Annotated in this window: 35 protein-coding genes; 19 read left to right on the forward strand and 16 right to left on the reverse strand. The window is 57.7% G+C overall.

Going from position 1 to position 44958, the window contains the following annotated elements; translation table 11 throughout:
• The 7 genes from AD928_RS14960 to AD928_RS06270 form a co-directional block, all read left to right on the forward strand.
• Positions 1-305 (forward strand): anti-sigma factor family protein (locus AD928_RS14960; RefSeq protein WP_407639264.1); only part of this gene is annotated, 305 nt, incomplete at its 5' end.
• 136 nt (positions 306-441) lie between these two features.
• Entirely contained in the window at positions 442-2442 is a 2001-nt protein-coding gene (locus tag AD928_RS06250) for an OPT family oligopeptide transporter (protein WP_062249140.1), read from the forward strand.
• 82 nt (positions 2443-2524) lie between these two features.
• The gene (locus AD928_RS14750) at positions 2525-3724 is read left to right on the forward strand and encodes a hypothetical protein (protein ID WP_156470123.1); all 1200 of its coding nucleotides are present in this window, start codon (positions 2525-2527) and stop codon (positions 3722-3724) included.
• Positions 3711-4262, forward strand: a complete 552-nt coding sequence (locus AD928_RS14755) for a hypothetical protein (protein WP_156470124.1) — start codon at positions 3711-3713, stop codon at positions 4260-4262. The genes AD928_RS14750 and AD928_RS14755 overlap by 14 nt, the downstream gene beginning before the upstream one ends.
• 72 nt (positions 4263-4334) lie before the next feature.
• Positions 4335-5315: a glycosyltransferase family 2 protein gene (locus AD928_RS06260; protein ID WP_062249144.1), complete on the forward strand. Its 981-nt coding sequence runs from the start codon at positions 4335-4337 to the stop codon at positions 5313-5315.
• A gap of 101 nt (positions 5316-5416) precedes the next feature.
• The gene (locus AD928_RS06265; protein WP_062249146.1) at positions 5417-7147 is read left to right on the forward strand and encodes a hypothetical protein; all 1731 of its coding nucleotides are present in this window, start codon (positions 5417-5419) and stop codon (positions 7145-7147) included.
• A gap of 217 nt (positions 7148-7364) precedes the next feature.
• Complete coding sequence (locus tag AD928_RS06270) at positions 7365-8426, forward strand: acyltransferase family protein (RefSeq protein WP_062249148.1); 1062 nt, start codon at positions 7365-7367, stop codon at positions 8424-8426.
• Between the two features lie 92 nt (positions 8427-8518).
• On the opposite strand, the gene AD928_RS06275 is transcribed toward AD928_RS06270, so the two are convergent.
• The 3 genes from AD928_RS06275 to AD928_RS06285 form a co-directional block, all read right to left on the reverse strand.
• A complete protein-coding gene (locus AD928_RS06275; RefSeq protein WP_062249150.1) occupies positions 8519-10918 on the reverse strand; it encodes a TonB-dependent receptor in 2400 nt (799 codons plus the stop codon).
• A gap of 450 nt (positions 10919-11368) precedes the next feature.
• Positions 11369-13714 (reverse strand): glycosyltransferase family protein, encoded by a 2346-nt coding sequence (locus AD928_RS06280; protein ID WP_062249152.1) that lies wholly within the window; start codon positions 13712-13714, stop codon positions 11369-11371.
• Between the two features lie 50 nt (positions 13715-13764).
• The gene (locus AD928_RS06285) at positions 13765-14580 is read right to left on the reverse strand and encodes a universal stress protein (protein ID WP_062143679.1); all 816 of its coding nucleotides are present in this window, start codon (positions 14578-14580) and stop codon (positions 13765-13767) included.
• 260 nt (positions 14581-14840) lie between these two features.
• Here AD928_RS06285 and AD928_RS06290 point away from each other — a divergent pair, with 260 nt between their 5' ends.
• Complete coding sequence (locus AD928_RS06290) at positions 14841-15626, forward strand: alpha/beta fold hydrolase (RefSeq protein ID WP_062143682.1); 786 nt, start codon at positions 14841-14843, stop codon at positions 15624-15626.
• Positions 15627-15638: 12 nt separating this feature from the next.
• Here AD928_RS06290 and AD928_RS06295 read toward each other — a convergent pair whose 3' ends face one another.
• From AD928_RS06295 to AD928_RS06310, 4 genes are all read right to left on the reverse strand, one after another.
• Complete coding sequence (locus AD928_RS06295; protein WP_062249154.1) at positions 15639-15884, reverse strand: hypothetical protein; 246 nt, start codon at positions 15882-15884, stop codon at positions 15639-15641.
• Positions 15874-17394, reverse strand: a complete 1521-nt coding sequence (locus AD928_RS06300; protein WP_233419979.1) for a PepSY-associated TM helix domain-containing protein — start codon at positions 17392-17394, stop codon at positions 15874-15876. Before AD928_RS06300 ends, AD928_RS06295 begins: the two co-directional genes overlap by 11 nt.
• A 92-nt stretch (positions 17395-17486) precedes the next feature.
• A complete protein-coding gene (locus AD928_RS06305; RefSeq protein WP_062249157.1) occupies positions 17487-19688 on the reverse strand; it encodes a TonB-dependent siderophore receptor in 2202 nt (733 codons plus the stop codon).
• Between the two features lie 147 nt (positions 19689-19835).
• Positions 19836-21494 carry an NAD(P)/FAD-dependent oxidoreductase gene (locus AD928_RS06310; RefSeq protein ID WP_062249160.1) on the reverse strand — a complete coding sequence of 553 codons (1659 nt, stop codon included), beginning with the start codon at positions 21492-21494 and terminating at the stop codon, positions 19836-19838.
• A 103-nt stretch (positions 21495-21597) separates the two neighbouring features.
• Between AD928_RS06310 and AD928_RS06315 the strand changes: the two genes are divergently transcribed.
• The 3 genes from AD928_RS06315 to AD928_RS06325 all read left to right on the forward strand — a co-directional run bounded on the left by AD928_RS06315 (position 21598) and on the right by AD928_RS06325 (position 25296).
• Complete coding sequence (locus AD928_RS06315) at positions 21598-22743, forward strand: cation diffusion facilitator family transporter (RefSeq protein WP_062249161.1); 1146 nt, start codon at positions 21598-21600, stop codon at positions 22741-22743.
• A gap of 40 nt (positions 22744-22783) precedes the next feature.
• Positions 22784-23728: a cation diffusion facilitator family transporter gene (locus AD928_RS06320; RefSeq protein WP_062249162.1), complete on the forward strand. Its 945-nt coding sequence runs from the start codon at positions 22784-22786 to the stop codon at positions 23726-23728.
• Between the two features lie 185 nt (positions 23729-23913).
• Entirely contained in the window at positions 23914-25296 is a 1383-nt protein-coding gene (locus AD928_RS06325) for a chloride channel protein (protein WP_062249163.1), read from the forward strand.
• Between the two features lie 23 nt (positions 25297-25319).
• On the opposite strand, the gene AD928_RS06330 is transcribed toward AD928_RS06325, so the two are convergent.
• The gene (locus AD928_RS06330) at positions 25320-25529 is read right to left on the reverse strand and encodes a hypothetical protein (RefSeq protein ID WP_062249164.1); all 210 of its coding nucleotides are present in this window, start codon (positions 25527-25529) and stop codon (positions 25320-25322) included.
• Between the two features lie 187 nt (positions 25530-25716).
• The gene (locus tag AD928_RS06335; RefSeq protein WP_062249165.1) at positions 25717-27594 is read right to left on the reverse strand and encodes a Hint domain-containing protein; all 1878 of its coding nucleotides are present in this window, start codon (positions 27592-27594) and stop codon (positions 25717-25719) included.
• Positions 27595-27790: 196 nt separating this feature from the next.
• Between AD928_RS06335 and AD928_RS06340 the strand changes: the two genes are divergently transcribed.
• From AD928_RS06340 to AD928_RS06350, 3 genes are all read left to right on the forward strand, one after another.
• Positions 27791-28783: a CobW family GTP-binding protein gene (locus AD928_RS06340; protein ID WP_062249166.1), complete on the forward strand. Its 993-nt coding sequence runs from the start codon at positions 27791-27793 to the stop codon at positions 28781-28783.
• Positions 28780-29832: a WD40 repeat domain-containing protein gene (locus AD928_RS06345; RefSeq protein WP_062249167.1), complete on the forward strand. Its 1053-nt coding sequence runs from the start codon at positions 28780-28782 to the stop codon at positions 29830-29832. The genes AD928_RS06340 and AD928_RS06345 overlap by 4 nt, the downstream gene beginning before the upstream one ends.
• A gap of 108 nt (positions 29833-29940) precedes the next feature.
• Positions 29941-31227, forward strand: coding sequence for an NAD(P)/FAD-dependent oxidoreductase (locus AD928_RS06350; RefSeq protein ID WP_062249168.1), 1287 nt, complete (start codon positions 29941-29943; stop codon positions 31225-31227).
• 336 nt (positions 31228-31563) lie between these two features.
• Here AD928_RS06350 and AD928_RS14965 read toward each other — a convergent pair whose 3' ends face one another.
• On the reverse strand, positions 31564-31740 hold the full coding sequence (locus AD928_RS14965; protein WP_167347350.1) for a hypothetical protein: 177 nt from the start codon (positions 31738-31740) through the stop codon (positions 31564-31566).
• Between the two features lie 39 nt (positions 31741-31779).
• Complete coding sequence (locus AD928_RS06355) at positions 31780-32262, reverse strand: Hsp20/alpha crystallin family protein (RefSeq protein ID WP_062249169.1); 483 nt, start codon at positions 32260-32262, stop codon at positions 31780-31782.
• Between the two features lie 561 nt (positions 32263-32823).
• Between AD928_RS06355 and AD928_RS06365 the strand changes: the two genes are divergently transcribed.
• The 3 genes from AD928_RS06365 to AD928_RS06375 all read left to right on the forward strand — a co-directional run bounded on the left by AD928_RS06365 (position 32824) and on the right by AD928_RS06375 (position 38388).
• Complete coding sequence (locus AD928_RS06365) at positions 32824-33711, forward strand: hypothetical protein (RefSeq protein WP_062143034.1); 888 nt, start codon at positions 32824-32826, stop codon at positions 33709-33711.
• Positions 33712-33871: 160 nt separating this feature from the next.
• A complete protein-coding gene (locus tag AD928_RS06370; RefSeq protein ID WP_062249178.1) occupies positions 33872-36400 on the forward strand; it encodes a TonB-dependent receptor domain-containing protein in 2529 nt (842 codons plus the stop codon).
• Between the two features lie 62 nt (positions 36401-36462).
• Positions 36463-38388: a CocE/NonD family hydrolase gene (locus AD928_RS06375; protein WP_062249180.1), complete on the forward strand. Its 1926-nt coding sequence runs from the start codon at positions 36463-36465 to the stop codon at positions 38386-38388.
• Between the two features lie 17 nt (positions 38389-38405).
• Here the strand turns inward: AD928_RS06375 and AD928_RS06380 are convergent, their stop codons facing one another.
• Entirely contained in the window at positions 38406-39140 is a 735-nt protein-coding gene (locus AD928_RS06380) for a M15 family metallopeptidase (RefSeq protein ID WP_233419980.1), read from the reverse strand.
• A gap of 94 nt (positions 39141-39234) precedes the next feature.
• Positions 39235-39873 carry a DUF1826 domain-containing protein gene (locus AD928_RS06385; protein WP_062249183.1) on the reverse strand — a complete coding sequence of 213 codons (639 nt, stop codon included), beginning with the start codon at positions 39871-39873 and terminating at the stop codon, positions 39235-39237.
• A gap of 79 nt (positions 39874-39952) precedes the next feature.
• Between AD928_RS06385 and zigA the strand changes: the two genes are divergently transcribed.
• Entirely contained in the window at positions 39953-41182 is a 1230-nt protein-coding gene (gene zigA / locus AD928_RS06390; protein ID WP_062249186.1) for a zinc metallochaperone GTPase ZigA, read from the forward strand.
• Complete coding sequence (locus AD928_RS06395; RefSeq protein WP_061491424.1) at positions 41175-41522, forward strand: DUF6525 family protein; 348 nt, start codon at positions 41175-41177, stop codon at positions 41520-41522. The genes zigA and AD928_RS06395 overlap by 8 nt, the downstream gene beginning before the upstream one ends.
• Here AD928_RS06395 and AD928_RS06400 read toward each other — a convergent pair.
• Genes AD928_RS06400 through AD928_RS06410 form a run of 3 tightly spaced genes read right to left on the reverse strand, consistent with a single transcriptional unit; the run spans position 41507 to position 44702 of the window.
• Complete coding sequence (locus AD928_RS06400) at positions 41507-42646, reverse strand: acetoin dehydrogenase dihydrolipoyllysine-residue acetyltransferase subunit (RefSeq protein ID WP_062249188.1); 1140 nt, start codon at positions 42644-42646, stop codon at positions 41507-41509. The two genes, AD928_RS06395 and AD928_RS06400, sit on opposite strands and share 16 nt — an antisense overlap.
• Before the next feature lie 3 nt (positions 42647-42649).
• A complete protein-coding gene (locus AD928_RS06405) occupies positions 42650-43678 on the reverse strand; it encodes an alpha-ketoacid dehydrogenase subunit beta (protein ID WP_062143013.1) in 1029 nt (342 codons plus the stop codon).
• 58 nt (positions 43679-43736) lie between these two features.
• Positions 43737-44702 carry a thiamine pyrophosphate-dependent dehydrogenase E1 component subunit alpha gene (locus AD928_RS06410; protein ID WP_062249190.1) on the reverse strand — a complete coding sequence of 322 codons (966 nt, stop codon included), beginning with the start codon at positions 44700-44702 and terminating at the stop codon, positions 43737-43739.
• Positions 44703-44958 lie beyond the last annotated feature (256 nt).

Genomic DNA, 44958 nt, shown 5'->3' on the forward strand with positions numbered 1-44958 from the left:
GGGTTGTAGCAATCAACGGTTGGTATAACGCAGGCTACCAGCTTACAGGCGGCCAGCTTGTCACGACCGATCATGGTCCTGCCTGCCTGTTTTTCTACACGAATGAGCGTGGTGTCCGGCTCTCCCTGTTTGTGCGGCCGATGTATCGGGTAGATGTGACGGCCCCCATGCGGCCCATGCGGCATGTTCCCGGCTACCTCTGGGCGCAGGACGGGCTTGGGGTCAGTCTCGTCTCTGACGCCCCCATTGCCGGCCTGCACGGGCTGGCCAATCATGCCCGCGATTTGATGGGAGAACCGAGCTGAGCCGCGGCCCCGCTGTGGCTTTCCCACCATCTTTTCCTATCTCATTGCCTCTCCGGTTCATTCAGGGGAGACAAGCGGCATCAGGCAGCGTATCGAAGCGCTTCATGATGTCTGATGCTGCTGCGAGGCTCCGGGTATGACCGCTCCATCCCCCCTGCAAACCCCTTCCGTGCGTGAACTGACTGTGCGCGGGCTGATTCTGGGGGCGCTGATTACCGTCGTCTTCACCGCCTCCAATGTCTATCTGGGGCTGCGGATCGGGCTGACTTTTGCCTCCTCCATTCCGGCGGCTGTCATTTCCATGGCCGTGCTGCGCGCACTGGGGCGCAGCACCCTGCTGGAAAACAATATGGTGCAAAGTCAGGCCTCGGCAGCGGGCACACTCTCCTGCGTGTTTGCCACCTTCCCCGGCCTGATTATGACCGGCTTCTGGCACAGCTTCCCCTTCTGGCAGACGGCGGGCCTCTCGCTGGCCGGGGGCATTGCGGGCGTGCTGTTTACCATCCCTCTGCGCCGCGCTCTGGTGACGGAAAGCGCCCTCCCCTACCCGGAAGGCGTGGCAGCAGCAGAAATCCTGCGGGCCGGGGGTGAGAACGGAAACAGCAAAAGCCTCTCCGCCCTGATAGGCGGCAGCGTTGTCGCCGGACTCTTCTCCTTTGCCTGTAGCGGCCTGCAACTTCTGGCCGATACCGTGAGCGTCACCGGCGTTGCCGGGGCAGCCGTGTTCCGTTTTACCGGCGGCCTGTCTCTCGCCCTGCTCGGTGCAGGCTATCTGGTGGGGCTGGCCGGTGGGCTGGCCATGCTGCTGGGCTGCGTGCTGGCATGGGGCCTTGGCGTGCCCTGGCTGACCGCCCACATGCCCAACCCGGAGCATCTGGATGCCGCGGCCTTCGCCAACGCAATGTGGCTGCATAAGGTCCGGTTTATCGGCGCCGGGGCCATTGCCATTTCCTCCCTGTGGACACTGATCGAGCTGATGGGGCCCGTCCTGCGCGGCCTGAGCAGCGTGTTCCGGGGCCGGAGCGGCTCCGTGGTACCGGATGCAGACCGTGACCTTTCCCCCCGCACCATGATTGCTCTTCTGGCCGTCACTGTTCTGATGCTGGGCGGCCTGTTTGCAGCCTTTCTGGCCCCCATGGCGCATGGCATCTGTCCCGCCGTGTGCGCGGCGGTGCTGTTCTGCGTGGTGTTCGGCTTTGTGATGGCCGCCGCCTGCGGCTACATGGCAGGTATTGTTGGCTCATCATCTTCCCCCATTTCCGGCATTATCATTATTGCCGCCGTGCTGTGCGCGCTGATGATTCTGGGGCTGGAATCCCTCGGTCTGATGCCTGCGGAAATGATGGCAGATGGCCAGACGCTGGCGACCGGCTTCACCATCCTGCTGCTCTCCGCCATTACCGCGACCGTTGCTATTTCCAACGACAACCTTCAGGACCTGAAAACCGGCCAGCTTGTCGGGGCCTCCCCGTGGAAGCAGGAAGTGGCGTTGATTGCAGGCTGCGTGGTGGGCGCTGCGGTCATCCCGCCAGTGCTCAACCTGCTTTATCAGGCTTACGGCTTTGCCGGTGCCCCCATGCCGCGCCCCGGCATGGACCCCGCCCACGCGCTGGCCGCCCCGCAGCCCGCGCTGATCGCCATGATTGCGAAGGGGATTTTTACGCAGTCGCTGGACTGGAGCATGCTCTCCATCGGCTTCGGGCTGGGCGCTGTGCTGATCGGGCTGGACCTGCTGCTGCGCCGCCGCCATCTGGCCCTGCCGCCGCTGGGTGTGGCAGTGGGCATCTACCTGCCCGCATCCGTGAGCGTCACGCTGGCAGTGGGCGCTGTTCTGGGCTGGGTGCTGAACCGCAAGCTGAAGGAACGCCGCAGCACGACCGGCGGCTTTGGTGAGGCCGACCGTCTGCCGGAAACCGTGACAGAACACGACGCCAGCATCGGCACCATGATCGCCTCCGGCTTTATTGTGGGAGAAAGCCTGATTGGCGTAGCACTGGCCGTGGTGTCCGGCGCATTGGGGCGAGATGACGTCCTCTCCCTGGCCCCATGGCTGCCCGCCGGAGCCCCCGCCGTGCTCGGCTTGGCCGCTTTCTGCGCCGCATGTTTCTGGTTTGCCCGGAAAGTGCTGCAAAAATAAAAGCTGGGCTTTCTCCTTGCATGAGGTATTTACACACCATTCCACATTATTTTGAAGAAAAGCTCCGAGGCTTACCGCATCCATGCCTGACAACCAGATAGATTCTTCGTATTTTTCATTTCAAACATTTTTCAGAATAGCTCTGTCGGGCGCAATTCTGCTCGCTCTGCGGGCGTTCATACCCTTATTTATCGGCTATTATATTCAGCATGAGGACCCGGCCTACTTGTGGGATTGGGGCGGCTATTTCAACATGTACCAAAATTTTGGCAACATGATCCGCCACAAGGAGCCATGGTTTTCAACGCTCCTTACAAGCATTCGCAATGATGACTACAATCTTTTCCCCATTTCTTTTCTTGCGCCTTTCTCACTTGTCTTCCAGAGCAGTCGCTTTGGATATGTATGTGGAATCAGCCTTTGTTACCTGATTCCCACAGCATTCATCTCTGCATTCTCCCTTCTTTCCATGATGTCTTATGACAAGAAACACTTCCGTTTTCCTGTCACTGGGACATCCTTTCTGTGTGTCTTTGCATTTTTCCTGACGTTCTACCCGTTCTGGGCCCCCACTCTGCGTGGTCTCCCTGATATTGCAGGGCTTATTCCCCTCGGGTTAGCAACTCTTCTGCTGATGCGAAGTCATTTTCTCACAACGGCCTCCTGGAAAACGCTTGTTGCTTTTAGCGTTTTGGTCTGGTTGCCTTTTGCCCTGCGACGCTGGTACGCCTTTTCCATTCTGGCAATGCTTGCAGTTGCTTGTATTCTGGCTGTCTTGTCTGCTTTTCAGTCTGAAAACAGAAAGAAAGAAAGTATTATTCCACATTGCAAGAGCATATGGCCTGTGTGGAATAGCGGTGGGCATTTTACTGATTACTTTTCAGAACCACCTTGTTTTCAGAATTTTGCATACATCATACCAAGAAGCTTACGCTGGGTATCATATTGCCTTTTTAATGCAACTCCAGCTTCTCTATACAACAACGGGACCGTGTTACACGGCCCTGTTTTGGTGCGGCGTTTTTCTGGCCATCAAAAACAAAAATATCCCCATCTTGTTTTGTGCAAATACAGCCATCCTCACTTTTCTGCTTTTTTCACATACACAAGCTCTCGGCATCCAACATGTTTTGCCTATTTTTTTCTGGGCTGCACTCGTTGGCGGCTATCCGGTTCTATGCCTTTCCCGCATAGTCTCGGTCACTGGGCGCTCTCTGCTGACAGCAACACTCCTGGCTTACGGTCTCCTTGCGTCAGTCATCGTGTTCGTGCCCCAGGCTGATGGCCGCCTGCAAGGCGTATTCCCCCTCTTTTCAAAGGAACGCATTGCACCACTTTATGTTGAGCACATGTCGGAATACACTCGGCTTATCACGCGTCTCAAAGAGCTGACCAAAGATGGCGACACGTTTGCTGTATTTGCTTCCAGCGCCGTTCTGGCTGATAGCTTGCTCTATGAATTTGATCACTCGCTTGAAAAAAATCTCGTCTGGGCGTCACAGGTCGATGCGCGCGACCATCTCAACCTGAAGGAGCTTCGTGCTGCTCTTGCCATTGTGACTGACCCACCTGTCACGCATCTCGCAAAAGGGTCTCAGCAAGTCATCACGCTCCCCAATGAGTGCATTTTTCATCAACACGATTTTGGAACCGCCTATCAGCAAGTCGCGGGGCCGTTCTCTCTGGCTGAAGGTCATAAAGCCTATATTTATCACCGGACTCGACCTCTCTCTGATGAAGATATCCAATGGATTCAGGAACAGCTGAACCACACCTACCCTACATGGAAATGGAACCGCGCAGCAGGGATGATTGAATAAAACACCTTCATAGCCCAACTCCAGAAATGATCTCCTGTTTTTACAGTTTTAACTTCCTGAAAGTGCTCCCTGATGCCGAATTTACTACGCCCTGCCCCACGTCTTGCGATTGTAGTCCCCTGCTACAATGAGGAAGAAGTTTTTGCTTACTGCCAGCAAGAACTGAGTGCGCTGCTGTACACTATGGCGCAGGCTCAGATGGTGCAGCCGGACAGCTTTTTGTTGTTTGTGGATGATGGCAGCCGGGACACAACATGGGAGCAGATCAAGACAGCATGTGAGACAGAAACCTGCGTGCAGGGCTTAAAGCTTTCCCGCAATGAGGGCCATCAGTCCGCTCTGCTTGCGGGGCTGGCCGCCGCAGCCCCGCAAGCAGACGCCATTGTCAGCATTGATGCCGACCTTCAGGATGACATCCAGACCATTCGCCGCATGGTTGAACGCTATCGTTCAGGGTATGACGTTGTGTATGGCGTGCGGGAATGCCGCCAGACGGATACATGGTTCAAACGTACCTCGGCGGAAGGCTTTTACCGGCTGATGGCCGCCATGGGGGTCAAGCAGGTTTTCAACCATGCAGACTTCCGTCTGCTCAGCCAGCACGCTCTGACTGAGCTCCTGCGCTATACGGAACGCAACGCCTATATCCGGGGCCTTGTGCCACTGGTGGGCTTTCCCTCCACAGAGGTGGCCTATGCCCGAGGCCTCCGCACCGCTGGTGAGTCCAAATACCCGTTGAGCAAAATGCTCGCTCTGGCCGTAGAGGGCATTACCTCCATGACCATCACTCCCTTGCGGCTAATTGCCACACTGGGACTCTGTATCTGTCTGCTCTCAGTAGCGGCGACATTTTATGTGCTGGTCAGAAAATTCAGCGGTAACACCGTTGAAGGCTGGCCCTCCATCATCCTATCCATTTTCTTCATGGGCGGCGTGCAGATGCTCTCTCTGGGCATTATTGGGGAATATGTTGGCAAGATTTATCTGGAAACCAAACAGCGCCCCCGCTTTCATGTGGAAAGCATGATCCAGCCTCCCTCTCAAGACCATTAAAAACCTCATTCACCGGGCTTTTTTTATATTCTCGTCCATGAAAAAAGCCTTTCGCAATTTCTTACAGCCTCTGTAAGTGCGTCAGGAGCCATTCGTTCGCCATGTCTTACAACAATACAGATGCCGTTTTTCCAAATTTCAAAAACTGCTTTGGATTACGAAATTTACTAATACTGCTCTCCGGGGCCGTCGTTCTAGCTCTCGTTGTAACAGGATATTATCTGAAACATGAAGATCCAGCCTATTACTGGGACTGGGGCGCGTATTTTGACATGTATCAGAATTTTGGACAGACTGTCCGCCATAATAATCGCTGGTTCGCCCGCCTGCTCGTCACCATCCGTAATGATGATTACAATCTGCTGCCCATCTCTTTTCTTGCCCCGCTTTCAATAGCGTTTCAAACCAGCCGCTGGGCCTATATTGCCGGCATTACCATTTTCTATCTCATCCCCGCAGCCGCCGTCACAGCCATATGCGCGGCCTTTTGTGTCACGGGGAACAAGAATAAAAACACAGCACTCCCCGGCAAGGCCGGGTTTGCCGGGCTGTTTCTCGCGGCACTTATTTTCCATCATTACTGGGCACCAACACTCCGCGGGCTGCCAGATATTGTCGGGCTTATTCCGCTCGGACTTGCCACCCTTCTGCTCATGCGCAGCAAATTTCTCACTCAGGCATCATGGCGCACCATTCTGTGCTTTGCCCTTTTGGCGTGGCTCACCTTTGCTCTCCGCCGCTGGTATGCTTTTTCCATCGTCTCCATGATGGTCATGGCAAGCCTGATGGCAGCCCTAACGCTCATCACTCAGCAGGACCGGAAAAAGCATTTTTACCATCTGGTCAAAGCCTACGCGGCAACGGGCATCGTAATTGTCATCCTGCTGACCATTCTGCAGCATACGCTGGTCCACAGAATTCTCGTCACCTCCTATCAGGAGGCCTATATCGCCTATCAGGCGCCTTTCATGTCGCAGCTCAATACGGTCCTTTATAGTATCGGGCCGTTATACACTCTGCTTTTCATTGTTGGCATTGGTCTGGCGATCATAAACAGAAATCAGTTCGTCCTGTTCTGCGCCAGCTGCGCTATTCTGACGTTCGTACTGTTTTCCCGCACACAGGCCCCCGGCATTCATCACCTCCTGCCCATTTTCTTCTGGATGGTGGTTGTCAGCGGTTACACTGTTCTAATGCTGTTTGCCCATCTTTCAGGCTGGACCGTCAAAATAGGGACAGCCGCGCTGCTGGTTTATGGTGCGTTATCCTGGGGCATTGTCTTTTCTCCCGCTCTCAGCGCCCGGTTGCAGCCGTTTCATTCCACTTTCCCCATGGAGCGTCTTTTCCCGCTGCATGTTGAAAATATGCCGGAATATACAAAACTTATTGCGCAGATTAAAGCGCAGACCAAAAATGGCGAAAAATTTGCCGTCTTTTCATCAGGCGGAGAACTGACAACCGCTGTACTTTTTGCGTTTGACCACTCTCTGGAACCCCAGTTGGCATGGCCATCCCAGATTGACGCACGGGATCACATGCTTCTTGCGCCTCTGGAAGCCCCCCTCGCCATTGTGACCGATCAGCCCATCACGCATCTCGCCCCCAAAGATCAGCAGGTTATTACCCTGCCGAACGACTGTATTTTCAATCATCATGATTTTGGAACAGCGTATCAGCAAGTGGCCGGTCCCTTCGTGATGTCGGAAGGGCATAAGGCCTATATCTACCGCCGTACACGCCCGCTGTCCGATGCGGATATCGAGTGGATACAGGAGCAACTGAACCACAGTTACCCCGCATGGAAATGGAACCATGCCGGCATGATAGAGTAAGTCCTCTCCCACCGCCTGCCCGGGCCGCCTGATTGCATCAGGCTAGGTCGAGCATGGGCATCACTGGCCTCATCCCACACTACTCATCCTCATATCGCCAGATTTCAGACAGCAACGGTCTGAGAAAAGCATCTCAAATTGTTTCCTTGCTGGCATTTCAGAGAAGTTCATATATAAATTTAACTAATCCTGAAATATTATACGGTAGCAAACAAATATGGCTCTGCCTGAACAACAGAATACCCCAAGACGGTTTTATGCCTTAGATGGCCTCAGAGGCATTCTGGCGCTCAGTGTCATGCTCAGCCACATGGTTGGCGTTGTCACAGGCTGGAGTGAACAACGGCCTTTAATTGGTGCCTATATCAGCGTGATTTACTTTTTTATTATGTCTGGCTTTGTGCTGACTTATGCCCACAAAACCAATCATAAATTTCTATATTTCTTCCTTTTAAGGCTCGCCCGCCTCTGGCCTCTTCATTGTGTAACAACCCTCACGATGATTTTAATCTATGCCTATAATAGCAGGCATATGGGCTATGTTGCAGGGCATTATATTTTTGACTGGAAAGTCATCCTGCAAAATCTGTTCTTCCTGCATGGCGTGACACCACACCAGTTTCCGCTCATCAATGATCCTTCATGGAGCATCAGCATTGAATTCTGGGCGTCTCTTTTAATTCCCTTGATTTTTATCAGAATAGAGCCGTTCAAAAGACTGTTGATTGCGGGCACATTCATTCTTCTTCTGTGCATCCAGTCCGCTGCCGGATTTATTGATATGTCCTTCCGCGGCATGTTCCCGTTCCTGCTTGCCTCATCAGCTATCATGCTGGGGTCTGCCGTCTATGCGCTTCTGACGCCGGAACGAATTACCAAAATCACGACAAAAAACAGTTTTGAAGTCTTCCTGTGGATCTGTTTAGCCAGTTGTCTGGTTGGCATTTACGGGCAGTTCCACAACAAACTGGATTATTTGTATATCCTGCCGTTTATTCCCCTCATGCTGATTGATTTTCAGCCTGAGTCCTCACTGATCAAAAAGGTTTTCTTGTCTCAGCCAGTGCAGTTTTTCGGGTTTATCAGCTTTCCGTTATACCTGATCCATTCATCGGCTATCATTATTGGCCTGCAATACAGATCAGACAGTCCTGTGCTGTCCATCCTGATGGCTGGAGGTCTCTCCATCGTTATCTCATATCTGTATGCTGCGTTCATTGATATTCCGCTTTATCGCGCGATGAAGAGCAAAATCAAAAACCTGTGCCACACGCCGTAACTGAGACGTAGCACAGATCACACAGTTCGCGTCTCAGCACATCTGACCCCTTTTACGATCATGACGGATAAAGGGGGCAGAGTAGCTCCCCTTTAGTAAGTCATAGAAAGATTAAACAGGAACGACCGGCCAACCGAAGGTGTTACGCGGTTGCTGAACAGGTTACCGTAGTTCAGGCGGTTGGCGAGGTTGTAGCCGTTCATGGCTATTTTCCAGTTCGGGCCAAACTGGTGGGACACCACTGCGTCAAACTCAACGTTTGCCGGGACACGAGCCGTGTTGGCCGGGTCCAGAAACACGCCTTCACGCCAGGTTACGCCACCGCCCATAGTCAGGTTATAGGGCTTTTTGGGCGCAATTTCATACGTGGTCCACACGGTTGCCTGATTGCGGGGCACATACTGCACCTGCTTGCCAATATCCGCCGCAGTGCCGCCTGTCGTCTTGCTGTCATACTTGGCGTATGTGGCAATCATGTTCCAGTTTTTCAGGATCTGGCCGGACACACTCAGTTCCACACCCTGGTTGCGCTGGGTATCGCCAGAGTCCGTCACCGTCCCGGTGCTTGGGTCGGTCAGCATGGAATTGCCTTTTTCCAGACGGAAGACGGAGGCCGTAAAGCCAATCCGGTCATGGAACGCGGAATATTTGGCCCCCAGTTCATACAATCTGCTGCGCTCCGGCTGAAATTTGGAATTCTTGGGAGACAGCGGCTCAGAACTGTTGGTGACGTAAAGGCCCATCGGCGTGGTGGATTCAGCCCAGTTGAAATACACCATTGCATGGTCGTTCGGCGTGTACATCAGGCTGACATTCGGGTTGAACGTATCCTGCTTCTGGCCCAGATGCGTATCCGGCGTCGTGGCGACACCGCCCGTTGCACTATAATTGCTGCTCCAGTGGTCCCACCGGAAACCGGCCTTAACCGAGAACCACGGCGTCAGCCACGCCTGCTCGGAGAAGAACGCGCCAACATCCGTCGCTGCACTGGTTTTCCATTCCTTTTTACCCACGCCGTTAGGAATATTCACAAGATTGTTCGGGTTCAGGGAGCCCACACCCACATCCAGCCCGGGAACATAGGCCGTCGGGTTCAGCAGGCTCGCCCACTGGCGTGCTGAAGGATTGTTATACGCATAGTTCCTGCGGCGATCATAAATATGCTCAATATCCACACCGGCAATCATCTGGTGCTTGATGCCGCCTGTATTGAAGTTGGCCACCGCAGAGGACACGTTCTGCACCGACCAGTCATCCTGCTGGTACGGGTTAGGCCCACCGACCCCGCCAATACGGGAAACAAGAGCCGTTTCCGGGTGGGATGAGAAAAGAGCGCTGGTGCAGGTCGCGTTACAGCTTTCCTGAGATGCCGAGAAATACCGGCTATACATCCCGCCGCGTGTATCATTGTAGACGGTAATGTGCGGGTTAACTTCCCACTTCAGGCGGCCCGTCAGCATATCAACGTTGGAATCATCCTGGTCAAACGTCGTGCCATACCAGGTGGTGCGCCGCACGCCATATTCCGTCACCGGTTTACCGTAGGAGGCCCCCGGCTTTGTCACCACAGGCACACCATAATCCGGAATGCGGTTATCCGTCTGATGGAAATATTCTATGGTGTAATTAACTTTTTTCCCAAGACCGAAGATAATAGACGGCGCAATACCCCAGCGATGGGAGTAGACGGCATCCCGCCCGACCATATCATTTTCGTTCCCCATACCGGTTACGCGCACGGCAATGGTGTCGGTAATCTTATGGCTGAAATCGAGCGTGCCACGGTAATAAGCCCCGCTCCCGCCGGAGAAGCTGGCCCCGATATGATTCTGATCATTCGGCGTTTTGGTGGTGATGTTAATCGCACCACCCGTGGTGCCGTTACCAAACACCTGCGAGGATGGCCCCTTGATAACCGTCACATGGTCATAATCAAAGGAATCGCGCGTATAAACACCAAAGTCCCGCAAGCCGTTTTCATAAATATCATTCTGGGCGGCAAAACCACGGATGAGGAACTGATCGCCCGCCATCCCGCCTTCACCCTCACCCACGGACGCCGTAATGCCCGGCACGTTCTTGAGCGCTTCATCCAGTGACTTGACGTTCTGCTGCTGCATGAGGAGCTGCGGCACAACATCAATGGTCTGCGGCGTGTGCAGCACATCCTGCGGCATACGGCTGATGCCAATGGGCGTGCGCAGCGTGTTCATGGGGGAGGCCGTCACAACCCAGTGTTCGGACTCTGAGCCGTCATTTTCCTTAACCAGTTCCGGCCCCTTCCCTTTCGGGTTGGTCAGAACGGCCTGCGGCTGTGCGGCTTTTGTTGTCGCGGCTTTTGTAGCGTCAGCCGGTGCGCGCGGGGGCAGAACAGGCTCTTTTCCCGTAGCGTCATCCGCCGCCATGGCCGGGAAAGCCGAACCACATCCCAAAGCCAGACCAAAGGCCAGAGGCGCCGGGTGAAGGCGACGCCGAATAGTGTGTTTACTCATGGATGAAGCAGCCTGTTGCAAATTAAGAGCATGAAGATGCTTTGCCATAACAGCGGATGATAATGATTCGCAAATTCAGCTTGTGCATAGCAGTCCCGCTTACATCTTTTTGCGAGTCATCACTCAGCCGTAACGGGGGGCGTTATCAGGGGGGAATTAAGGCTTCCTTCCCCTCCCGTTTTACGATGCCCACATCGCATCTGCCATGCGGCGCACTCTTTTAAAGACTGCTGATAATTTCATTATGAAATTCAGAAGGCGTTAACCGAGCGCCTTAAAATCGGCACCCTCAGAGCAGACAGGAAGCACAGGCTCCGTGCCTTCACATGCTCTCCCGGAAGGCCTCTACCACCAAGAAACATCCCCCTGCCGAATACAAAAAACTGGACAGCAGGGAGATGTTAAAAACTATTTTATACTTCCTGAGGACACTTCATCACGCAACACCACTTACGCTCTTCTTGCAAGCACACTGGCATCACGCAGGGCCACAACATCCCCACGCATCTGTCGGCCACCGGCAAAGCCCAACCCAAGCAAAGCCAGTCCCGCCAGAAAACCAGCCCAGCCCCACGCCATGAAGGGCGGCGTAAAGCTGAACCGAATATCGGCATGCCCCGCAGGCAGGGCAATGCGCTCAAACAAACCATCCTCAACCGACGGCACCACGCTCTGGCCATTTACGCTGGCTGTCCAGCCCGCCATCATCAACTCTCGCCGAATGAGGAAAGACGGCGCGGCGCACTGCGTTTGCACCTCGGTCTGGGTGCGCGCCTGCACGCTGCATCCGGGGCCAGCCTCAAAATACGGGGCAGCATTGGGGAGGCGATACACGTCGGCTGTCGGGTCAGCATAAATCAGCTTCAGGCGGTTTTCCGGGGCCAGCGCCTCACTGCCCGGCAACGGGAAGCCATGCGGCACCAGCGCTAGAGCCACACCCAGTTTTTCAAAAACCTCCGGCCTTTTGGCCAGTGTTTCCGCCAGAAAGAACTGGCCGCCGGAGCGGTTGGGCGTAATGCCATCAAACGTCACCGCATCCACATCCGGGCCAAAATCATGCTTCATCCGCTCGACCCATGCGCTGGGCATGGGCACACCATTATGGTTGAGGGACGGCAGACGGAAATACGCGCCGTAGTTAGGGGCAATCACCCCCATGGTCACAAAACGCTGTAAACCCAGCTCCCGCTGCACGGTGTTCAGTAAGGGCGTGTTGCGCGGTAAGGGCGCACGCACACAGAGCAACGGGATGCAGAACAGCAGGAGCGCCTCACCCAGCACCCCCGCGCTCACCAGCGCCACGCGTGCCCGCGCGGACTGCCAGCGGCCCCACCCCAGAAAACCCGCAGCACACAGCGCAACTACGCCGACCCCGAGCAGAACGGACCCGGTCTCATACCCCCATGTTGGCACAGGGCCGTGGCTATAACCGCGCAGAGCGTCACGCGTCGGGCCGTTCAGCCGCCATGCGCCAAAGGCTGCCGCTGCAAGTGCCACACTCGCCCACGCGACAGGCTTTTTAAAAACAGTCCTAATCTGCGTGGACGTAAACGCGGCAGGCAGACTGAACAGATCATCCAGCCCAAAGGCCGCCAGTAGAATAAGCGCGGCCTGTTCCGACGGAAAACACAAACGATAGAAAATGGTGCGGCCCACACCGGGCAACAGATCCACCAGCCCGGTGATAATCGGCAGGTTGGCCTGCTTGCCCATACACACCAGAACATAGCCCGCCAGCATCAGGCGTGCCGGGCGCTCGCGTTTGCCAAACAGGGCAACCAGCGCCAGCCAGGGCACCACCAGCCCGGTATAGCCGCCCATGGCCCACCATGCGCCAAACTGCTCTCCGCCACCGTAAAAAAACAGGCCGTTAATGTAGGGGAACAGCGCCATAGCCCAACTAGCCTGCGGTAAAGCGGCGTCCAGCACACCTGCATGCGGGCCAATCCATGCGTCCCGCAGGAAGTCGGCAAAGGCTACCAACTGCGGCGCTGCCAGCAAAAGGGCCGCAGCCCCACCGGCCATAATGCGCAGGGCATACGGCCAACGTGTTGCTGCCGGTTGCTGCACCAGCCGCAACACCGCCCAGCACAAACCCAGCGTGCCGACCAGAAACGCTGTTTCCGGAAAGCCGGAGAGCAACAGATAGCCCAGCCCTACAGCCAGCCAGCCCCAGCCACCCACGCCAACATGCGTTCTGGCGCGCTCGATCCCAAACAGCACCAATGGCAAAAAGGCCAGCGGCTGACTTGGCCCATCCGAAGCCCATGCATACGTGCCGTTAAACGCATAGAGTAATGCGCCCAGCAGAACGGCCCGCTTATCCAGACGCAAGGCCCGCAGAAAGGCGTACATCGCCAGCCCGGCGACAATCTGCAGAGCAATCTTCATCAGCAGTAAACCACCGGGAAAGCCCAGCAGCAGGACAAACGGCAGGAAGAACGCGGCAGGCTGATACTCACCCGCCAGAGGCATCCCCACCCCGCTATAGGGATTCCACCAGGGCAGGATACCCTGCCGCCAGTCAGACGTCACCAGATGCCCCAGCGCCTGCACAATCACACCCGCACAGCCATCAATCCAGCCGGGCAGACCGGGCAGCAGGCCGCCTTCCAGCCAGTCCCGGCGGGTGGTAGTCGCCACGGAAAGGACGGAAAGCGGGTCGGACGTCATCTGCCCGAACAGGGCGGGGCCGATCAGTTCAGGAAGGTGAACGAGAACAGGCAGCAGCACCAGCAGCGCGACGTGCCAGAGCGGCCAGCGACGCGACGCCGGGCGGGAAAAAGCGATATCCATAGCTCCACTTTAGCAAGAAGCGGGCCACTCTCCTACACAGCCCATCGCCTTTAATGATGCAGAAAGACCGGAATATTGGGATGGTGCAGCATATACTCGGTAACGCTTCCCATAATCCGGTTATACAACATGCCATGCTGGTAACCGCCCATCACCAGCAGATCGGCTTTTTCATCCTGCGCAATGTCCAGCAGTTGCTGCGCCACGGCATCCGTTCCGTGCCGATGCGGCAGATGCGCACTTTCATACGCAATGCCAGGCAACAGATCCGGCGGCATGATTTCCCCTTCCGGAGAGAGAACCGTTACAGTTTCCGCATGGGCCAGCAGCATGCGGGAGGCCGTAAAGGCCCTGCGGCAACACGGGGAATCCCGCCAGGCCATCAGCACCGTGCGCCCGCACGGGCGGTCCCAGAATGGCGGCACCAGCAGCAGCGGGCGATTTGTCTCAAAAATGGCAGACCGCAGCGCCCGGTGTTTTTGCTCACTGTCCCTGCGGTCGGGGAAGCTCAGGAGGATCAGCCCGGCATCTCTGCCATAGCCGTTGATAATCCGCTCCACGGCAATTTCCGGGTCCAGCCAGTTGACCTCCACAGCAGAAAGCCGGTCCGCCGGGGAGCCATATTCCTGCTCAAGCCACTGATGAAAGGTGGCATGCAGGCTGGCCGCCCACTCCCGCTGGTCCTGCCGCATGACAAAAGCGCCCTCATCGGTCAGCCCCATCGGGCCCCGGCCGTCATGGGGTGGCTCGCGGGCCGCAAGCACATCAATCCGGTCCCCTCCCACCTGTTTGATCAGGGACGCCGCGAGAGAGAGCAGGACTACAGCCTGATCAGGCTGGTTCAGGATAACGAGGCAGCGTTGCATAAAAACCGTCCTTCTTCTGTTCCGTCCCTGGCGCACAGACATGCGGCAGACGCGCTCTGCCTCATGGAGACGGTTCCGGTTCAAACCTCCATACGCCCAAAAGTTCCCGCCCAGCGCATGCCACCCTCTTCACCATTGCAAGTCTCGCAGGAAGGTGAAGAAAAAACTGCCCCTGCCCCCTCGCCTTTGGGGGAAAGATAAGCGAAAGTTCCGCCGGACCAGCTCTCCAGAGTCTTGTTTTTGAAAGGATAAAACACGCCGTGCTGCTGAACGTGATTGAACGGGGCCCCGACGTGTCCTCCGAGGCAACGCCTCTTCCCCCTGTTGTTCTGCTGCATGGACTGTTTGGCCGGGCCCGCAATCTGGGTTTTGTGCAGCGCCGGCTGGCCGCCACCCGCCGCACCCTGGCGCTGGACTTACGCAACCACGGGGACAGCCCCCACGGCCCCATGAGCTTCCGGATTATGGCGGATGATGTGCGGGAAACGCTGGAACATCATAACGCCCTGCCCGCCATGCTGCTGGGCCATTCCATGGGCGGCAAGACAGCCATGATGCTGGCCCTGCGCCACCCGGAATGCGTGCATAGCCTGCTGGTGGTGGACATTGCCCCCGGCGAGGGTGGCTTTACCCGCATGGACGTACCGGCCGAACTGGAAACGCTGGACTTCCCCCCGCACTTAGACCGCGCCGGAGCCGACGCCCTGCTGCGCCCGCTGATCCCCAGTGAAGCGATCCGCCAGATGATGGTGCAGAACATGCGGCTGGGCGACAATCCCGGCTGGAGCATTGGCCTTGCGGATATCATGACGGCCCTGCCCACCATTATGAGCTGGCCGGAACTGCCACCGGGCACACAGTATGATGGCCCGACCCTGTTTATCCGGGGTGAGATTTCTCCCTACATCCAGCCAAAGAACTACCCCGCCATGCGCCGCCTGTTCCCGCACTACACGCTGGAAACCATCAGCGGCGCGGGCCATTGGGTGCATGTTGACGCGCCGAAGCGGTTTGCGGAGTTGGTGGAGAAGTTTGCTGAGCGGTAGCAGAACCGGGCATTAAACCCCGTCCCGTGTCTCCACCATCCTTTTCCCAGTCCGCAGCAAAGCCGCCACAATCACAGCAAAGCCCAGCCCTAAAACCCAGAACACAACAGCAAAAGCCGCATTGTCTGCCCGCATAATTTCCAGACACAGGCTGGCGCACAGCAGCAAGATGCCGGTCCATTTTGCGCCTGCAGGGTGCAGGGAGATCAGGAAAACCCCACAAAATTGCAGGGCTGCACAAAGTCCGTCAGAACCCATTCTGATTCGCCTTCATGGACCGAAGTGCCAGAACGCAACAGCCTGCCAGACAAAGTGCGACGAGAGACACAGCACGCTCCACACCATCTGCCCAGGGCGCGCTGAGCAGCACGATACAGCCAGAAACCGCCACACCCAGACCGACAAAAATCCGCCAACCTGTCCGGGCAGGCACTACTACGGCTAACAGCAAAAGCAGAAACCATACCGCAAAGACCACCTGTATCTCCCGCGTAGCCCGGTCAGCCAGCGTGACAGGCAGCAGGCGGTTAGCGAGAAAAAATGCGGCGAAGGCAACAGGCGTGCCCGCCACCATCCCGGCGTTAACGCGGTCAAGCAGGACAAGACGGATGCTATCTCCTCGGCGCAGGCGGCGTCTGATCCATAATCTCAGCCCGCTTCCCGTGACAATAAGAAGCAGAATACCGGACCCAAAATACAACCAGCGGGTGGCAAGTGGTGCAAAATGCGCAACATGCAGCCCGTAAAGTACGGCAAAGGCCGTCACAACAGGACGTTGCTCATGCGTGTCCGCCAGCAGTTTTCCCGTTTTTCCATCAAAGCGGAGGATATGGGTGCCAAAGGCAATCCGGTCATTATTATCCCCCATAATGACGATCGTCGCAGCGCTGTCGGACGGGTTGTAAACATAGACCTGATTCATCCCCTCCGTTTTCAAACGCTCGGCCGCTTCCGCCAGAACCGGACCAATGGGAGCCAGTGTGCTTGCCGTGCCGGTAGGCGTGCGGGCGGACAGGGATGGAGCCAGAGCAGCCTCAAACGCAGAGGCATCCCGGTAATGCGCCAGTCCGGCCCAAGGCATCAGCAGCGTGCCGAGCGTGACCGCACCAGTCAGCGCAATGGTGAGGTGGAACGGGAGCGCTGCAACCCCCGCCAGATTATGCGCGTCCAGCCAGCTGCGCTGTCCTTTTTTGGGTCTGAAGGTAAAGAAATCCAGAAAGATCCGCCTGTGCGCAACAATTCCTGTCAGCAGCACGAACACCAGCGCAAGGGCTGCAATCGCGGCAAGCAGACGCCCCCACGGGTAGGGCAACTGAAGTTCAAAATGGAACCGATAGAAAAAGTCTCCCCCCAACGTATCGCGGATCGTGTCGGGGGAGCCACTCACAGGATCAAGCGCGCGTTGCAGAAATGCGCCGTTCTGATCCCATGCCGCCCAGCTGAACGGCGCGCGCGCTCGTGCCGGGGTGATGTACCATGCAGAGGACTGCGGGGCATGGCGGCTGAGCCAGCCGATGGCGGCCTCGGTCGCCTTGACCGGGTCCACCGGGCGCACTCCCAGTTCCGGGCGTGCCCAGAGGCTGATTTCAGGCCGAAACACGCTGAGCGTGCCGGACAGCGTGATCACATAGATCAGCCATCCGGTAAAAATGCCCGCCATATCGTGCACTTGCGTCATGGCGGCCCGAAAGCCTGTGCGCACGCGAGAAAAGCCGACCATGGCGAGCACTGGCCAGCCGACCAGTGCGACAAAAATGCCGGTCAACACGGCGTTGACCGGCGATAACGGCAGACAATACGCGGTCAAAAAACTCAGAAGCGCCGCACCGGCGTATGCAAGAAAGATGACCGCGGCAGATTTCACCAGGAAAAGCCTATACTACCCTGTGCGTTGCGTCGTTCCCCGTAATAGCAGAATGCCTGACCGTAGGACGCATACGCCATACAGTTGGAAACGAAGTGCTTGTCAAACAGGTTACGGACACTGGCCGAGGCCGTCCACCCATGCAGCGAGGGGGAGAGGTTAGACAGGTCATACCGGATGGAGCCATCAAACAGCGCATAGTTCGGCACCCACACGCTGCCATTATCGCCCTCGCCCCCATAGGCTTTGGCGGTGTAGCGCATGCCACCCCCAAAGCCGAAGCCTTTCATGGGGCCAGACGGCATGGTGTAGAAGGCAAACAGTGAGGCATTCCCTTTACCGGACTGGATCAGCGGTTTGCCGGTTGAATCATCATGCACTTTCTGAACACTGACTGCCGCAGTGACCATCAGCCCTTTGTAAACATCCGCATGCGCTTCAAACTCAAACCCGTCGGAATGCACCTTACCGCTCTGCACGCTGTACGGCAGGCTGCCGACAGAGACGAGAACATTGGTCTGCTCAATATGGAAGCCTGCGGCAGTCAGCAGAACCGGTGTTCCCGGAATCTGATATTTCAGGCCACCTTCAAGCTGTTTCCCGATGGAGGGGTCAGCCTGCCGCATTGTCTTGCCGCCATTGTCTGACACAAGGCCGGACTGCGGCTGGAAGGATGTTGAATAGCTGATGTACGGCGCAAGCCCGAAGTCAAAGTGATACAGGCCGGACGCGCGCCATGTAATCTGGCTGGAGCGCTGCCGCGTATCGGACCCGCTAAAACGCTCGATCTGATGAGAGCGATACCAGTCATTCCGCAGGCTTCCGTTCAGCACCAGTCCGCCCCAGTGGATTTCGTCCTGCCCATAGGCGCCAATCTGGTGAGAGTCCGCTTTATACCGGGCCGCCGCAACCATGTCAGGAAACGACATGTGGTAGTTGGGATGCAGCACGTTCAGGTCCGGCGCATCACCCTCGCTGTAGAGTTCCCCTGCCTGCTGCCACATGTAGTCGTAGCCAAACATCAATGTATGCCGCAGGGGGCCGGTGTTCACATGCCCTTTAAACTGGCTGTCAAATGCCAGATTGTGCACGTGTTCATTGGTGCCATAAGCATAACGCGGCACCGTATCCGGGCTGCTGTAATAGCCGGCATCATAGGTGCTTCTCTGATCTACCTTGATATCGTCGTAACGCCCGCGGGAGTTGAAGCTCCAGTCGTTATTGAAGCGATGCGAGAAGATATAGGTAAAGGAGCCGTGTTTGCGGTTGAATTTCTCAACGCCGACGTCCCCATCATAGAAGTTACGTGGCAGATAGCCGAAGGACGCGCGCCTGAGGGAGCCTTCCAGCGGCACACCGCCATAGGTCCCGCTTTCCGGGTCATACTGGTAATTGCCCAGAATTGTCAGCGTGGTCGGGCCATCGCCCCCAAAGCTGAAAGACGGGCTGATGGAAAAACGCCGGCTGCCCGTTTTGGACAACTGCGTGTGCTGGCCGTTCACTGTTCCATACAGACGATAGCGCACCGAGCCGTTGTCAGTCGCGTAGCCACCAACATCGGCATCCACACGGTACAGGTCAAACATGCCGCCCGTTGTGGTGACATCACCATAAGAGCGCTGCGCAGTTGGCAGTTTGCTGGAAAGTGCTGCAAGACCGCCGGGGCTGGACTGGCCATAGAGCGCAGAGGCCGGGCCTTTCAGCATTTCAACCCGGTCAAGCCGGAACGTATCGGTCTGCCCCACCGCATAGCCTGTCGGGCTGTCCTGCATCTTCAGGCCGTCAAGGAACGTGGGAACACTAAAACCACGGAGAAGGAACTGGTCATACCGCGTGCCAATGCCGCCACGCAGATCCGGCGTGATGCCTGCCGTATAGCGCACCGCCTGATTGAGACTCAGCACGCCGCGCACATTCATCTCATTGCGGGTGATGACGGAAACAGACTGGGCCGTTTCAATCAGCGGCGTATCGCTTTTGGTGGCGGACGATGCAGATGTGGAAAGCCGACGCCCCTGCACGTTGATAGCCTCGGCAGCCGCAGCATGCGCTGCCGACTTCGCCGCAGGCTTTTGCGAGGATGTTTTGACGGAGGACGACTTTCCTGCCGCATCCTTTTTTTCAGGTTCAGCGGCCAGAAGAGGCTGGCTGGCGCAGGTCACCCCCAACACGACGAAAAGACAGGCAGTACGAGACACGGCGTTCTTTCTCCCACAAAGTAGGAGCCGCTTACATGAAGATGCGAATTATTTGCAATATACCATTTGGCAATAATATGGCAGGCCAGCCCTGCATCACTGATTTGGGGGCCGCTAAAAAGCGGTGCCCTCGCCCCCTGCCTGCCGTTAAAGCCCCAGCCCGTCTACTGTTTTTCCGGAAATATCCATCGCCACGGCTTCCGCAATACGGATGCCATCAATTCCGGCTGAGAGAATGCCGCCCGCATACCCTGCCCCCTCGCCCGCAGGATACAGGCCGGGGGTGCTGAGGGACTGACCATCCGCGCCGCGCGGGATGCGCAGCGGGGAGGAGGTGCGGGTTTCAACACCCGTCATAACCGCATCTTCCATCGCAAAGCCTTTCAACTTGCGGTCAAACAACGGCAGCGCTTCCCGCAGAGCGGCGACGGCGAAGTCCGGCAAACAGGTGGACAGATCCGCAGGCGTCACGCCCGGCTTGTAGGACGGCACCACCGCGCCGAGTGTGGTGGACGGACGACCCGCCAGAAAATCCCCCACGCGCTGGGCAGGGGCTTTGTAAGACCGGCCACCGGCTTCAAACGCCTTGCGTTCCCAGTGGCGCTGGAACGCCATGCCCGCCAGCGGATCATCCGGGTAATCTTCACCGGGGCGCAGATCCACCACCATGCCGGAATTGGCGTTGCGTTCCGCGCGGGAATACTGGCTCATGCCGTTGGTGACCACCTGCCCTTCTTCGGATGTCGCGGCGACCACGGTGCCCCCGGGGCACATGCAGAAGGAATACACCCCGCGCCCGTTGCTGGCATGATGCACCAGCCGGTATTCCGCCGCCCCCAGCAGCGGATTGCCCGCGCTGGTGCCAAACTGCGCCGTATCAATCACGGATTGCGGATGCTCAATCCGCACACCAATGGAAAACGGCTTGGCCTGCATCTGCACGCCTGCCTGTTGCAACATGGTAAAGGTGTCCCGCGCGCTGTGGCCGACGGCCATCACCACATGGTCTGCGGCAATCACCTCGCCCTCTGCCGTGCGCACGCCTTTAATACGGCCCGTGCCTTCATCCTGCACCAGACCGTCCACACGGGTTCCAAAGCGATATTCACCGCCTGCCGCTTCAATTTCGGCGCGGATATGCTCCACCATGGAAACGAGCCGGAACGTGCCGATATGCGGGTGCGCCAGATACAGGATTTCTTCCGGGGCACCGGCCTTCACAAATTCTTCCAGCACCCGGCGGCCCAGAAAACGCGGGTCACGCACCTGACTATAGAGCTTGCCGTCCGAGAACGTCCCGGCCCCGCCCTCGCCAAACTGCACGTTGCTCTCCGGCGTCAGCACCCCCTGCCGCCACAGCGCGAACGTATCCACCGTGCGTTCCCGCACCACCTTGCCGCGTTCCAGAATCAACGGACGCAGGCCCATCTGCGCCAGCGTGAGGGCGGCCATAAAACCGCACGGCCCGGCCCCGATTACGATGGGACGCAGATAGCCCGGCTTGCTGGCCAGTGCTGCACCATCCGTCACCGGTGGACGCCAGGCCATCTCGGGTGCGATATTCACATGCGGGTCTTTGGGGTGTTCGGCCCGGTAGCGCGCCAGCACGGCGGCCTCATCCTTCACGGCGCAATCCACCGTGTAGACCAGCATGATCGCGCTGCGCCGCCGTGCATCATGCCCCCGCCGGAACACGGTAAAATGCTCCAGCGCATCCGGCGCAATCGCAAGGCGCGCCCGGATGGCCTCCTCCAGCGCTTCGGGGGGATGGTCCAGCGGAAGCCGCAGTTCGGTCAGTCTGAGCATGGCGCGACCTTTATCACATGTGATAGACAGTTAAGGGGCTTCCCTATGCCGGACAGCGTTCTGACGCAACGGGCACGCCTCCGCCAACCCGCAAGGACCCGACATGTCTCAGCCGCCGTCCGCCTCCTCCGGCCCGCACACGGACCATTCCGCCTGCACGACGCATGACCACACGCATGCGCAGGATGACGCCCACGGTGAGGCTGGTCAGAAGTCGGCGGCCCCGTCCTGCGGGCATACCCATACGCACGACGCTCACGCTTCCGCAGACCATGCGCATGATGACCATGACCATGACCACGATCATGACGGGCACGACCATCACCACCACGGGTTCGGGCACGCACATGTTCATACCCCGGCCTCGTTCGGATGGTCCTTTGCCATCGGGATTGTGCTGAACGTTGTCTATCTGGGAGCAGAGGCCTTGTGGGGCATTCTGTCCAACTCGCTCTCCCTGCTGGCGGATGCCGGGCACAACCTCTCCGATGTTCTGGCACTGGCGGCGGCATGGCTGGCGCAGCATCTGTCCGCCAAATCCCCCTCCGCCCGTTTTACCTATGGGCTGCGACGCTCTTCCATTCTGGCGGCCCTCGCTAATGCCGTCATCCTCATGCTGGTGACGGGCGGGGTCGCATGGGAGTCCATCGAGCGGCTGTTCCACCCGGCCCCGGTGGCCGGCAAGACCATGATGATTGTGGCGGCCATCGGCATTCTGGTGAATGGCGGCACGGCCCTGCTGTTTGCCTCCGGCCAGAAAAACGACATCAATATTCGTGGGGCCTTCCTGCATATGGCGTCGGACGCCGTGACCTCTCTGGCCGTGGTGATTGCGGGCGGGCTGGTACTGCTGACCGGCCTGACATGGATCGACCCCGCCATCAGTCTTGCCATTTCCGTTGTGGTGGTGCTGGCCACATGGTCGCTGCTGCGGGATTCACTGGATATGGCGCTGGATGGCGTCCCCCGCTCCGTGGACCGGGACAGTGTGGAGACTTTCCTGCGCACCCAGCCCGGCGTTGCGGACCTGCATGACCTGCACATCTGGCCCATGAGCACGACGGAAACCGCGCTTACGGTGCATCTGGTCCGTGAGGCCAGCCTGCCTGCCGGCCAGACAGAGACCCTGCTGCTGCAAAACACGGTGGCAACCCTGCGCACCCGCTTTGGCATCGTGCACCCCACCGTGCAGATTGAAAGTGCGGACTATCATCCGTCCTGCCATCTGGTGGACCCACACACGGTTTAAGCGGCTGCGTTTTTGGTCAAGGTCTGGTATCGCTCTGCCCATGCAGCTCCCTCTCCCCCAAAGTAACAAAAGCATCGCCCTGTGCAGTCTGGCCGTTAGTCTGGTTGCACTGGGGCTGAAATACGCCGCCTACGCCACCAGTGGCAGCGTGGCGCTGTATTCCGATGCGGTGGAGACCATCATCAATGTGGTCTCAGCCTTAGGGGGGCTGTGGGCGCTAAGCGTTGCGGAACGTCCGGCAGACCACAACCACACATACGGACACTATAAAGCGGAATATCTCTCCGCTGTGGCCGAGGGCACACTGGTGCTGGTCACCGCCTTTGTCATCGGGCGCGAGGCCGTGGAAGGTTTTCTGCACCCGCACCCTACCGGCGCGCCTTATGTGGGTATTCTGCTCAACGCGACCGCCACAGTGGTCAATCTGGTGTGGGGGCTGACCCTTGTGCATGCGGGGCGCAGCCGTCGCTCCCCCGCCCTGCAGGCAGGCGGGCAGCATGTGCTGTCTGATGTCTGGACGGGCGTGGGGCTGGTGGTCGGCATGTTGCTGATCCCGCTAACGGGGTGGATCTGGCTGGATGCCGTGCTGGCCGGGCTGATTGCCATCAACGTGCTGCGCGTGGGCTGGGAGATGATGCGGGAGTCCATCGCAGGCCTGATGGACGAGGCCCCCGCCCCGGAAACGCTGGATGATATCCGCGACATTATCGCCACCAACGGACGCGGCGCGATTGAAGCCCATGACATCCGCACCCGCATTGTGGGCGCCATCACGTTTCTGGAATTCCATCTGGTTGTGCCCGGCAGCATGACGGTGGAGGAAGCCCACCAGATCTGTGACCGGATTGAATCCGGTCTGCGCACCAAAATGGGGGATACGCTGGTGCATATCCATGTCGAGCCGGACAACATGGCCAAGCATGAAGGCATTGTGTTCTGGCCTCGCCCTGCAACCGAGTCCGCCGCGCCGGGAAAATCTGTTTAACGCGTTTTCAGTTTTACGATAGGTTTTGCCCGCCAGATCCGCGTTCAGCGTCCCGTTTTGCGCATATTACTCGGGGCTGACATGCATTTTATTAATACAGAGCGCGCATAAAACCAGACAATGCTTTCCTCGTTGTAAAGACGTGTTAGAACGCCTTACGTCTTCTCAGCCAATCAGGATTATCCATGTCTGCCAGCGTGCCCGTCACGTCCGCTCAGCTTCGCCATTTACGGGACCAGGCGAAGGCCGGCACGGTTAACTGGCGGCGGAAGCTGATCTATTGGTCCGGTGCCGTCATGGTGGGCGTGGTCGCCGTCACCTTCGCCTTTCTGGCAGATAAGGCGGCGGGGCTCCGCAACCAGATTATCGCCCTCAGCCCCTGGCTGATGCTGATTGTCACCCCCGGCGGGCTGGCCCTGTCCACATGGCTGACGCGCACATGGTTCCGGGGCGCGCAGGGCAGCGGCATTCCGCAGGCCATTGCCTGCATGCATCTGAATGATTTCCGCATTATTGACAGGGTTCTGGCGCTAAAAATCGCGCTGGCCAAAATTTTCCTCACCTGCCTCGGGCTGCTCTCGGGCGGCTCTATCGGGCGAGAAGGCCCCACAGTGCAGGTCGGTGCGTCCATCATGCACACCGTCGGGCGCTTTATGGGGGTGCATGACCCCATCAAACAGCGTGCGCTGATCAAAGCCGGGGGCGCAGCCGGGGTGGCCGCTGCGTTCAACACGCCGCTGGCGGGCATTGTCTTCGGCATTGAAGAACTGGCTCATTCCTACGAACAGCGCACCAGCGGCACCATGCTGACCTGTGTGGTGATTGCCGGTGTCACGGCCATCGCCATGGTGGGGAACTATACCTATTTCGGTCATACCAGTTCCGTAGTGCCGGTGGGTGTCAGCTGGCTGGCGGTGCTGGCCTGCGGTGTGCTGGGCGGGCTGAGCGGTGGCTCCTTTTCTGCCCTGCTTATTCGTATCTCCCGCGGCGTTCCCGGTCGCATGGGCCTGTTCATTGCCCGGCATCCCATTTCATTCTCCGCACTCTGCGGACTGGTTCTGGCCATTATCGGCCTGCTGTCCGGCGGCATGACCTACGGCACGGGCTATGTGCAGGCGCGCGATATCATCATGGGGTCCGGGGATTATCCGGCCTCTTTCTTCGTACTAAAATTTCTGGCCACCATCGTGTCCTACTGTTCCGGCATTCCGGGCGGCCTGTTTGCCCCGTCCCTGTCCGTCGGGGCCGGCATGGGCGGCTGGGTGGCGCAGTATCTGCCGCATACCTCGCCGGGGGCTGTGGTGCTGCTGGGCACGGTGGCCTATTTTGCCGCGGTGACACAGGCTCCGCTGACCGCGACCGTCATTGTTATGGAAATGTGTGACAACCAGCAGATCACCCTTGCCCTGCTGGCCAGCGCCTTTCTGGCGTTTGGTGTCTCCCGCGCCCTGTGCAGCCACGCCCTGTATGGCGCGCTGGCCGTCCGCTTCCTGCGCACGGCAGACCCACAGCCCAATTCGTCCTCCTCACCCACCCCGGCGACCGACACCATGGGGCGCACCCAGTAAACAGCCGTGAATAACCCGCCTGTTTACTGGACCAGCAGGAAGCGCCCGGCCACGACGGAGGTGGCAATCAGCCCCACCAGCATTTCCTGCGCCATCAGGGAGAGGTGCGTCACCCCCAGACCGTGCAGAAGCTGCAGGACGGCAAAAAAGAGGACGCCAATGCAGGTCCCCATTTTCAGGGCAGTATAAGTACTCAGCTTCAGAGTCTTTTTACGGGGCCAGACGCTACGCATGGTTCGTCCTTTCAGTCCTCTCTGGGGCAGGTGTGTCTTCCAGGTACAAAAGATAGGCTATCAAAAATAATTGCAATAACGCAACAAAATGATGTGCAGAATGTTGTCTCTCCAGATGCCTCAATCAGCCGTCTGCGGTCCGGCATATCTGCACCGAACCGCATAACGCGCTTTGAACAAGGCGACGTCAGGACACCGCGCGGGGAAGTGCCGCAGACTGCGCGTTGACCCGATACGGCCCACCGGCCAGCACCTCAATAGAGAGCAGTCCCAGCGCACCCGGCTGCCGCGCACCCAGAGCCAGAGCGGCATGGCCATTGGTCCAGCGTGCTGCCTGCCCGGCTTCCGCCGCGTGCCAGCCCGAACCCGCCAGTGTGCCCACCGCAGGTTCCAGCGCACGAGCTTCCGCCGCGCCCTCCTGCACCATCATACGCCCGACCAGAACGCCCAGCATGCGGCGGTCATCTACAAACGGGCCGATCGTATCCACCGGACGACTGGCGCGGGATACCAGACGCACGGCCCGCACATGCGGCGGCACCATAAAGACCACGCATCCGTTATGCGTCCGCGCCTTGCGCAGCACAGCACCATCTTCTGTTACAAGATGCAGGTCCGGATCAGTCGTCAGCGTTGCGGCATCTGGAAGCAATTCCGCCTCATCCCGCTCCACGCCGGACACCTCACTTTGCGCCGTCCGCAGCGTTTCCGCCCGCTGGGCCAGACGCCGATGCAACGGCTCTACAGCCTCGCGCGCCGTCATCAGCGGGGCCGCAGCATCCTCCGCCCAGCAGCGCGCCAGCCCGGGAATTCGCACCACAGTGCCCGCCTGCCGGAAAGCCCGACGATTACCCGTATCCAGATAGCTTTCCGTCAGCGTACCATCCGCCATAATCACCGCATGCTGTGCAGTTTCCACATGATAGTACGTGTAGGTGCAGATAGTCTGGTCATAAGCAATGGTCTCGCCATTCACCAGCATACGCGCAGGCACAAACTGCCCATCCAGATACAGGCAATGTTCCGGGGTTATCAGAAGATCCTTGCTGGGCACGCCCTCCGCCAGAGCGTCCTGCCGCACGCGCACCGGCCAGCCGGCTTCATCCAGCGGCAGACCGGGCCGCACCTCTGCCCGTCGGGACCCGACCCATACCACCGGCTGCGCAACAGGCTTGCCGTTCTCAAACGCCAGCAGGCTATCGCCAATCTGCACCTCTTCAATCGCCACATCGCCATCCGGCGTGCGCAGCAGGGTTCCGGACAGGAAGCAGACGGAGCCCACGGCTTCAATGCTCAGGGATGTACCATCGCTCGATACTGTCAGCGGGCCAATGCCGCTGGAAGAATAGTTACCGGTCGCAAAATTTTGCCCGGAGACGGTCACATCTGCAATTTTCTTATTATTGGCATCAAAGACTGTAATGACCTGAGAGCCGGAGGAGTTTGCAATCGAATAGGTTGCTGGCGCAGCAGCAAGGTTTTCAAAAGAAATAAAGTCTTTGGCGGTATCAAACCCCTTGATGGTAGTGGAAGACAGGTCCAGCAAAGCCCCACCCGCATTGGCAATAAAATTGCCACCACCAGTGCCAAAATTGATGGTGGAGCCTGTCAAAAGTCCGATCAACCCGCCACCATTGCTGAATGTTCCGCCATTGGTCAGGTTGATGGTGGAACCAGAGAGCGCCCCCAGCACCACATTGCTGCCCAGCGTGGCCGTGCCGCCATCCACATTCACCGTCACGCCGCTCAGGGCGGAGATATCTGTATTAATAGTCGCCGTGCCGCCTACATACACTGTCACGCCACTCAGCGCAGAAAGCACCGTGTTGACCGACCCTGTCACCCCCGGCGGAACAACGTATGTGCCGCCACCAAGCCCCAGAATGGAAATAATGGAGAGCGCACCTCCATCTTTTGTCAGAACCTGCCCGGTTCCGACATTCCCGAGGTTGGTAACATTTCCGTCCGGATCCGTAATTTTGACGGCATAGGACGTGACAATCCCCAGAAAGGTATTGGGAACAACTGAATAGACAACGCCCGAATCATTCACATAGTCGGTCATATCTTAATCTTTCTTTAAGAAAAAATCTTTTGAACCGACTCTGTTATTTAAATTATATCCCTTAAATACTTATTAATTTATTTAAATACTAATATAAAAAAAGGCTCAGCCTTATTCCCCCGCGCTCTCTGGCCCTCCACGCTCTGCCTCCCTATATGAAGAGGCACGAATGTAATCTTAACGGAGGCCTGTCTTCATGTCTGATGCGTCCCTTTCTTCCGAGCCTGCGGAAACGCTGGTACCCGTCACGGTGCTGACGGGCTTTCTGGGTGCCGGAAAAACCACGCTGCTCAACCACATCCTGACAGCAGAACATGGCCGCAAATATGCTGTGGTCATTAACGAATTCGGTGAGCTTGGCGTTGATAACGATCTGGTTGTCGATGCGGATGAAGAAGTGTTCGAAATGAACAACGGCTGCATCTGCTGCACCGTGCGCGGAGATCTGATCCGTATTCTCGGCAGCCTGATGAAACGCCGGAACAAGTTCGACGGCATTATTATTGAAACCACCGGCCTGGCAGACCCCGCCCCGGTCGCGCAGACCTTTTTTGCGGATGAAGACGTTCGCGCCAAAACCCGGCTGGACGCCGTGGTGACGGTGGTGGATGCGCTGAACATCCTGCAAACGCTGAAGGAAAGCCCGGAAGCCCACCAGCAGATTGCTTTTGCTGATGTCATCATCCTCAACAAGACCGATCTTGTGGATGACGCTCAGCTCAAGGAAGTGGAAGACGCCATCCGCAAGATCAACGCCTTCGCGCCCGTGCATAAAGCCCAGAAAGGCAATGTGAAGCTGACGGATGTGATGGATGTCGGCGGGTTTGACCTCCAGCGCACGCTCTCCACCATGCCGGACTTTCTGGAAAACACGCACCACCATCATGAGGAAGGCGTGAACAGCGTCTCCCTTACGATCAAAACGCCGCTGGATGCAGGCCGCTTCCAGATGTGGATCGGCGCGCTGCTGCAGGAAAAGGGGGCCGATATCCTCCGCACCAAAGGCATCCTGAATTTTGAAGGCCAGCCCGACCGCTTTGCGTTTCAGGCCGTGCACATGATGGCGGATGGCAATGACATTGGTCCGTGGAAAGACGGGGAGGAACGGGAATCCCGTCTTGTCTTTATTGGTCGCAACCTCAACCGGCCCCAGCTTCGGCGCGGGTTTGAAAGCTGCGCTGTCGCATGAGCATTCCTACCGAACTCCGCGGCCTGATTGAAAAGCGCGGGGCATCCCGCACGGTTGAAGGCCACATCACCGCTTGCGCCGCCTCCCGCGATAACATGCGCTTTGCCTTTACCACGGCGGAAGGGGACGTGATTGTCGCCCACCGGGCCGATCTGGCGGAACCTGCCAGTTGGGCCACCTACGCCGTGCATGATGGCGCTGCCCTTGCGCTGGCCCCGGATACAGACCCCGGCGGCTTTCTGACCGGTGGTGATGATGGCCGCCTGTGCCGTCTGGACATGCACGGGGAAATTGAGGAACTGGGCAAGACCCGTCGCTGGGTGGAGCATGTCGTAAGCCATGTGGATGCCAAGGCCGCCTACATTGCCAGCGCCTCCGGCAAGCAGGTCGAACTGCGCGATGGCCGCGGTGAGACCGTGCTGAAAACGCTGGAGCACCCCTCCTCCGTGACCGGCATTGTGTTTGATACCAAGGGCAAGCGGATTGCGGCCTCCCATTATAACGGGGCCTCCGTGTGGTATACGCAGCCTAAAAGTGAGAGCGTACGCTCGCTTGAATGGAAGGGCAGCCATACCGGTATTGCAATCCATCCGGCTGGCGAGGCTCTGATCACCTCCATGCAGGATAATGACCTGCACGGCTGGCGACTGTCCGACGGACACAATATCCGCATGAGCGGCTACCCCACCAAAGTGAAGTCCATGTCCTTCTCCCGCACGGGAAAATGGCTGGCCACCAGTGGCGCAGATGTTGTGGTGCTGTGGCCGTTCTTTGGTGGCGGCCCGATGGGCAAACCCCCTGCGGAACTGCCGGGAATGGGCGGTGCGCTCTGCACCCGCGTGGCGTACAACCCCGAGCAGGAAATTCTGGCGGCTGGATTTGCGGATGGGTCTGTCATTATGATCGAACCGGAATCGCAACGGGTTCTGCCGGTCTGCCTGAACGGGGGGAGTGCCATCAGCGCGCTGTCCTATAGTTCGGACGGATGCCTGCTGGGATTTGGCACGGAAGAGGGGCTGATCGGCCTTGTGGATCTGTCCGCAGGCTAAGCGGGCATCCGCCTGCGTAAGAGACAATTGCGTGACCTCAAGAGGCAGTGTGTTGCGCAGTTCTGTTCCGCCGCCGATACTTGCGGAACACGAAAGGATAGTGACGTTATGAGTGATCGGTTTCGGTTGGTTATTGTAGGGGGCGGCATTGCCGGCCTGGCACTCGCCACACGGTTGGGAAACAGCATGGGCCGCTCTGGCAAGCTGGATATCACCCTGGTGGATAAAGGGTTCAGCCATGTCTGGAAGCCTATGCTCCACTGCTTTGCCGCTGGCACCGCGCGCAATGAGAATGACCGCATTACCTTTGTCTCCCACGCCGCCGGGCATGGCTTCCGCTTCTGCTATGGGGAAATTTCCCATCTGGACCGTGCCGCCCGCAGGCTGATCCTCGCCCCGCTGACAGAGCAGGATGAGGATGAAGTCATTCTGGAAGAGCGGCATGTGGACTATGACGCCCTGATTTTTGCCATTGGCAGCCGCGCCAACGATTTTGGCACACCGGGTGTCAAAGACCACTGCATTTTTCTGGATAATGTGGTGGAAGCCAACAACTTTAATGAACGCTTCCGCCATGCCGTCCTGCAGGCCTATGGGCGCGGCACACCGCTGGATATCGCCATTGTCGGCGGTGGGGCGACCGGCGTGCAGCTGGCTGCTGAGTTGCACAAGGCGCTGGATATCGGCTCCCTGTACAACTTTACGCCCACCACACCGGAAATGCGCATTACCCTGCTGGAAGCCGGGCCGCGTATTCTGCCGTCCTTCCCGGAAAAAGTGTCCGAGGAAGCCCGCCAGCAGCTGGAAGCCCTCAAGATTTCCGTCCGCACTGGCGCTATGGTCAGCGGCGTGGATGAAAAAGGCTTTATCCTCAAGGACGGCTCCCGCGTAGATGCGCAGTTCCGCGTCTGGGCAGCTGGTGTGAAAGCCCCGGACGTTACGCGGGAAATGGACGGTCTGGAATGTGGCCGTGGCGGCCAGCTGGTGGTCAAACCCAACCTGCAAACCACACTGGATGACCGGATTTTTGCAGTCGGCGACTGTTCCTTTATTGCGGAAAGCCCCCTGCCCCCCACGGCGCAGGTTGCACGGCAGGAAGCGCACCATCTGGCAAAATATCTGCCGCAATGGATTTTGAACCAGACGCCGGTCCCGCCCTTCAAGTTCAACAACAAAGGCGCGATTGTCGCCCTCGGCAATTACAATGGCTGGGGCGCGTTTGCGGATGGCAAGACGTTTGGCGGTGGCGCACTGCATGGCCTGAGCGCCCGGTTGGGGCACACCGCTCTGTATCGCCAGCATCAGTTTGAACTCTACGGCGTCCCTCGCGGTGCGATTGCCTGCCTGACCGACTGGCTGGACCGCTTTGTCCGCCCGTCTGTCCGAATGGACTGAGGTTTTCCGCTCATACAGCGGCATGCCCTCTGTGTGAGCAACGCACCCGCTACGCTCCGGCGCACGGTGTCTCTCATAGCAACGCCCCCTGCGGTCCGTCACCACAGGGGGCGTTTGTGTTTTCAGGCCTCTCTGGCACAAACCCCGCTGGCTGGCGGCTTATGACCAGATGATCCCGTTCCGGCTCCCGCTTCCGGGCCGCCCTCTCTCTGGGCCAACAGGGCCGGGCCTGCCTTACGCAGCGCCCAAACCGTGTCCCCATCCCCTCCGGCCTGCGGCACCTGAAGGGGTCTGAAAATGCCTAATCAGGACCTCCGAGCAGGCAAACCAGAGACCTTACAGATAGCGGGCAGTGCCGTTATTCAGCTGGTCAATAAAGGAGTCACAGGTCATTTCCACGACTTCCCCTTTGGTGTTTTTCAGGCGCACCTTGCAGTCACCATCATTCATCGTGCCCAGCATTTCATAACGGGTGCCGGCAATTTCAACGCTCTTGTTTGTTTTAGCGGTCATGGTCTTTCCTTTCTGGAAAGCTAAATTTTCAAAACAGTCTCAGCCTGCATTAATAGCAATATGCCGTTCCGCAGGTTTGCTTTCCGCCTTTTTGGGCAGTGTCACGCTCAGCACACCATTTTTGAGAGACGCGCTGATTTTTTCGACATCCACATCATCCGGCAGCGTAAAGGCTTCCTCAAACGCAGCAAACTGACGGCCCGCCAGATGCTGTTTGACCGGGCCTTCCACTTCCGGTTTCTTCTTTTCACCGCGAATGCTCAGCACGCCATTGGCCGTGCTCAGTTTAATATCGCTCTCGGCACAGCCCGGCACTTCCGTCGCCACAACATAGCCCGCAGCATTTTCCGTAATATCCGTGGCCCCCAGACGATGGGCAGGCGCACCGCTTTCCGGCACCTTGTAATCTTCAAAAAGGCGGCTCATCTGCCGTTCCAGAGCTGTCAGCGGGTCCGCTACACGAACATTGCCAACCGGAACACGCACAACAGGGGCACGACCGTTTGTTGTATAAATGGTCATCCGAACATCCTCCTTTTTCGCGCAGCGACCCCACAGGTCCCTCTGCGCTTTCCGGAAGTAGTGTCTCCAGCTTTGCGCCTCCGGCCCTTGATCTAAATCAAATTCCCGCCCCTTGATGTCGCGCAACGGCAATGCGCTCACCTCATGCGGAGCAGCCCTGCGTCTCCTGAAAACCTTTTATCATTTCACACCCTATTGAAACTCGCCTCTACGATTTCTCAATAGATACCGCAGCCCTCTGGCCTCAGCGCTTTCTTCCGGAGGCTGGCGGTATGCCTTGCTGCTGCCGGAGCCGCTTTTCAAGGCAGGCTGCGCACAGGCACCCCGTCGCAGCATCCGCAGGCAGAGGGACATCATGGGGTTTTTGCATACACCAGCACCGGGCGTCTGCCGTGCAGGGGAACTCCGTTCCGCACTCTTCGCATCTCATGCGCAGCCTTGCCTCCCGTCCCGCGTTATCCTGTTTGCAAGACACCATAACGCGCCGCCACACGCTGCACAGCTGCTCTTTTGCCGCTATGCTGCCCGTCAGGATCGCGCCACGCCGAAAGGGCCAGAGGAATGAAGCAGATTACCATACGGCTACTGGCCTTCAGCTTGCTTAGCCTGCCAGCCACCACGGCAGGTGCCGCTCCGGCTCCCCTTGCACCTCCCGCTGCGCCGTCCCCCATACCTGCGCAAACCGCATCGTCCTCCCCCTTGGCCACAAGCGCCAGCACAGCAACCCACCCAACCGAGCGCACCCCGGACACAGCCGCTTCTCCTACACAAATGCCACAGCCCACGACGGACAATTACCGCTTCTCCGGCACCCTTGGCCCGTATCCTATCGGGGCGACGCTCTCCGTTCGGCCCGATCAGACAGTGGCAAACGCGCATTATTTCTATGTAAAAAATCTGGTCGATATTCCCCTGTCTGCTCAGAACTCAGGAGAGCAGATGACGCTGAGCGAACCCGGTGGTGGCCGCTTCAGCCTGCATTTTGAAACAAGTGATAAAGACGCTCATGCCCCGCTCACCTTCCAGACCTCCACAGCACTGGCCGGAACCTGGACCAACGGCACAAAAACCTATCCCGTAAAACTGGATCTTGCCTCCATAGATCACCTCGCCCCCAACGCCCTGTATGAGGACGTCACAGACGCTCCCCCTGCGGTTTTCGAGGCTATGGTGCAGCGCTTCCTGCGCAGCGTGCTGAGCGGCAACAAGGCAGAAACGGCAAAGCTGGTCTCATGGCCCTTGAGGGTGAATGCAGAACACGCCTTCACCCTTAAAACGCCCGCAGCGCTCTCCACATCATGGTCGCGGGTTTTCACGCCCTGTGTCCTCAACAGCCTGCGGGGCGCTATTCCGCATGAGATGTTTGTCCATAACGGGCAGGCCATGATTGCCAATGGCACGGTCTGGTTCGACGCTCATGGGGCGCGTGCGATAAACAGCTGCCCTTAACCCAGGGTTATCAGACCCCCTCATTATCGATTATTGACAATATTAGTTCCGGGTCAGCAACATGTTCTCACAGGATCATGCGCAAAATCGGTGCTCCAGAGACAACCGGCCCACTGCGCACTGATCAGAACAGAGACAGACCACGGAGCAGGGATTGACGATGGGCAAGCGTAACAAGGTTGTAAAAGAACGATATAGCAAGTCACTTTTGCTCTTTGGTACTGCTCTGGCAGGTCTGCTTTTTGATACAACTGCTGGCGCAGCCGCGCCGTCCGCCGCTGGCACGAGCCCCAAAAAGCGCTCATCGCACACGGTTGCTGCCCATACACCGCCTGCTTCTGTTTCTGCACGCAAAGACCATACGGCACCGCGCAAAAAACGCAGTACAGGCCCTCTGGTCAGCAAAGATAGTGAGGAAGTCAACGTCAGCACGCACCGTGTTGCCAGTCATGGCGCAGAGGTCACCGTGAGCCGTAAGGTCATGGACCGGTTTGTTGCGGGCACCAACCCGATGCAGATCCTTGCCCAGACCACGCCGGGGGCCAACTTTACCTCCACAGATGCCTTTGGCCTTGATACCTACGCAAACACGTTTTACCTGCGCGGCTTTACGCAAATGCAGATTGGCGCAACCCTTGATGGCATGCCCTTAGGCACACAGGGTTTTATTAACGATAATGGTGTCTCCATCACACAGGCCATGATTCAGGATGACATTGGCGGCATGTCGATGTCTCAGGGCGCTGGCGCGCTGGACTCCTTCTCCGCCCAGAACCTTGGCGGGGCCATGACCTATACCTCGTCTGACCCTAAGGATAAGGCTGGCGGCAAGGTCAGTCAGACATTTGGCAGCTTCAATGCCTTCCGCACCTATGGTCGCGTTGATAGTGGCATCCTGAATTCCACCGGCACAAAATTCTATGCATCCTTTGCCCGCACCAAATCAGATTTGTGGAAAGGCCAAGGGTATCAGAGCGAATTGCAGGCCAATGCAAAAGTCGTGCAGCCTCTTGGGGACCGTGGCAAGATTACCGCCTTTTTTGGCTACGGTAATTTTACACAGGGCAATTACCTGTCCATGACCAAAAACATGTGGGAAAAGATGGGGCGTGATTCAACCTATCTCAAGCCCGATTACGAAAAAGCAAAACAGTGGGCCTATTATGCTCAGTATACGTCTGATGTGCCTCCGGGTTACGCAGGCGTCCTCTCCAATGATGAAATTGGCGACTACGCGTGGGATGCCGCCCAGTTGCAGAGAAGCTACCTCTCCTCTGTCAACATGCACTACGACCTGTTTAAAAATGTGAAGTCTGACACGGTCGCTTACGGTAACGTCAACAGTGCAATCTATGGGGGCACAAACAACTTTGTCACCTCGCCAAGCTATGGCACACCAAGCCTGAACGCGGATGGCAGTGTCTCAGGCGTCCCCATGGCGCTCGGCATGTCGCATGCGGCCATGCGCCGTCTGGGCTTTACGCAAAAATTCACCATTGAAGCCCCGCACCACAATAAAATTGAAACCGGCATCTGGTATGAAAACAACCAGTGGATTTATAATCAGAGACTTTATGAAGATGGCCTGAACTCCGCCCATAACTGGCTGTCTGACTTCAAGAGTGGCACGGGTCACACCTGGTTTGAGAACACCTTCAACACCAACACGTTCCAGTTCTTCCTGCAGGACCGCTGGACCATTACCCCTGGCATGACCTTTCTTGCTGGCTTTAAATCCCTGACCCAGACCACACACGGCGGCACAAAAGCCGACTATACCGATCAGCTGGCGGCGGAAGGCTGGAATACATATTACCGGCACCCTGTTAACGGGTCACTCACGGCCTCTGCTGCGTTCCTGCCGCACTTCAATTTTGATTACCATTTCCTCAGCCATCATGAATTCTACTGGGATATTGCAGAAAATATGCGGGCCTATGACTATTTTGCCCAAACAGGCGGGGACAACGCCTGGGGTGGGCTGGGCAATGCCAGCCGCCCCGCGCAGGTTGTGTTTGATGAAAGCAAGAAGGTCCTGCGTCCGGAGCGCACATGGAACTACGTTGTGGGCTACCGCTATGACTCCCGCTTTTTCTCAGCCTCTGCTGATTTCTACCATACGGACTATTACAACCGCCTTGCCTCAATCAGTGAAGGCAGCGCCAATAACACGAACAATGCCTATCTGAACGTGGGCCGGGAAACTATGAATGGGGCCGACGTTCTGGCCACCATTCGCCCCATAGAAGGGCTTGAAATTACCAACAGCTTCAGCTGGAACAATGCCGAATATCAAAGCCGCTCCATTAATTACAGCGGACAGAATTACAACATTCGTGGCAAGCATCAGGTTTACTACCCAAAGTTCATGTATAAAGCCAACCTGAACTACACCTACAAACGGGCCATGTTTAACTTCAACGTCAACTATATCGGCTCCCGCCCGATGACGTATATGAATGATCAGAGCATTCCGGCCTACTGGCTCGCCAATATGAATTTTGCCTATAATTTTGGAAAAATTGGCTTTGCCCAGAACATGAAAGCGACTTTCGGCATCACCAACCTGTTTGATAAAAATTATATTGGCGGCGTTTACGGGTCCGCTGCCGTCACCGGGGATGATAACGCCAATCTGTTTGTTGCGTCTCCGCGCCAGTTCTTTGGTACCGTATCGGCAGAATTCTAAGGTTCATCACCCGGCAAAAGCCGGATCCATAGACGACACGGTTGTTTATACTCAGGGGTTCCATGTTCAAAAATACTCTTCTTCTGCTCTGCATGACTGCGCTTTCAACACCCGCCTTCGCGCAGGATCATGCAGCGCAAAATGCTGATATCGCCCCTGATATGCCTGCAAAATTTACTGTGAATACAGACAAGTTTGACTTCATCCGCCGGGATGTGATGATCCCCATGCGTGATGGCGCCAAACTGCATACCGTCATCCTTATCCCCAAATCCGCCCATAACGCCCCTATTCTGCTGACCCGCACCCCGTATAACGCCCAGCACATGACGTCTCAGGCAGAGAGCGGCACCATGCGCTCTGTGTTGCAGGGCTATGACAACATGCCGGACGTGATCGCGGATGGCGGCTATATCCGCGTAGTGCAGGATGTGCGTGGCAAATATGGCTCCGAGGGGCAGTATGTGATGAACCGCCCTCTGCGCGGGGCGCTGAACCACACAAAAGTAGATCATAGCACCGACACCTGGGACACCATTGAATGGCTGGTCCACAACCTGCCGCAAAGCAACGGCAAGGTCGGCATTATCGGCGTCTCTTACGACGGCTATACCTCCCTCACGGCCCTGATTAACCCCCACCCGGCCCTGAAAGTTTCCGTCCCTATGAACCCGATGGTGGATGGCTGGATGGGCGATGACTGGTTCCATAACGGAGCCTTCCGTGAAGAAATGCTGTCCTACATCTACAATCAGGATGCCACGGCGAAAAAAACGGCCATCTGGTGGGGCAACCAGTATGACAATTATGATCTTTTCCTGAACTCCGTTTCTGCCGGCGCACAGGGGAAAGAACGGGGTATGGAGCAGATCGGCTTTTTCCGGCAGCTTCTGGCCCACCCGGCCTATGATAGCTGGTGGCAGCAGCAGGCAATGGACCATGTGCTTGCGGACCTGCCGCTGAAAGTGCCAACGCTCCTCGTGCATAGTCTGTGGGATCAGGAAGATAATTACGGGGCCATTGCCCTTTACTATGCGCTCAAACAGAAGCAGACAGATCAGCCCAACCTCTGGCTGGCGATGGGGCCGTGGAACCATGGCGGCGAGATCAAAGAGGCCAGCACGCTTGGCCCCATCAAGCTCCATTCCGATACCGGCCTGTATTTCCGTAAAAAAATTCTTGAACCCTTTCTGGCCCATTATCTGAAAGATGACGCCGTCGCCCTGCCGCAGCGCGTGTCCGCCTACCGCAGTGGCTCTGATGACTGGGAAACCAGAGAGGCCCTCCCGGCGCGGGATTGCACAACCGACTGCACCACTCTGCATCTTACGGCCAAATACCAGCTTGCTGTGAACGGGTCTGCCGAGACGTCCGGCTCTGTCAGTTATCTGTCTGACCCGGCACACCCGGTGCCGTATGTGCAGCGTCCCGTTATTACCAGAGGGGCCGCAAATTCCGCATGGGATAACTGGCTTTCAACAGACCAGCGCAATGCGGCGTCCCGCCCGGATGTGGCAACCTTTACCTCCCCCGTGCTGACGCAGCCGGTGGCGCTGGACGGCCAGCCGCTTGTGCATCTGAACGCCACAACAAGTGGCACGGATGGCGATTTTGTTGTGAAACTGATTGATGTCTACCCGGATGAAGTGCCCGAACAGCGGGAACTGGGCGGCTATCAGCTTATGATCAGCAGTGACATTCTGCGCGGGCGCTACCGCAAAAGCTTTGAACACCCCGAGGCTATTCCGGCTCATCAGGCCCAGCTTTACCAGTTCCGGCTGCCGATCATGAACCATACGTTCCTGCCCGGCCATCGCATTATGGTGCAGGTGCAGTCAAGCTGGTTCCCGCTGTATGACCGCAACCCGCAAACCTATGTCAGCTCCATTTTCACCGCACCGCCGGAAGCCTATAAGCCCGCCACCATTACCATTGATACGGCAAAAAGCTGGCTTACGGTGCATACGGCAGACGCCGCCACACCGTAACACACAGCTAAACCCGATTATTTAATGTCTTCAAATCTGATGTTCTGAACAGGGTATTTGTTCCAGTCCCTGTAATCAAAATGCCACCACTCAGCGGGGAGCTGTATAAAGCCTTCCTGCTGCATGGCGTCCCGCAGCAGATCCCGCGCCTTTTTCTGCTCTTCCGGCGCGTCCGGATAGTTGGAATAGGCACGGGGCGTCATTTCATCAAACCCGCTGGGCATGGTCACCTGCTGCCCGGTTTTCAGGTCATATAAGGTCAGATCCACCGCACAGCCCCGGTTATGTCTGGACCCATGTGTGGGGTTAGCGACAAACTGGTGTTTGTCCGCAGGCGTTGCGTCCCAAAACAGTTTGGTAATAAACCACGGGCGATAGGCATCAAAAATCAGAAGACCATAGCCTTTTGTTTTTAAATATTCCGAGGCTCTGGCGAGCGCTTCCGCCGCAGGTTTTTCCAAAAAGGCGTGGGATGAGGAATAAACCGGCGTGCTGAGAAAATTCTCTGTCGTGGCATAGCGGATATCGAATTTAAAATCCGGTGTAAGTGTTGCAAGATCAACCAGATCCGGCGCACGCACTATCTTATCCTGCACCGGGGGTGAGGCCGCAAGCGCCTCATGCATTAAAACCTCAAGGGGTTTAACCGGCGTAATCCGAAAGACCATCGCAGCCTTGTCCTCCTGCGCACCCCAGGCGACAGGAGGGTGCATGACCAGAACCGCAAGAAAGAAGAGCTTTGATTTCTGCATGGCCGTTTCTTCAAGGGTTCATGATGAAAAACAAACTCTACCTTTTCACGCCGTTGAACGGAAGCTCTCACACTCCTTTCCCGCACGCGCACGCCTAAGAGTGCGCCACTTCCTTCCGCACGATCCGCCGCTGATCATCTGACATCCCGCAGGCCTGTGGGGCATCCAGCGTCAGCAACAGGCGGGTGACGGGTTTTGCCAGCGCAGAAAGCGGTGGCGAACGATGCTGCACCGCCCCCTCCGGCTGCCAGCCCGGATAACAACCGCCCTTAAGTAACGCCACAGCGCCTGCGTCCGCCTGATACACCGCGGCCTCTTCCCCCAGATCCGCCACACGCCACTGCACCCCCGGCCCTACATAGGTGCACAACAGACGCAGCACGACGTGATCCACATGGAAGCGACGACAACTATCATGCGTAATCCGCTCCAGCCGGAAGCGCACGGCGTCCATCCCTGTCGCCGCGCAATAGCCGTCCACCAGCCCCAGCGCATCCTCCAGCAAGGCCCGTGTGGCCGGCGTAAAAACCGGCGCAAGCTCCTGCGCCAGCTCGTCCGGGGTGCCTGCTGTCAGGATCAGGGAAGGCCCCTCTTCAAGATAGGTCTGCGCCGCGTTTTCCAGATCCTGCCCCAGAGCACGGTCTGCGACCGCGATATGGCACGTGGGTTGCTCAATGGCCTGAAACGCAGCGTCTGGCGTGGGGAAACGGAAGGATAAGGGCGTGTGCGGCATGGGGTTTCGCTTTATCGTGACGTTATGATATAACGTATCATATACGACATCGGAACCGCAATCCGAAGGAAAGAGCACCATGCCAAACCGGCTTCCTGTTACCGTTCTCTCCGGCTTTCTGGGAGCCGGAAAAACCACGGTCCTCAACCATATTCTGAACAATCGTGAAGGCCGCCGCGTGGCCGTGATTGTTAATGATATGAGCGACGTGAATATTGATGCCGATCTGGTGCGTGAGGGCTCGGACCTCTCCCGCACGGATGAAAAGCTGGTGGAAATGAGCAACGGCTGCATCTGCTGCACCCTGCGCGATGACCTGCTGACAGAAGTGCGTCGGCTGGCGGATGAAGGCCGGTTTGATTATCTGCTGATTGAATCCACCGGCATTGCGGAACCCCTCCCCGTCGCCGCCACGTTCTCCTTCCGGGATGAGGACGACCAGAGCCTGCTGGATATTGCCCGGCTGGATACGATGGTCACTGTGGTAGATGCGGTTAATCTGCTCAAGGATTACGCCTCCACCGATTTTCTGAAAGACCGGGGCGAAACCGCAGGGGATGCGGATGACCGCGCACTGGTGGACCTGCTGGTGGAGCAGATTGAGTTTGCTGATGTTGTCATTCTCAACAAGGTGTCCACCGCCACGCCGGAGCAGCGGGACGCTGCAAAACAGATTATCCGCGCCCTGAACCCGGATGCCGATCTGATTGAAACCGATATGGGCGTCGTGCCGCTGGACCGCGTGCTGAACACCCACCGGTTTGACCATGACAAAGCCGAACAACACCCGCTCTGGTACAAAGAGCTTTATGGTGCCGCCGAGCATGTGCCGGAAACGGAAGAATACGGCATCAGCAGCTTTGTCTATCGCGCGCGCCGCCCGTTTATTCCTGAAAAATTCAAGGCCTTTATTGATACCTCATGGCCCGGCGTGGTGCGCGCCAAAGGGCATTTCTGGCTGGCCACGCGCCCGGAATGGGTGGGCGAACTCGGGCAGGCTGGCGCACTGGTCCGCACGCAGGCCATGGGCCTGTGGTGGTGCGTGATCCCCACCCAGCACTGGCCGGAGGATGACGACTGGAAGGCGATGCTGGTCGGCAAATGGGACCCGGTTTACGGGGACCGCAGGCAGGAAATTGTCTTTATCGGCACGCCGGAAATGGATGAACCCGCCCTCCGCGCCGCTCTGGATGCCTGCCTTGCCCCGCAGGATACCGGGCGCTTTCAGCCGGAGCTTTACGCCAACCTGCCCGACCCCTTCCCCGTATGGCGGCACCGCCAGCCGGAGGAGGAAGACGCCTATGCCTAAGGCCGAGACCTCGAACGAGCGCACGCTGCGAGATGAGATGTGGCGGCGCTACACCGGGGATGACTGGCAGGCGTTTGACCAGCTGCCCTCTTTAGTCCGCCAGCGCGTGGCGGAACACGCGTATGATGCGTGGTCCGTTAACGTGCTGATTTTGTGGAAGCACTACAAGCGCACCTATGGCAACACGCTCCGTGGCCAGCGCGCGTTAATCCGCTATCTGGATTATTGTGAACGGCTGGAGCGGGAAGCCTTTGCCACCCACTACGCAGACCAGTACGGCACCCTGCTTCCGCACGATGCCGCACATGTCAGTATTCTGAGAGGTCAGGCCGTCACCTGAGCCTTCTCTAAAAACGCCTCAACCAGCCTGTTGAATTCAACAGTTTTTTCAAGCTGAGGCATGTGGCCCACCTGCGGCAGAAGGTGCTTCACCACATGGTCGGGAGCATTTTTTGCCCCGGCCACCGGCAGGACTTCATCCGCTTCACCCCAGAAGAGGGTGACAGGAATACGGGCCGCATCCAGCACCGGGCGCAGGTCAATCGACTGCTGCCCGTTGGCAAAACAGGCGGCCTCAATGGTGCGCAGAGCCTCCCGCGCGCCATCCAGACGGCGGACACGCAACACGTTATCCGCCATTCTGCGGCCCACCAGAGATTTATCATGCACCAGAACCTGCAAGGCTTTTTGCATATCGCGCGTGCGGTCGGCTTCTACCATCTCCCGCAGACTTTCCGCATTCACCTCGCGCTCCATGCCGGCAGGCGCAACCAGTGTCAGCGTCAGCACGGCGTCCGGGTAATCCCGCAGCAGAGCCAGCGCAATCGCCCCGCCCAGTGAGTGGCCCAGAATATGCGCTTTGGGAATATCCAGCGCCTTCAGCAGCTCATACGCCGCCTCAGCCAGAACCGTAACAGATCCATCACCAACATCCTTGGACGATGCCCCATGCCCCGGCAGGTCAAACGCAATCACACGCTGATAGCGGGCCAGAACATCCTGATTCAGCATCCAGTTGCTCAGATCACCACCAAACCCGTGGATCAGCAGGACAGGCGCGCCGTCGCCCCGCCCGACATCACGCACATTCAGGCTATGCTCACCGACCGTAATCACACGCGGTTCCGCATTGGCGGCCTCGGCCTCTTCTCCGCCCTCTTCGTCGGTGTCGGCCTTGAAACTGGCAATAAACGCGTCAATCTCTTCGTCTGAGGCCTCCGCATCCGCCACCACGCCCAGCAGAGCACCAACCGGCAGTGTCTCACCCGCCTGCGCAACCTGTTTGCGCAAAATACCGGAGGCCGGGCTTTCATACCCGCTGGTGATTTTGCTGGTTTCAATATCCGCCACTTCATCCCCTTCCCGCACGGTATCACCGGGGGAGAGGGTCCAGGAGGCAAGCTTGCCTTCCGTCATGGCCAGACCGAATTTGGGCATCGTCAGGGCTGTCAGGATCTTTGTCATTGTTCAGGCAACCTCACGCGTTTTCTGCATCATGACGGCTTTAACCGCCGCTTCAATTTTATCCGCATTGGGCATGTAGAGGTTTTCCAGCGGGGTGGAGAACGGCACCGGTGTATGCGGCGGCACCACCCGGCGGATGGGAGCCTTCAGCGCGCCAAAAGCCTGCTCGGCCACAAGGGCGGAAATATCGCACGCCATGTTACAGCGCGGGCTGGACTCATCCACAATCACCAGACGGCCCGTATCTTCCACACATTCCAGAATGGTCTGCTCATCCAGCGGGAACATGGTGCGCGGGTCCAGCACGGTACAGGAAATGCCCTGTTTTGCCAGACGGTCTGCGGCCTCGTTCGCCATGCCCACCATGCGACCAATGGCGACAATGGTGACATCATCCCCTTCACGCGTCAGGTTGGCTTCCCCAAACGGGATGGTATAGGCCTCGTCCGGCACTTCCTCGACGTCATCATACATGACCTTATTTTCAAGGAAGATCACCGGGTCATCATCACGGATCGCTTCAATCAGCAGACCTTTGGCTTCATAAGGAGAAGACGGCACCACAACCTTCAGCCCCGGAATATGGGTAAAGAGCGGATACAGCGCCTGACTATGCTGAGCCGCAGCATTAAACCCGGCCCCGTACATGGCACGAATGACCAGCGGCGTACGCGCCTTGCCGCCAAACATGTAGCGGAATTTGGCAGCCTGATTCATGATCTGGTCGAGACAACAGCCGACAAAATCAACAAACATCAGTTCCGCCACCGGGCGCAGGCCTGTCGCCGCAGCACCCGCCGCCGCCCCGATATAGGAGGCTTCAGAAATCGGGGTATCCAGCACACGGCTTTCCCCAAATTCGGTCAGCAGACCTTTGGTGACACCCAGCACGCCGCCCCAGGCGTCCTTCACGCCAGAGGAGCCGCCCTGCCCCCCGGCCACATCTTCACCCATCAGCACAACCGTGGGGTCACGCCGCATTTCCTGACGCAGGGCTTCATTAATCGCCTGACGAAAGCTCTTTTTGCTCATTGGTCTTTCCCCAAATACGTTGAGGGCAACAGGCGACATGCCCTCGCCCGAAATCCCATCAGATTTTGACGTAAACATCCGCCATCAGATCTGCATCTTCCGGCCAGGGAGCCTGTTTGGCGGCCTGCACGGCGCTCTCCACTTCGTCCGCCACGGCGGCATCAATGTCATCCAGCGCGCTGAGGTCCAGCAGCTTTTCCTGCGTAGCCCGTTCACGGAAGCTTTCAAGGCAGTCATGGTTTTTCTTGGCATCGGCCACTTCATTGGAGGCGCGATAGCTCATGGCATCCCCTTCAAAGTGCCCATACCAGCGCTCCAGATGCACATGCAGCATGACCGGGCCTTTGCCCGAGCGGGCGTGGTCAATGGCATCGCGCGCCGCGTCATGCACGGCGAAGAAGTCCGAACCATCACATTCCATATACGGCATGCCAAATCCGGCGGCGCGGTCCTTCTGGGTGCCGGCGCAGGCGTAGGAAGACCCGGTGGCCTCGCCATAGCCGTTATCTTCCACCACAAACACGGCAGGCAGATGCCAGACAGACGCCAGATTAAGGCTTTCCAGCGTGGTGCCTTCATTCGAGGCACCATCACCATAAAAAGCCACGGCCACGCCGTTATCTTTCAGAACCTTATGAGACAGCGCGGCCCCGCAGATCAGCGGCGGGCCACCGCCCACAATCCCATTGGCACCCAGCATGCCTTTGGAAAGGTCGGCAATATGCATGGAACCGCCCTTCCCCCGGCACACGCCGGTTTTGCGGCCATAAATTTCAGCCATCATGCCGCCCACATCCACGCCCTTGGCAATGCAATGGCCGTGGCCACGATGGGTGCTGGCAATGGTGTCCTGTTCCGTCAGATTGGCGCAGACCCCAACGGCGGAGGCTTCCTCCCCGCAATAGAGATGCACAAAGCCCGGGATTTCCCCGGTCGCAAATTCACGATGCAGGCGTTCTTCAAACACCCGGATGGTACGCATGGCACGGTAGGACCGAAGCAGGGTCTCTCTGGAAATCTGCATAGACCACGTCCTTTTTTCTTTCTTGTGTGGCTAACCGAGGAAAGCTCCTCCCCAAACGCTTGCGTGCCATGCCCCGTTGCCGGCTGGCTCGGCAAAATAATACACCGCACGCATATGTGAATTTCTGTTTTGGTAACAAACCGCAGTCTTCCGCCCTTTTGCCTGACCGCCCCCCCCCCCCCGGCCCTGACGCCATCCCTTTGCTCTGTTCCCCGGGTGGGCACGAAAGCTCTCTTTCGGCGTTCCCCTTCCGTAC

Source organism: Acetobacter cerevisiae (assembly GCF_001580535.1).
GTDB classification, from domain to species: Bacteria; Pseudomonadota; Alphaproteobacteria; order Acetobacterales; family Acetobacteraceae; genus Acetobacter; species Acetobacter cerevisiae.

Bases quoted from the DNA above. Each gene is read 5' to 3' on its own strand.
- AD928_RS06250 (WP_062249140.1), top strand. From the start codon at position 442: ATGACCGCTCCATCCCCCCTGCAAACCCCTTCCGTGCGTGAACTGACT.
- AD928_RS06405 (WP_062143013.1), bottom strand. From the start codon at position 43,678: ATGAGCAAAAAGAGCTTTCGTCAGGCGATTAATGAAGCCCTGCGTCAG.
- AD928_RS06340 (WP_062249166.1), top strand. From the start codon at position 27,791: ATGTCTGATGCGTCCCTTTCTTCCGAGCCTGCGGAAACGCTGGTACCC.
- AD928_RS06345 (WP_062249167.1), top strand. From the start codon at position 28,780: ATGAGCATTCCTACCGAACTCCGCGGCCTGATTGAAAAGCGCGGGGCA.
- AD928_RS06270 (WP_062249148.1), top strand. From the start codon at position 7,365: ATGGCTCTGCCTGAACAACAGAATACCCCAAGACGGTTTTATGCCTTA.
- AD928_RS06310 (WP_062249160.1), bottom strand. From the start codon at position 21,494: ATGCTCAGACTGACCGAACTGCGGCTTCCGCTGGACCATCCCCCCGAA.
- AD928_RS06260 (WP_062249144.1), top strand. From the start codon at position 4,335: ATGCCGAATTTACTACGCCCTGCCCCACGTCTTGCGATTGTAGTCCCC.
- AD928_RS06365 (WP_062143034.1), top strand. From the start codon at position 32,824: ATGAAGCAGATTACCATACGGCTACTGGCCTTCAGCTTGCTTAGCCTG.
- AD928_RS06275 (WP_062249150.1), bottom strand. From the start codon at position 10,918: ATGAGTAAACACACTATTCGGCGTCGCCTTCACCCGGCGCCTCTGGCC.
- AD928_RS06325 (WP_062249163.1), top strand. From the start codon at position 23,914: ATGTCTGCCAGCGTGCCCGTCACGTCCGCTCAGCTTCGCCATTTACGG.
- AD928_RS06350 (WP_062249168.1), top strand. From the start codon at position 29,941: ATGAGTGATCGGTTTCGGTTGGTTATTGTAGGGGGCGGCATTGCCGGC.
- AD928_RS06370 (WP_062249178.1), top strand. From the start codon at position 33,872: ATGGGCAAGCGTAACAAGGTTGTAAAAGAACGATATAGCAAGTCACTT.
- AD928_RS06410 (WP_062249190.1), bottom strand. From the start codon at position 44,702: ATGCAGATTTCCAGAGAGACCCTGCTTCGGTCCTACCGTGCCATGCGT.
- AD928_RS06265 (WP_062249146.1), top strand. From the start codon at position 5,417: ATGTCTTACAACAATACAGATGCCGTTTTTCCAAATTTCAAAAACTGC.
- AD928_RS06380 (WP_233419980.1), bottom strand. From the start codon at position 39,140: ATGCAGAAATCAAAGCTCTTCTTTCTTGCGGTTCTGGTCATGCACCCT.
- AD928_RS06335 (WP_062249165.1), bottom strand. From the start codon at position 27,594: ATGACCGACTATGTGAATGATTCGGGCGTTGTCTATTCAGTTGTTCCC.
- AD928_RS06355 (WP_062249169.1), bottom strand. From the start codon at position 32,262: ATGACCATTTATACAACAAACGGTCGTGCCCCTGTTGTGCGTGTTCCG.
- AD928_RS14750 (WP_156470123.1), top strand. From the start codon at position 2,525: ATGCCTGACAACCAGATAGATTCTTCGTATTTTTCATTTCAAACATTT.
- AD928_RS06320 (WP_062249162.1), top strand. From the start codon at position 22,784: ATGCAGCTCCCTCTCCCCCAAAGTAACAAAAGCATCGCCCTGTGCAGT.
- AD928_RS06375 (WP_062249180.1), top strand. From the start codon at position 36,463: ATGTTCAAAAATACTCTTCTTCTGCTCTGCATGACTGCGCTTTCAACA.
- zigA (WP_062249186.1), top strand. From the start codon at position 39,953: ATGCCAAACCGGCTTCCTGTTACCGTTCTCTCCGGCTTTCTGGGAGCC.
- AD928_RS06315 (WP_062249161.1), top strand. From the start codon at position 21,598: ATGTCTCAGCCGCCGTCCGCCTCCTCCGGCCCGCACACGGACCATTCC.
- AD928_RS06330 (WP_062249164.1), bottom strand. From the start codon at position 25,529: ATGCGTAGCGTCTGGCCCCGTAAAAAGACTCTGAAGCTGAGTACTTAT.
- AD928_RS06280 (WP_062249152.1), bottom strand. From the start codon at position 13,714: ATGGATATCGCTTTTTCCCGCCCGGCGTCGCGTCGCTGGCCGCTCTGG.
- AD928_RS06385 (WP_062249183.1), bottom strand. From the start codon at position 39,873: ATGCCGCACACGCCCTTATCCTTCCGTTTCCCCACGCCAGACGCTGCG.
- AD928_RS14965 (WP_167347350.1), bottom strand. From the start codon at position 31,740: ATGACCGCTAAAACAAACAAGAGCGTTGAAATTGCCGGCACCCGTTAT.
- AD928_RS06295 (WP_062249154.1), bottom strand. From the start codon at position 15,884: ATGGGTTCTGACGGACTTTGTGCAGCCCTGCAATTTTGTGGGGTTTTC.
- AD928_RS06395 (WP_061491424.1), top strand. From the start codon at position 41,175: ATGCCTAAGGCCGAGACCTCGAACGAGCGCACGCTGCGAGATGAGATG.
- AD928_RS06285 (WP_062143679.1), bottom strand. From the start codon at position 14,580: ATGCAACGCTGCCTCGTTATCCTGAACCAGCCTGATCAGGCTGTAGTC.
- AD928_RS06400 (WP_062249188.1), bottom strand. From the start codon at position 42,646: ATGACAAAGATCCTGACAGCCCTGACGATGCCCAAATTCGGTCTGGCC.